The sequence below is a fragment of the Paenibacillus sp. ALE3 genome, assembly GCF_054113405.1.
Map to the genome: position 1 here is coordinate 5,173,357 of NZ_CM134214.1, position 44,144 is coordinate 5,217,500.

Here is a 44,144-nt window from a genome sequence, read left to right on the forward strand (position 1 = left end):
CAGCCCTTTTCCCCCGTTTGCTCGCTCGCAAGCCGAAGGCTACATTTTCAAACACCGTCATATGCGGCCACAGCGCGAAATCTTGAAAGACCATACCAAAGTGGCGGAGATGTGTGGGAACATCCTTTTTGCGTTCAGCTGAAAAGAGAATTTCCTCTCCCATCGTGATTGTGCCGATATCCGGTGTCTCCAGACCAGCAATCAAGCGCAAGAGCGTCGTCTTCCCACAGCCGGACGGTCCGAGCAATGTGGTGAATTTACCCTGTCGTACGATCAGATTCGTCTCATGCAACGCGGTGGTTTGGCTGAAGGTTTTACTTACTCCGCGAATATATAGATCCTGATTCATCGTATTACCTGCCTGTTCTTATGACTGACCCCAGTGTAAAACTTGAATTCGCAACCTGTGTTATTGGAAAGTTAAAACAAAATTAATTATTTCAATGAATTGTGTTAACACTCATAGATTTAATCTATATAGAGGCGATTGATGCTGCTGCCCAAAGAATAAGCACGATTGTTTGACCAATCTGAAAGCGAGGCATTCTAAGTGAACTTAAGTCTTCTAAAGTTACATATTGTAGAGCTGCTGAACAAGCACCATAAAATTACCACCGTAGCCGAGCTTCTCGGCCTAAAGCAACCTACTGTTACTTTTCATATGAAAAATCTGGAGCGTGAATTCGGAGTAAAGCTGTTTGACACACGTATGGGCAAAATCATCCTGACGGATGCCGGAAATGCCCTACTGCACTATGCCACCAAGATTAATGCACTTGCGGCTGAGGCCGAGCGGGTTGTCCGTGAGTTCGATACACTCCAACGAGGCAGCATACGTATTGGCGCAAGCTATGTACCTGCTACCTATCTGCTTCCTGCCGTGCTGCATCGGTTTGCCCGCGAGCATCCAGGCATTCACATCGCCTTATCCGTGAAAACAGCGCCCGTGATCAAGGACATGCTTGCTCGCCACGAAATTGACCTTGGCATTATTTCGGCAGAGCCGTTTCAATCCCCCACGTTACTATCAGAATCCTTGGGGGAAGATGAACTGGTGCTCATCTGCTCACCCACTCATCCGCTCGCTAGCGAAACCGATTTGACATCCGAGCGTATCGCTTCTTCCTCTTTTGTATTGCATGGAAAGGATTCCAGCACACGCCACGCGACTGACAAATGGCTAGAGCGCGGGAGGCGCCGGCTTCCATCCTATCTGGAATTGGATTCACTGGAGGCCATCAAGCAGGCGGTTATGCTGGGAGAACACATCTCCTTTGTCTCTCGTATTGCTGTTCAATCAGAGGTTGAACGGGGTTTACTGGTTGTAAGGCCTATTCCGGGACAGCCTGTTGAAAGGCACATTTATATGGTCAGCAACAGAGATCGTCATCGCTCTGCGCTGATCCACAGATTCACTGAATATTTATGATGGAACCAAGATTAAATCTTAGCTGTCATATAAAAATTATGGCATTTTTTAACCGGAGTACCCTCTTGTCTTGACATACGACTGACAAAATACCCGTAAAGTGAAGCGTGTAACCTATTCGGACGAACAGGAGAGGATAAAATGAAAACAAGCCTGCGTATCACTAAATTCATGTCAGTAGTAACTCTGAGTGCAGTACTGCTCGCAACAGGATGGAAAGGTGCAGAGCCCGTACAAGCCGCTGCCAATGCCACGCCAAGCTATGAGGTTAAGCTGCTGCTGGATACAGTTCAGGTCCTCAATGCGGATGGCTCTTTAAAAGGCGGCATCGTAAATGAGTTCGAAATCAGCGAAGATGCGCAACGATTAAGCGTCGAGTTTTTTGATACAGACTCCTTGCAATTGAACGACGAGGGCTGGAACGTTAGATTTCGCAAAAAAGAGGATAAAAAAAACTATGAGTTAACCTACAAAAAGCGCTATGCGATCACAAACGGGAATATTGATGCAGCACTCACCCAAGCGAATAAAGAAGGTTTCAGTGCCTCTGATGATAATTATGAGGCTGAGGTGGATTGGGGATACAGCAAGCAGACATTAAGCTTTTCCAATGACAAGAAAACAAACGCCTCCAAAGGATTAGCTCTGCCTTCCCCGGATCAGGCGTTAAAACAATTGCAGGACAATCTTCCGGGCAAGCTGCAAAACTGGAAAAGCAGCAACTGGGGCAAACATACCTTGGCAAACTCCAGAGTACGCGGTCCTGTACAGGTCAGCAAATATGAGGGCAGCTTTCAGGGCTTGGATACTGACGTTGAAGTATGGCCTATTCGTAGCGCAAACGGATCGGGTACCGACAATATCATCGAAATCTCCTTCAAAACTTCGGATTACAATACTGCCGCAAGCAACCGCGCCAAGCTGATTAACCTGCTACAATCCAAAGGATGGCTGATTCCTGCCGATTCTCTGAAAACGAATCTGGTACTGGAACGCTATTAAGCCACTCGAACCTAAAAAGTACTCAAACCTAAAAAAGGAACCGAACGGGCCTCCCTGTAGAGGGCAGCACGAACGGTTCCTTTTTACTATTATACATATGACTACAGGGTCATTATGTTGCAGTTTTTTACTTACATACGTTCCGGTGCAGACACACCCACCAGCTTCAGTGCATTAGCAATGGTCGTGCGGACCGCGCCAAACAAGGCCAAGCGAGCTTGCGTTTGAGCGGCATCCTCCGTGATGACACGCTCTGCCTTATAGTAGCTGTGGAACATGGATGCCAGCTCGTAGACATAGCGAATCATGCGATGCGGCGCAAAGTTTGCAGCTGCCACCGATACTTCCTCTGGCAACTCGCCAATTTTGCGTAACAGATCGTATTCATGCTCAGCCGTCAGCTTCGACAAGTCAACTTCTGCCAATGGCAGTACAGCAATACCCTGCTCTTCGGCTTGACGATATACGCTGCATGCACGTGCGTGTGCATATTGCACGTAGAATACCGGATTCTCATTGGAAGTGGAAATCGCCAAATCCATATCAAAATCCAGATGTGAGTCCATACTACGCATGGTGAAGAAGTAACGGATCGCGTCTACGCCCACTTCTTCCATCAGATCCTCCATCGTTACGGCCTTGCCAGTACGCTTGGACATTTTTACTTTTTCCCCGTTTTGGAACAAGCTGACCATTTGGGCAATCAGTACTTTAAGCTTATCCGGGTCATTGCCCAGTGCTTCCATTGCCGCTTTCATCCGTGGAATATAGCCGTGGTGATCCGCTCCCCAGATGTTGATGATCGTGTCATACCCACGAGCATATTTGTCGCGGTGATAGGCGATATCCGGAGTCAGGTACGTATAAGTGCCGTCATTTTTGATCAATACACGGTCTTTATCGTCGCCATACTTGGTCGTGTTCAGCCAAGTAGCTCCGTCCTTATCATAAATTTCCTCACGGTCACGCAGCTCATTCAGCGCTTTAAGCACTTCACCGTTATCATACAGTGATGTTTCACTAAACCAGGAATCAAAAGGTACACGGAACCGCTCCAGATCACGCTTGATCTTATTCAGTTCCTTTTCCAAACCGTATTCACGGAAATAAGCGGCACGATCTCCCGGTTCCATGGACAACAGAGAATCGCCCTTCTCAGCCACCAGTTCCTTCGCAAACCCGATGATGTCCTCACCATGGTATCCGTCCTCCGGCATCTCTGCAGGCTGTCCCAGCTCCTGCAAATAGCGCGCTTCAATGGAACGGCTCATATTGTAAATCTGGTTCCCCGCATCATTAATGTAATATTCACGAGTGACTTGATAACCTGCAAAATCAAGCACGTTACAGAGCGCATCCCCTACGGCTGCACCACGTGCATGACCCAAGTGAAGACTCCCCGTCGGATTGGCGCTGACAAATTCGATCTGTACCTTTTTGCCTGCACCTACCTGTACACGACCGTAATCTGCTCCTTGCTCCTGTACTTGTCCAATCACTGCATAGAGGTAGCTCTTGTTCAGGCGAAAGTTAATAAAGCCCGGTCCGGCGATTTCTGCACTTTCAATAGAAGCGGAAGCTAAGTCCATATTTGCGATCAAATCTTCAGCGATTTGACGCGGATTCTTCTTCGCAATGCGAGTGAGCTGCATTGCTACGTTGGTAGCTAAGTCACCGTGTGACTTGTCCTTAGGCACCTCCAGCGTAATCGTCGGCAGCTCTTCACGACTCACGATTCCGGCAGCCAGCACCGCTGCCTCGATTGCTGAGGTCACCTTTTGATTAATAAGTTCCAGTGGATTGCTTGTCATGATTGTTGCTCCTCCTGTATATGCAAACTAATGGCAAAATGCCCCGAGAAATCCTCAAATACGTACAGATCATAAGTCCAGCTCACATGTCCGGTGAATCCATCCATCCGAATATCGAGCTTCTGCGTATGCGCAGACATGTTCAGGTTTAAATAAGGCGAGCGGTAAAATCCAGGCAACCTGCGTCCCAGCGCGAACGACTGCTCCGATTGTACCTCACCGTGACGAATCAGCTTTAGCTCATCTGGTCCGATCTTGACTGTGTTCCGTGTCGTACCGCCCTCAGGACTCTCTTTCGGCTCTTCGTACCTTATATATAGATGCTTCCCGCGAACGATTGCTTCTCCAGGAAGCTCCTGTACCACATCTTCTCCGTCATGATGACTATGAAGACGGATTCGAACCTTTGCATTGTGTGGCATGTGTTCAAACTCCAATCTATCGCTATCCTACTGTACTACTATATCCAGTTCCCGATTGCAATTCAAATGAGTTTTTACAAAAAGATGCTTTCACACTTAAAAAATTCAACTACTGTAGGTCAGCAGCACTGGATGCCTGGCTAAAACTTTCAATGAACCGGGAAGCCAATGAAGACATGTATTTATCCTTCAACCAGACAGCCGCCACACGAGTGTGCAATTCTTCACAACTAATTTCCTTAACGATTAAATGATTATTGCTGCCTAAAGATAAAGCGGAGCGCGAAATCATGCCAATACCCAGCCCTTCGTTGGCCCAATGAAGCGTAGTGCGGGCATCGTCATTTTTGCAAAAGATATTGGGCTCAAAGCCATGCTTCATACAGGTATCGTGAATCAATTGCTCAAAACGGCGATATATAATGAGTGGTCTGTTCTTCAACTCAGCCAATGAAATGGTCTCCTGTTCGGGATTCCAATCATATTCTTCCGTCATCACTGCTACCATCGGCTCAGTGGACGCATATCTACACCCTAAACCGGCGGTGTTAAAAGGGGTTCTGACGATACCGACCTCTACAATTCCTTTGTTCAAAAGATCGAGAATCCTGAAGGTATTTCCCTCATGTATTTCAAATTTTACACCCGCATAGGTTTTATGAAATTCGGAAAGCCTGTCTTTCATCAGGGTCGCTCCAGAGGAAGAAACCGTCCCAATGGTGAGCGTCCCCTTCATCCCCATGGCGAAATCGTTTATTTCCCTTGTCGTAGCATCCGTCAGCTCCAAAATCTGCTTGGCCCTGTTCCGTAAAATGATTCCGGCCTCTGTCAATTGAATGCTTCGTGAGCCTCGATGCACAAGCTTTACACCAAGCTCTTCCTCCAGCTGCATAAGCTGTTGACTTAAGGGAGGCTGTGCGATTTGCAGTTTTTTGGCTGCCGCTGTAATCTGTCCAGCATCTGCAATCGCTAAAAAATACTTGAGATGTCTCAATTCCATCATGAACCTCCGGTTCTGATATATGTAAAGCCTATATCTCTAATATATATTAAATATTATTCATATGGTTGGGGATATGCCATAATCATATTCAGATATGCAATTATAATAGGAAACTTTATACAATATTTAGGTTAGGTGATGGTTTATTTGCTGAAATTTGCCGTTTTTTTAAAACCTTATAAAAAGGAAACGATTCTTGGGCCTCTGTTTAAACTAATTGAGGCCATTCTGGAATTGTTGCTACCTACTATGGTGGCTTTAATGATTAATCATGGCGTCGGTAAGGGAGACACCCATTATGTTTGGCAAATGGGTCTTTTGATGTTGCTCATGACTATACTGGGCTTTGGCAGTTCTCTCGTGTGTCAGTTTTACGCAGCCCGTGCTTCCCAAGGATTCGGTACCACACTGCGCAATACTATGTTTAAACATATTTCATCGTTTTCTTATGCAGATCTCGATAAATTTGGTACGCCCTCTCTCATCAACCGAATTACGAATGATGTCAATCAGCTGCAAACGGCCGTAGCAATGTTGATTCGTCTGGTTATTCGTGCTCCTTTTATTTGTATCGGGGCGATCATCATGTCCATGATTCTGGACTTCCGCCTTGCTTTGGTGCTGTTGGCGGCTACACCCGTTCTGGCTTTGATCCTGTATGTGGTCATTACGAAGGCTTCTCCGCTGTACCGGCTATACCAGAAAAAGCTCGATAAAATCGCTCTGGTGCTAAGCGAGAATCTCACAGGTGTACGGGTTATACGTGCATTTGCCAAAAGAGGAGCTGAACGAGTAAAGTTCAATGCCGCCTCAGATGACTTGACCCATACCGCTATTCGTGTCGGCCGGATTTCTGCTCTACTTAGCCCAGCCACCTTACTGGTGGTCAACGGAGCTATTATCGCCATTCTGTGGATCGGCGGTATCCATATCCAATATGGATCTCTTACACAAGGAGAGATTATTGCATTTATTAATTACATTACGCAGATTTTACTGGCCCTGATTGTGGTGACGAATCTCATTATTCTGTTCACCAAGGCGGCCACTTCAGCAGCGAGAATTCAGGAGGTACTGGACACGGAAGCTTCGATTTCCGATACTGCCAATCCTGCATCATTAGACCAGAAAAGAACGGGTAAGACCGGCTCTGTACCGGCCATCTCCTTTGATCATGTCTCCTTTGGCTACAATAAGACAGGACAACTGGCACTTAGCGATGTAGTTGTAGACATCTATCCCGGTGAAACGGTTGGAATCATAGGAGGAACAGGCTCGGGAAAATCTACCTTTGTGAATCTGATTCCCCGCTTCTATGATGCAGTAGAAGGTTGTGTACAGGTCGATGGCATCGACGTACGGCATTATAAGCTGGAGCAATTGCGGCAGAAAATCGGGATTGTTCCACAGAAAGCGCTGCTGTTCACTGGGACGATAGCGGATAATATCCGTTGGGGACATGAACATGCCACCGATGAGGAGGTCGCCCGGGCCGCAGCCATCGCGCAAGCGGATGAATTTATTTCCAACTTGCCGGAAAAATTCGATGCCCCGATCACCCGAGGAGGACTTAATCTATCAGGCGGCCAGAAGCAGCGACTTACCATTGCCAGAGCTATTGTAGGCAATCCGGAAATTCTGATCTTGGATGATTCCTCAAGCGCACTTGATTTTGCAACGGACGCCTCCCTCCGGAAATCACTACGGGAAAATAGCACTCGCATGACTGTCCTGCTGGTCTCGCAACGAGTAAGCAGTGTACAGCATGCCGATAAAATCATTGTATTTGATGAAGGCCGGATTGTCGGAATCGGCACACATGATCAGTTGATGAGCAGCTCGGAGGTATATCAGGAAATTAATCGCTCTCAGCTCTCAACGCAGGAGGTGGACCAATGAGTGGCAAGGAAACCTGGAGAAGATTGTTAACCTATGTCGATCAATATAAAACAACAACATTTTGGGTCATTATCAGTGCTATTCTTAGCGTGCTTGCCAGTCTGGTCGGACCCTATATGATTGGCCGGGCTATCGACCATATGGTAAATCAGGGAGCGGTAGACTTTAGAGGTATTGCACAGATTCTATATGGACTAGGCGTTGTATATGTTGTAGGCAGTCTATTTAGCTGGTTGCTCACATATTTGACGAACCGCATTGCTTTTCAGACTGTAAATGATATGCGGCGGGAGTTATTCGATCATTTTAATATCCTTCCGTTAAGCTTTCATGACAATCATCCGCAAGGAGATAGCATTAGCCGTTTTGTGAACGATATGGATGCCGTGTCCGATGGATTGTTGCAGGGCTTCTCCACCTTGATCACCGGGTTGATTACCATTATTGGTTCGATTGTACTTATGTTGTATATCAGCCCAGTGATGACGTTGGTGGTATTGGTGTCTGCCCCAATCACATATGTCGTTGCACGGTTCATTACTACAAAATCGCAACGCATGTTCCGTGAACAGGCCAAAATTTTGGGAAGCTTGAACGGTTATGTGGAGGAAATGATCGGCGGACAGCGGGTAGTTACTGCCTTTCACTATGAAAACCGCTCGCTTGAGGAATTTTCCGCCAGAAACGAACAATTATATCAAGCTGGAGTGAAATCGCAGTTTTATGGATCTTTGTCCAACCCTTCCACTCGATTGGTCAACAACATGACTTTCTCCGTCACCGCTATGATTGGCTGTATTTCGATCATTTTGGGCGGGATTTCGGTAGGCGGTTTATCGAGTTTTCTCATTTACACCAATTTGTTCGCCAAGCCCTTTAATGAAATTACAGGTGTGCTGACTCAGTTTCAGGCCGCTACAGCTTCTGCTCAGCGTATATTTGCTATTTTGGATTCACCTCCGGAGCAACCGGAAAAGTCGAACGCCGTGCAGCCGGAGCGCAGTAAAGGTACAATTCTGTTTGATCATGTGAAATTTTCCTATAATCCGGAACGAACACTCATTACGAACTTTAGTTTGGAGGTCAAGCCAGGCACTCGCGTAGCTATTGTCGGACAGACCGGAGCAGGCAAAACAACACTCGTTAACCTGCTCATGCGCTTTTACGATGTGGACAGCGGTTCGATCTCCATCGACGGAGTGAACATCAATGATATGAGCCGGGACAGCCTACGTACTAACTTTGGTATGGTGCTTCAAGATACATGGCTGTTCAGCGGAACGATCCGGGACAATATCGCTTACGGAAAGCCAGAGGCCACGGACGAAGAAATCATTGCGGCTGCGACAGCTGCCAATGCGCATAGCTTTATCAAGCGCCTGCCTCATGGTTACGATACGGTCATCAGCGGATCGGGCGATAGCCTGTCCCAAGGGCAAAGGCAGCTGCTCACTATCGCAAGGGTGATCCTCGTCGATCCACCTATGCTCATTCTGGATGAAGCAACCAGCAGTATAGACACCCTTACAGAAGCCCGGATCCAAAAGGCTTTTATGAAAATGATCGACGGACGCACCAGCTTTGTCATCGCCCACAGGCTATCAACCATCCGCGAAGCAGATCTAATTCTATACATGAAAAACGGCGATGTCGTCGAAAGTGGTACTCATGAAGGACTGCTCGCAAGCGGTGGCCATTATGCCTCGCTCTATAACAGCCAGTTCACTACGGCTTAAAAAGGCTGAGCAGATACGGTCACATCAATAAGCTCAACGTCTTTAAAAAAGCCAATTGCTTTTTAAGCAATTGGCTTTTTTATTTTTCTTTTATAAATCCCACCTTATATTATATAATAAAAACACGAACAAATGTTTCTATTCCATCTAAACCTTATGGTTTTGTGAGTGGCCAACATTTATGCATGGAGTTGCAGTTGGGAGGCTGAATATGGACATTAATGAATTTCAAAAGTGGGTAAAGCAATATTATCAGGATAGAAACTGGTCAGACTTGGATATCTTCGTCCGAATCGGTTTCCTGGCAGAGGAAACGGGGGAGGTTGCGAGAGCTATTCGCGCCCTGGAAATTGGCAGAGACCGGCCGGATGAGATCGACGGTTCATTCGAGGAGAACAAGGAACATTTAACCGAAGAACTTGGAGACGTACTGGGTAATCTCATCGTGATCGCCAACAAGTATGACATCACCTTGGAGGATATATTTCAAACACACCAGCAAAAACTTGCAAAAAGATATACATAAGGAGAATCTCATATGAAAAGTATCGCTGTTTTTTGCGGTTCCAGTAATGGAGCGTCTGAGGTTTATCGAGAGCATGCTGTTGCTCTGGGCAAGGCACTTGTCAAACAGGAAATAAGCCTGGTTTATGGAGGAGCAAATGTGGGTCTAATGGGTGCAGTGGCTGACGCAGCACTTCATGCAGGAGGTCGCGTCATTGGTGTGCTCCCTTACTTTTTGCAAAGCCGTGAAATTGCACATAATGGCCTGAGCGAATTAATCATTGTTGATTCCATGCACGAACGCAAATCTAAAATGGCAGAGATTGCGGACGGTTTCATTGCTTTACCAGGCGGTCCAGGTACGATGGAGGAATATTTTGAAATTTTCACATGGGCGCAATTAGGCTTGCATGAAAAGCCATGTGGGCTTTTAAATATTAACCATTATTACGATCCTCTTATTTCCTTGTTTGATCGTATGGCCGCAGAACAATTTATGCAGGAAAAATATCGTTCGATGGTAATTACGGATACGACTCCACAAGGAATCCTACATAAATTCACTAATTATACTCCTCCTTCCGTCAAAACATATCTTACGAGCAAACGGGTCTGACATTAGGAATGGCGCATCCCGATCAGCAGACGTACTATATAATTTTAAAAGGAACACCACCGTCAACGTATTCCAGTGGTGTTCCTGTAAATTGAACGAAAATGGCAGACTTTCTCCCCAATCGTCACAGTCGATTTTAAACCCGCATTTAATTATGTAGTCATCCAATGAATGATATCATGCCTAACGAGAACGCCAATCTTAAATCCCTGCTCGCGTTGCGGTCGGATGATCAATAGGTTCGTCTTCCTGAAAGTCACGCCGATACCACCAGCCGATCAGAACAGCAATGGTAGTCATAGCCGCAGCCAGCAAATACACCTGCACCATACCAAATCGGTCAGCATACCAGCCCATAAATAATAAAGCCAGGCCGAAAGCGAGATTAGTAAGCACATCAATCCCTGCCATCACTTTGGGCAGCTGGGCTGGCGGTGCACTGGTTTGCAGCAAGGTGCGGCGAATAATGCCTGCCATTTGAACAGGTAAGCCTGACACAGCAAAAAGAACAAGCGCAGCCACGGGAATGGTATTCAGCGCAAATACAATGGTAATCAGTACATACACCAGCAACGCTCCGAGCATGTACAAAAAGCTGTTCTTTTGCAATCGCTTGACCAAGCCAACCACAATCAATCCACCCAAAATGGTGCCGGAGAAAAAGGACGCATTCATAAAGCCCCACCAGCTCGCATCCCGATGCAGTACTTGACTGACGTACGCCAAAATAAATACGCCGAGCCAGGAGACTCCCCCAATACTGTCCACGCTGTCGACAATCATTAGAGAACGAATACGACGGTTACGCCAAATGATTTTCCATCCTTCCCCAAGCTCTTTCCAATGGGAGCCTTTTTCCTTTGCGGGTTCTACTGCATCTGTTAAGGACTCTGGAGATTCGGGGTTTAATTCCTTTTGATCCAGCGGATCACGAATGAAGGACGTGACAGTTACAGCCACGAGATAACAACAGGAGGCAATTGCAAGCGTATTCAGGGAACCCAGCCAAGCGACAATCATTCCGCTCAACGCCCAGCCTGCACACTTGACCACCTGATCACTGACCGCTACCATACCGTTTGCCCGCATGAGTCCCTCACCAGTGGCCAAACGGGGTACAAGCGCATTACGCGCAGGATTGGTCCATCCATCCAAAAAAGACATACCAAATACCATCACAAAAATAAACAGAAACGACCTCTGCTCAGGTACGATCCACAAATAAAGCAGCAGCAGCGTAAAAATGATAAACTGCCCAAACTGGGAAAATAGCAGAACCTGTGTCAGCCGAAATCGACCGAGCACGATCGGTGCAACAAGCCCACTAAGCACTTGAGCTGACAAACGAAACAACGGGATTAAAATAGTCGTCATTAAGGAATTACTTGAACTGAATACCAACACCACCACACTCAACATGTAGATGATATCTGCTGCGTTGGAGACCGTCTGAGACCCCCACAGGTAATAAAAAGAGCGTCTGATCAAAAAAATTTCCCCCTCTTTGGTATATCGCCAATTTACGTATTTCCATAACCAAACCTCCCCTGTCGATTACAAATCTGTTAAATGTCTGGTTTTTTGTATGTTCTACACACACCCTTAAATTTCCTTCTTTTATCTTAAAAGGAAATTCAGTGTCCACTATATTTTCATGCCTACTACAATCTGATTTAACACAAAAAAAAGCGTCTATAGCGCTCTTTTCGCTCTATACTGGCGATAAAGATCACTAAGACGCTTCTTAAAATGTTTACTTTGTTAAATCTTCCACAAATTTAGGTAGTACAAATGCCGCTTTGTGCAGACGTGGGCTGTAATATCGGGTATCCATCTCTGGAATTTGGTTCTCGTCCACTTCTAGCGGATCATACTTCTTGCTGCCCAATGTGAATGTCCAAAGACCGCTTGGATAGGTTGGAATGTTTGCACCGTACACACGCACAATCGGGAAAATCTCTTTTACATCTTTGTTGACCTTCTGAATCAGGTCAGCCTTGAACCAAGGATTATCCGTCTGCGCCACGAAAATGCCGTCTTCCTTCAGCGCCTCAAAAATACCTTGGTAAAACCCACGTTCGAACAGCGGTGCTGCCGGACCAACCGGCTCCGTCGAATCGACCATAATCACATCGTATTCATTTTTGTGTTCGATAATATGCATATAGCCGTCATTCACCAGTACTTCCACATTGGGCTCGTCCAACTTCCCGGCAATTTCAGGTAAATATTTTTTAGAATTTTCAATGACTTTACCGTCAATCTCCACCAATACAGCCTTTTCCACTTCAGGATGCTTGATGACCTCACGGATAACGCCGCCATCCCCGCCGCCCACAACCAAAACCTTTTTCGGATTCGGATGTGTATTCAAAGCCGGATGTGCTACCATTTCGTGATATACAAATTCATCCTTAACCGTTGTCATCACCATGCCGTCCAGAACAAGCATATTGCCGAATTCCTCCGTCTCGATCATTGCCAGATCCTGAAAATCTGTTTTCTCAGAGACGTAGGTTTGTTTGATTTTTGCTGTAATGCCGAAAGAGGGAGTCTGCTTCTCCGTAAACCACAAATCCATCATTCCAACCTTCTTTCTGATCAAAGTATGTGTCCGGCAATCCGGTAGCATAAACATGGACTTTCCTTATAACTGCAACACGCAAACGCCGAGTTTGCTATATTTATTGTACCAAACACACTTGAATTTCACACTTTTTGCATTATAAGCGATACCCTAATGGACTGTAAAAGCATTTTTAGGGCTTAATCTTGTTTAAAACAGATACGTATATGCATCTGATGAATAGACACTTTCGGATTGACTATACTGAGAACATCAACTATGGAAGGAGGTGGCATGATGACCGATACTACCGGGCGATCCTCCAAGCGTAAACCGCTTTGGCTTCGATGCTTTCAAGGGCTGATGTCTCTCACGATTCTGACGGTCATCGCCGCCTGCATTCTGCTCGCCTATTTGTACACAACCAGCCTTCCGCTCGCCGATACAGACCGGAATTCACGTCTGCTCGATAGTCAGGGGCAAGTCATTGCTACCTTCTCTGCCGGAGGAAAGGAATCTATTCCTGTCCAGCTTGATCACATTTCGCCCGATTTAATAGCAGCTACACTGGCTGTGGAAGACCGGAAGTTTTACGATCATTTTGGCTTTGATTTCAAAGGTCTGGGCCGGGCAGTAATCGTTAATTTGACCCGCTGGGATATGTCACAGGGGGCCAGCACGCTGACTCAGCAGCTTGCGCGCAATCTGTACTTATCTCACGAGAAAACGTGGACGCGTAAGGCCAAGGAAGCCATCTATACTGCACAGCTGGAAATGAAGTATTCCAAGGATGAGCTGCTGCAAATGTATTTAAATGAAATTTACTATGGTCATGGCGCCTATGGCATTGAGGCGGCCTCGCAAATGTATTTCGGTAAATCCGCAAAGGATCTGGATTTGGCCGAAAGCGCCCTATTGGCAGGTATTCCGAAAGGTCCGACCTACTATTCGCCATATAATCATATGAAAAACGCAAAGGATCGGCAGAAAATTGTACTGGACTCCATGGCACTCATCGGTAAAATTACACCGGCTGAAGCCAGCAAGGCCTATGAGGAAATACTGGCCCTGCGGCCCGAGAGCCAGCGTCGGACAGTGGAAGCTGCTCCCTGGTTTCGCGATTATGTTCGCCAGCTAGCGACTCATCAATTTGGGATTAGCGAAGCGGTGCTTGAGCATGGCGGGCTGAGCATTTATACGACGCTGGACATGCACATGCAGCAGGCAGCCGAGGCGGCTGTCAATGAGGGCATGAAGAACAGCAACGGACTGGAAACTGCACTAATCTCCATGGACCCGCGCAATGGACATGTCAAGGCCATGGTCGGCGGAACGAACTATGTCGGGAATCAATACAACCATGCACTGGCCACAACCCGGCAGCCAGGCTCGTCTTTCAAGCCGATTATGTATCTCAGCGCGCTGGATTCCGGCCAATTGACGAGTACGTCCAAATTCGAAAGCCGACCGACGTTGTTCCACTACGACAACAACCGCAAAACTTATAAGCCCAAAAATTTTGGAGATAAATATTTGGGCGAAATAGATCTGCGGCGCGCCATTGCGGCGTCTGATAATATTTATGCCGTCAGCACCATTCTGCAGGTAGGAGCGGATAAGGTCATGGACCTCGCCAGCAAAATGGGCATTACGAGCGAGCTCAAGCCCGTGCCTTCGCTGGCGTTGGGCGTGTCGCCCGTCAGCCCGTTCGAGATGGCCTCGGCCTTCTCGGTCATCAGCAGTGGCGGGCAAAAGGTAGCTCCGGTGGCGGTGCTGCGCATCACCGATGCGGCTGGGCGATCGCTGTACGAAGCGCCGCAAGCCGCACCCGTTCAGGTGGTGAAGCCCGCCTCTGCCTATGTCCTCACACGCCTCATGGAAGGCGTGTTCGAAGAAGGCGGCACCGGCAACCGAGTCGCGAAGTTGATCAAGCGCCCGGTTGCCGGCAAAAGCGGCACGACCAATACGGACGCGTGGATGGTCGGCTTCACCCCCGAGCTATCGACCGCTGTTTGGGTCGGATATGACAAGGGCAAGGCCATCAGCACGCAGGATGCCCGGCGGGCGGCACCAATTTTCGCACAATATACGGAAAAAGCGCTGGAAAATGTGCCGCCCAAAATATTCCCGATCCCTGACGGCGTAGTCAGCGCCTATATTGATCCGGCTAGCGGCAAGCTGGCTGCGCCGGACAGTCCCGACAAGCGGCTGGAGGTATTCGTTAGCGGTACCGAGCCGAAAGAGACCCTATCGGGGCAGAATAACCCACAGGCATCGACACCTACTGACCAAGCGGAACGACAGGCCGAAAAAAAATCCTGGTGGGGCAATTTTAAGCGATGGTGGATGGAGTAATAGCAAAAAAAGACTGGAAAACGCCATGATGCGCTCTCCCAGTCTTTTTTATCTCTACTTCAATTATCTTATTCGCCCATTTTAGCTCTTTGCCAGTGCCATCAGCCATTACACAGTTAAGCCCCGTTCTTTCCTAAAGCTGCGCTATTACCAAAAACAGCTAAATGACTCAATACGGTTGGTGTCTACACCATAGTAAAACCAAAAGCGGCCACTCCACCGAAAACCTGCTACGGATGTTCTGCCTACAAAGACAGGGTACATCCAGAAGCGCTCTCCGTTCGTCAGCCATACAAACGTGTTGCGGTACAAACAACCGAAAATGGCTCCAGGGTCAACCGCATAGGCCGAAACTAGCGGTTTCGGTGGCGTAAATTGCGGTGGTGGGGAAGTTGGTGCTTGAGCTTGCTGCCCACCTTGCGGACCGAACGGCCCTTGCGGCGGCGGGGAGAACGGCTGTGGCGAAAAGGGGCCTGGGCCTGGTGGCGGACCTACCGGAGACGGGAACGAATCCTGTATATCAGGAAATTGTGGAATTGAAGGACCCGACGGTGTGAATGGACCCGGAGTACCCGGTTGCGTTCCGAAAGGAACTTGTGGCAGTAAAGACATGTGTTTCACTCCTTGTGTTCTAGGCTGATGTATCCTATGCGGGACATCAGCCCGTGGACTGGGCGAATCCCCATATCGCCGCCAAACTCCGTCATTTCGTCCTTTTATACCAAAATTTCTTATATCTCGCCCCGATTAACTCCCCGTCTGGACATGCTCCAGCTCAATTTCATGCACCATTTTAATCTCGATTCGTTTCCTGAGCTCATCATACTGTTTCAGCAGCCGGTGCTTATACCCTAAATTGTCGTTCATCCAGCCTATAATAGAGTCATCCTTATGCTCCGTGGACCAGCTAAACAAATCGCTATAGATTTGAGCAAATGATTCCTCGTTACGGCGAGCGAACCGGATCGGTTGAACTCTATAGCTGAGCTTCAGTTCCAACATTTCATACAACACTTCCAAACGGTACTCCAAGTCCTGTACACCTGCTTTGGATGCATCGTAGCTTTTTATATCCTGAATAAGCTCTCTAAAGGTCAACCCTACATGCTGCATAGCAATATAAGACCACACACAACTTCCCGTAGCTGTTCCATGAGCCTCCCAAAGCGGATTCCACAAAATAGACCGAATTGTATCCTTCTGCTCTTCTCCAAACAAAGCAATTCCAGCAATAATCCCCGCATTACAGTCTACGGAAGCATGTCGCTCTCCCCAATGCACCAATCGTGGAATCATATCTTCAGTAGTACATTTAAAGCTTAGTAGGGGTAAGAATTCATCAAACAGATGCTGATCCACTGCTTGTTCCAATTCAGTCGCCAGTCGTTCACGAAACGATTCGCATGGAAGATGTACGAGCCCCAAACAAGCATCCACAGATGCTGCCCCATATGGCCCATTCACCCATGCGACGAGATCAGCCGCAGCTTCCACATAATCCAAATAACCTAACACATGCAGCACACCATCAGGTATATGTTCCGAGGATGTCTGATTTCGAACATAACGCTCGTACATATCCTGCGCCAAAGCAACATCTCCGCATCTCATGATCGGCTGAAGAAGCAGCCCCCTAATATAATGATGAGGATCTTCTACAAAAAGCCTATATAACTCCCAGGCATCCTTCACGGTTCCATATTGGGCAACTACATCCGTATAGGCAGAAATGATGCTGGCATCCACTTTATTGCCTGAGCCCAACATATCAATAATCCTTGCTGTCGCGTCTATCATCCAGTTTTCCCCTTTCTCAGTTATGCCTATCTTTCTTTATGAAGTACTTCTCTAATCGTGAATATTTCTATTATAAAAGAGAAAAAATGTTATCATCTATAATCCACTCAAGGGAGCTGATCTGATGCAGGATTCTAGTTCAAAAATCACAACTTTCTTCATGTTTCCCGGTCAAGCAGAGGAAGCCATGCAATATTATACCTCTGTATTTAAGCCGTCTGGTATCATGAGTATTTTTCATCAGGAAGATGGGACCGTGTTACATGCCGTATTCAACCTCAAAGGGCAAACCTTTATGGCCATAGACTATAACCATCAGGACAAACACCCTTTTACCCCAGCCCTATCGCTATTCGTCACTTGTGATTCGGAAGAAGAAATCTATCGTGTGTTTGGTCAGCTGTCTCAGGAAGGCCGAGTTTTAATGCCCCTTGAAGCCTCGCCCGTAAGCCAACAATTTGGCTGGGTAGAAGACAAGTATGGAGTTTCATGGCAATTGAATTTAGCAAAAGGGTAACCGACTATTTTACTTAGCAATACACTCCTTCATCTTTTTTTGGTACTATTACATGTAGTAGGTGCTAATAAAAGGATGTGTGTTTATTGTATACCGCCGATTGTGAAAAATGTTTTGGTTTATGCTGTGTTGCCTTGCCTTATGCCAAATCTGCTGATTTTGCCTTTAACAAGGATGGAGGAACTCCCTGTCAACACCTAAATGTGGAATATCGCTGTGACATTCATAAAAACCTAAGAAATAACGGCTTGCGAGGCTGTACAGTATATGATTGCTTTGGGGCAGGTCAAAAAATATCCCAAGTTGTATACAACGGAAAAAGCTGGCGAGACAATCCGGCAATAGCTGATGAAATGTTCAATCTATTTCCCATCATGCAACAGCTTCATGAAATGCTGTATTACCTAAACGAAGCCCTTAGCTTAAAAGAAACTCACTCCATTTATACCGAGTTACATAAAGCGATGGAAAAAACCGAGCAGCTTACGGATCAAGCTCCAAAATCCCTTATAGATCTTCATGTACCCACCCATAGGGCGTTAGTCAATGATTTACTTGTACAAACAAGTGAGTTAGTGCGAGAAAAATTCAAGAAAAACATGGAGAACCATAAACTCAGTAAAAAAATCAAGAATAGAGACCTTATCGGGGCCAATTTAAGAGGCGTTAATCTGAGAGGTGCCAACCTGAGAGGCGTTCTACTGATTGCTGCTGACCTACGTGAGGCTGATTTGAGCATGACTGACCTTATCGGTGCAGATTTTAGAGATGCTGACTTAAGTGGGGCTAATCTGGAAGGAAGTATCTTTCTTACACAAGCGCAGTTAAATTCGGCTAAAGGCAATAGCAAAACCAAACTGCCCCCTTCTCTAAGCTTTCCCAGCCATTGGCTAAATTAGATTTTATCCTAAAGCAACATTGCTTACCTATATGAAAAAGAAGTAGACCGCCCTCGACAAGGTACCGATCTACTTCTGAATTTTACTGTTTACTCCGTCATTCTACTCATCCGCTGGATGCTGCTCTGTAGTGCTTTCCTGATAAAAACAGACTTGTTCCTTACATCCATAATGAATAGTAGATCCAGTATCCTCATAATAACCCACATCTTCGAAATCTGCGGGCTTTGTGGCCTCAATTAGATTCAACAAGTCCTGCGCGACTTCTTCTATAGAATCTTTCTCGGTGTCCCCTCCTATAGCCGGACCGCCTGGTCCTTCGTATGCAGTCAATATCCAGCTTTGTCCAGTCGAATTTGTTGCCTTAATTATGTACCCATATGCCTCTTCGAAATTCTGCGATGTCCTTTGAGGCTGTCCGAATAAAGTAATTAGCGCTCCTCTAAACTGAGCAACAGTCTCCTCTTCTAGCGATGTAGCATGAAGAATATTGGATGTCATCAATGCAGCCTTTGGATCATTAACTTTTTTATAACTATATTTCGATACATACTTCTCGCCTGAATACTTTTTACTTTGTGGGGTTGATTCCTGTTGATCCAATATTATTGGGTTTTGTTTAGAAGTATTCAGTAGCAAGCCACACACAATCGCAAGAAGGATCACCGCAACTGCTAAATATTTATTAATTGCACTCCCTCCTTACTCCCTAAAAACTATTTGGCTATGGATACATCTTAAATACACTTATACCTTTTCGTTAAGAGATTCTTCTAGTCTCCGGCTTAAGGCTGCATACTGCTCTGCATTGGTGTCTGAAAATGCTTCTTCCCGGTTAGAGTGTACATGCTGATACTGTGGAAGGCTTAAAAATTGCGACTTTGTAAAATCTATAATGTCCTCACCGATTCGGTTGTAATAATGCCAGCCGCTATCCAGCCAGGTCTTCAAAATATCACCACCAAGCCTGTCCTGAACGACAAGCGCTGTGACTCCACATTGTCCGGCTGCAGGATTATTAGCTGTCCATTTAGAGCTAGACTCCAAAGACCAAGCCTGAAACAATGCCTTTTCTAATTTTAAATAACGGTTTGCATTCAATATGCGTCTCCCCTTTCGAAACCATTCTGCACTTATAGTGAACGCGCCTTACTTATTTCCACCCATATTCCACACTCTGTGAGTCTTGGCTTCTGCTTCATTCAGTTCTAGCAAATACTTCTAGCTTCAAGTCCTCGTCCAGATATGTCTGTTCCAGCACGTCCAGCCAATCATCCAGATGCTCATGGCTTAATACACGTTCCTGAAGACGTGGATCAGTATACACCTGCAACTGTTTACGCTCAGCCAAGGGCTGAATGGTTCGCACGGCCCGTTTCCATGGACTGGACACAATACATTCCACACCTACATTCTCCATAAAATCAGCCAACTGCTCAGCTTGTCGGTTACCTTCATCGGTGAGTCGGGCATCTGGTTCCTGTCCAGTTGCTTGGGCATGTCTAACAAAATAAATTTTCTTCACGTCATCGCTCCTAACCGTCACACAAATGTAGTATTCTATATATTTACAAATAATTGTTTTTATGCTATAATATAGGTTTACATACTTGGATTTCATGATAAGATTCCTTTGTATTACATCAACTCTTATGGGAGGGATTCGATGCAATTAGACAAAGGAATACACATGCTCCAGGTTTCTGCTAATATCATGGGAAGTATAGAGAGCATTCACCCCACTTTAATGTGGGACGAAGACAATATGATTTTAGTTGATACAGCTTACCCCGGGCAACTCTCCCTTTTAAATGAAGCTATTCTGGATACCGGATTAGCAATCCATAAACTTACCTCCATATTAATAACACACCAGGATCTTGACCATATTGGCAGTTTAGCAGATATAATCCAGGCTTCTTCCTCCCTAGTTCAAGTATTAGCCAGTTCTATCGAAAAGCCTTATATACAGGGAGAAAAACAGCTTATAAAGCTAACCCCAGAAGCAATAGATCAAGCTGTAAGCTCCATGCCTGAATCCGTTCCGGTAGAGTGGAGACATGCATTCCGGCGTACACTTGAAAATCCCCCAAAGGCAATTGTAAACTCCACCATCGTTGCCGGAGAGGAATTGCCCTTCTGTGGGGGGATCTTAGTTATAGATACTGCTGGTCATACACCAGGACACCTAAGTTTCTATCATAAATCCAGTCAAACCCTGATTGCAGGAGATGCTCTACGTGTAGTAAGCGGCAAATTACTGGCTCCAGACCCGCAATACTGCTGTGATTTCAATATCGCCAAAGAATCTCTTAAAAACCTGCTGCCATATGATATTAAAAAAGTGATTTGTTTTCATGGAGGGCTATACGAAGGCAATTGTAATCAGCGGATATCTGAAATATGTGAATCCTAGCTTTTGTTCACATGTTCATACCAGTCCCTTGACCAGTCAGTGAATTATCTAAAGAAAAGACTAACCAAGAATTCCTGGTTAGTCTTTTCTGAATGAAAGCTAGGCTTTTAAATGAACCCTTAGTACAGGTACATCTGAAGTAGCAGATGAGCTTTCTAATATCTCCACATGACTGATCATATCTTGCCCGTCTGGAACGATTACTGGAGTAATTACAGGTAATCCACCCTGTTGAATCGCATCCAGATCAAACTCCATCAATAATTGTCCAGCTTTAATGCTATCTCCTACTTTGACATGAGGGTTAAACCCCTGCCCTTTGAGAGAGACGGTATTAATCCCGACATGTATCAAAACTTGTACGCCAGATTCATGTTCAATAATCAGAGCGTGTTTGCTTTTCTCCATGACATGGGCAACTTTTCCCGCGAAAGGAGCGGTGACCCTACCCTCAGATGGATGAATAGCGATACCATCCCCCATAGCTTTTGTAGAGAACGCAGGATCTGGAACCTCTTCTAGAGAAACCACTTTTCCTTTAATTGGCGCTACCATGTCGAATTCTTCAATACGGGAAGCCGCCTTCTTTTTCAACCATTTAAACATAACGATGCCACCTTATTTAGAGATTACATTCATAAACAGCGATAGGAAAAAACTATATCCTTTCAGGAACCGGTTCCACGAATTCATTAAATAAAAACCGGAGTGAAACCGATTTCTATTTGAATTATAGTGAATGCCTTTCCATGATGTCAAGGCGATGATGTTCATAACTTACATGAAAAAGAAGTAAACCGACCCCAACCAAGGTATCGGTCTACTTCTGAACCTTACTGCCGACTGCTCTTTAAGCAGTTGTATACTGTTAACGCTAGGCTTACCCTTCCAGCGCCTGCTTCAATTCCTCAGGCGAAGCGTCCCACCATTCCTCGTTATGCGAAATTAGCAGGCTTTTGAGCGCTGCTTTATCTTCGCTGCCGAGATCATCCAGCATGAAACGGCGCTTGAGTGCATAATCCATACGGTTAACATGATCGGCAAGAATTTTCCAGCCGCGTTTGGCTTCGTCGTCAATCAGCATCTCGCAGGCCGTCGCGCCACCGTACATACGTCCTTCAGGCGTACGGTCCACAGCTACCCATACCAGCCATACCTGGCGTCCGTTCGGTACGTCTTCTTTATTCGTAGAGAACTTGATTCCACGTTCTACTTTACTTTTGGCATGCATGGCACCGATATCAATTTTTGCCTCTCCTCGGTCAATGATGACCGGGGACATGCTGTTCAGGTCGATTGAGCCTGCGCCGAAGCCCTTATGTTTACTCTTGCCACTGACAATATTCAGTGCAATCTGCTTTTTGCCGTCCGGCTGATTTTCACTCATGCGTCACTAGGCCTCCAATTTCCGTCTTCACACTCATTCTACACTATAAATATTTTAACTAATAATCTCGCGAAAGCAAACATATACATGCTGTAGATGCTTGTCAACGGGAGGTATCCATTGTATGACCCCAGCACGCTCCAAAATCGTTTTATTGTCTACACTAGCCCTCGGACTCCTCGCAGGGACGTTATGGTTTGCCTGGCAACCCCAATCGCAATCCGCCCCTCAGTCTGCAGGCAAACCACTATACGGCTCCGAGTCTGAATCTGCGCTTGCGCCAGATATGGGCAAGCCTCTAGGGGCCAACATCATGCCCGACCTGCCCAAGAACCCTCCACAGCCCGCTTCGGAAATTCTCAGCAAACGGGTGGTGGAGTATCACATTGATGTATCTCTGGAAAAAGGACGGGTTTTGCGAGGCACTGAGACACTGACCTGGAAACATCCAGGCAAGAAAACTGTGAATGATCTGTATCTTCATCTATACCCGAATGCCTTCTCTTCTATGGAAACCACCTTTATGAAAGAATCCGGGGGAAAGCTGCGCGGAGACACCATGCCCAAGGACGGCTTTGGCTCCATGACGCTGACCGAACTAAAAACAGAAGATGGTTTATCTCTCATGCACCGTACTCAATATGTACAACCAGATGACGGTAACGCAAGGGACCGTTCGCTCATGAAGGTACGTCTGCCCAAGCCAGTACGAGGTGGCGAAGAAATCACACTATATATGAAGTTTGAAGTCAAACTGCCTGGCATTTTTGCTCGTATGGGTGCGACAGATGATTTTGTAATGGCTGGACAGTGGTTTCCAAAGCTCAGCGTCTATGAGACTGCAGGACAACGTGGACGCGCCGACGAGGGCTGGAACCTCCATCAGTATCATGGCAACTCCGAGTTCTATGCCGATTTTGGAATTTACAGTATACGGATTCGGGTGCCTGAAACACACATCGTAGCAGCGACCGGGTTTCCCACCCGTGGTGCAGTACGACAGAACGGCCAGAAAATATATCAATTTTATGCCGATGATGTACACGATTTTGCCTGGTCTGCTTCACCCAACTTTGTAGCCGTAGAAGAACCCTTTTCTTCTACTGAAGTTCCTGGTGTCAAAATCAAGCTCTATCTAGACCCTTCCCATAAGGAACTCAAAGGACGTTACATGAGCGCAGCCAAGGCCGCCCTTTCGTACTACAGCAAATGGTACGGGCCTTATCCATATTCCACTCTATCGATCGTCGTTCCACCCAAAACAGGCAGTGGAGCCGGCGGCATGGAATATCCGACACTCATCACGGCCGCAGCTGCGGACCAACTGAATCCCGGCTATAATCTGGAACGGACGCTGGTTCATGAGATTGGGCATCAATATTTCTACGGAATGGTAGCCAATAATGAATTTGAGGAGCCCTGGCTGGATGAAGGCTTCACCTCCTATGCAGAAGAACGGCTCATGGAGCAAGAATATGGGCTTATCCCCAACTTGCCATTACAATCCGGACAGGTAGCTTCTCCACAGCCCCTAAACCGCGAATCCTGGAAGTACGGATCGTCGGCTGAGTATGCACAAAATGCCTACTCACGAGGCAAGCTGGTACTACGAGGTATTGAACGTCAGGTGGGTACGAAAAAAATGGACCGGATTATGCGAACCTATGTCCAGACCTACCGATTCAAGCATCCGACCTCACAGGATTTTCAGCGTGTCGTGGAGAGGGTGACTGGACGCTCATGGAGCCACTATTTTGAACAATATGTATATGACGGCCAGATGGCGGACTTTTCTGTCGATCGCATCACGAACCGCAAGTTGGAGAATGGATATGAAGCAGTCGTGACGCTCAGCAAAAAAGGAGCAGATTATCCCAAGATCCCTGTTCAATTTACCTTCAAGGATGGCACCACAATATTTAAGGCATGGGACGGTACGGGCAAAAGTACATCTTTCCGACTCAAAAGCACCTCTCCCGTGTCCTATGTGACGGTTGATCCTCTATACACTATTGCACTGGAGAACAAGCATATTAATAATAGCCTGAAGGCTGAATTGGACGAAAAGCAACAAACCCGTTGGAGTGTGAGTGTAACCAAGCTGTTGGAGACACTGCTTGGAAGTCTGTCATGGTGAGGTGTCTATAGATGCGGACTGTTTTAAAAGAAGGCTGGGCGCTAGTGCGCATACGCTTTTATATCGTTATCATTTTATTTTTGTATCGTCTGCTGTGGGGAGTATTTCTCTATCGGCTGGTACAGTCGGCCGTTGTCCCGCTGCTGCTGCGTTATCCTGATCAGAGCCAAAACGAGCTGGGAAAGACCTTGTTTTGGATGGAGGGGCAGATCGCCTTGATGGACAGCCAGGAAGTACATGTGTATTTATGGATACTATTAGGGGCGACCGTATTGCGCGTCCTAATCACTCCCTTCATTAGAGCTGGCATATATCAAAGCCTGTATACCGATGCGTCTGAACCGCAAAGCCTGTCCTTCTTCAAGGGGATGAAACGTCACGGTATGTCATCTCTGTTGTATTACATCATCGAGTTGGGTTTGCTGCTGCTTCCCGCCTTCTGGGTGGTACCGAGACTCTATCCTATTGTAGCAGGGACGCTGCAATCTTCCTCTTACCTGCTGCATTTGTTGCCCTATGCCATTGGGTGGGTGGCTTACGGTTGGTTCATTCGGCAGTGCATCCTGTATATGCAACTGGGCACGGTCAGTGGTCACGCCATACTATCGTCCCTGCTCGCCTTCTTTCGCCAGCTTCTTCCGGCTGTAAGCGTATCTCTCTTGCTTGGTGCTTGTGTGCTGCTGGTCTTCGGTCTATTTGGCACCGTAGCGATGATTTGGACTGGTATGTTGGCGCTAATTCTCCAGCAATCGTATCATTTTGTTACCAGTCTGGTCAGGCTGTGGCATATCAGTTCGCAGTATCGTCTATGGCACATCGATATCTCCAGCAGAGGCTAATCCCTCTCTTTATGCTTTCTCCTGCATTTTTAGCTGTCGAAAAAACTTTTTTCTTTCCCGTGCAAACGGCACATAACTGAATACTGTTAACAGAATCTGTTCCTAGGGCGTTAGGAACAGATTTTTTTTGTAACTTTTTGCGATGAAACATTTGCCAAAGCCTGCTGTCTTTGTTACAATAATCGCAGTGAACTGATAGTAACAACTTTGTAATCTTTATTGTAACCTTTATCTTAAAAACATCGTTGTCGTGAATACTGCTCTCCAAGGTGCACATCTTAAGTTAAGCCTAATTCCTGGCACCTAGGAAGCGGGGGAACCAGTTTGGGTGAATTGATCTCGCAACAGAGTGGTCATAGGGGAACCTTCTACCGAATCCTTAAGCTAACCTCGCAGGCAATGGAAGGGGTATATTTTTTTTGAAGAAGAAGCTAACGATCGCAGCCATGGGTCTCGCCATTGCCTTTACATCTTTTACATTCGGTGGCAGCAGTGCATTTGCAGACTCTAAGATGGACCAGGTCATCCAAGATGCCAAAGGAACGAACTATAGAAGCGGAGGTACTACACTCGAGGGATTCGATTGCTCCGGCTTCACAATGTATGTATTCAACAAACTGGGAATTAAACTGCCGCATCAATCTGGATCACAATTCAAAATGGGAGCTTCTGTATCCCGCGATGAAATGAGACCAGGCGACCTGGTGTTCTTCAACACCACAGGAAGAGGCGTTTCCCATGTAGGTATCTTCGTAGGTGAAGGGAAATTCGCCCACTCCTCGACTTCACGTGGTGTAGTAGTTAGCTCACTGAACGAAAATTATTACGCTAACCGTTATGTCGGTGCAAAAAGAATTATGAGCACAGACGCTTACCATTCTGTAGCTTCAGATATTCCTGATGACGACAACGTAGAATAACTACCGCACAGCAAGCTAACCCTAGCCGCAATTTGATTCTGGCCGGAATCGAATTGCGGTTTTTTATGTCCACTACATCAGTAATTATTATCATTACTGACGAACCGACACCTCAAAAGGTTTCAGTTTTAGCGAACATCGTCGGTTTTACCGCCACCGCTGGGGGAGCATATGAGCAGTAAATCCTTCTTATTGAATGTATACCCGACTTAGGTACGAAATAAACACGCTTGCCATTCTCCTACAACTTGTCTACAATCTGTGGTTAATGATTGAAGTATCTGCATAAGGAGGAATGGAAAAGTGCCGGCCTCAATATCCAACTACCGGATTGTACCGATGGACGAGCATCAAGCGGCTGAAATCTGTGAGTGGCGCTATGATCCCCCCTACAACATATACGGCTGGCTTCCCTGGGAACAAATGAAGGCACTTGAAGTCGAATTTGGAAGTCCCACGCTTCGCCAAGAGCAATATGTTGCCGTACTGGACGAAGAGAATGAGCTGACGGGATTTGCTCAATATTTTCCTATGGTCGGTGTGACCCGGCTGGGTCTTGGAATGCATCCCGAAAGATGCGGACATGGCACAGGCTCCGATTTTGTCCGGGCCATTGCCGAGGAAGCCAGACGACGTCATCCGCAGAATGAAATTGACCTAGAGGTTCTCACTTGGAATCAGCGGGCTATCCGAGCCTACAAGGCAGCTGGATTTGAGCTGACGGATACCTATGAACGCCAGACTCCAGATGGCAGAAAGCCGTTCCATTGTATGGTATATCGTCCTGAACAACAGAATCGGGTTCTATAAATAAGAGCGCCTTCACTATACAACCGCGATGTTGTATAGCGAAGGCGCTCTTCATATATACGACAGATCATTACAAACTCAATGACTGCTGCGCATTTTTTCGAAAGCTTCATTATATTGTTGGGCTTCCTTAATATCTACAGCCATAATACCGCCATCGTCCCAGGAGGTCAAACGCAGAGTCACGGTCTTGTAATCAATCGTAATAAATGGATGGTGATTAAATGCCTCAGATATAGCGGCAACTTCATCCACGAAGGCAATTCCTTTCATAAAACTGGAAAAATTATATTTCCGAACGATCCAACGTCCTTCCTCCAGTTCCCAGCCCTCCAGCTTCTCCAGATGTGCTTCAATCTCTTCTTGTGTAAAAGGCATGTTACGAACTCCTCCCCGTTTATACGGAAGCCTTTCAGCCGCTTAAATGCGGCCAAAACTACGATATATTGGTGTACATATTACCACGGCCCCGTTGATAAATCCATAAGACGGCCATCAAATCAATGGGACCGACGTCAGCTCCTCATCCCCGATGAGTACATAGATCCGGTGCTGCTCCGGCTCATAAATCACAACGCCGCTGCCTACAGTGATTACGGGCTCCGTACCCAGTGCATAAAATAGGTCTTCTGCCAAAGCTTCATTGACTTCCTGACGCCCCATCGGGTTCAGCCTGTCCCAATCTTCTGCTTCCATTTCAAAAAATCCATAGCTATCTGGAATGCGTCCCACAGCCTCTGTCAAATCGTTCAAAATTTGTTCATACTCGCGCCCATGCTTTACTCCCATGCTATTTCCTCCAATGGTTCAGCGATTCAATACATAATCACTTTATTATACCGGAAATTGGCCCTTAACAAAAAAGAGAGTTTTGTCGATAAATACTATAATCCGTCTCATAATGACGCGCTTGGGGCAAGGACGACCCATGCGGCATGAAAGGATTCAAAATCTATTCTCATGGATGAGGTGTATCATGCAAATTACAACCATTATTGGACTTGTGCTCGGGCTTTTGTCACTGGTCGTCGGGATGATCCTGAAGGGCGCGCCAGTCGTCAATCTGGTCAATAATCCCGCTGCTTACATGATTATTTTCGTCGGAACAGCAGCAAGTATATTCATGGCGTTTCCGATGGATGACATGAAACGGGTGCCAAAGCTGTTTAAAATTATTTTTACCCAGCAGAAATTGCTGGATCGCAAGGAGCTTATCGGTACATTTACCGAATGGGCATCCATTACCCGTCGTGAAGGTCTGCTCGCGCTGGAATCCAAGGTCGAAGAGATCGACGATCCCTTTATGCGCGGCGGTATGCGAATGATTATCGATGGTAATGATCAGGAGTTCGTACGCGATGTTCTGATGGAAGACATTAACGCTACCGAAGATAGACACCGCGCTGGCGCACTGATTTTCTCCCAAGCCGGTATGTACGCTCCAACACTCGGGGTACTTGGTGCGGTTGTAGGTCTGATCGCCGCTCTGGCCGACCTTAGTGACATGGAAAAACTGTCCCATGCCATTGCAGCCGCTTTTATTGCAACGTTGCTCGGTATTTTTACAGGTTATGTCCTATGGCATCCAATGTCCAACAAGCTGAAACGGCTATCCAAAAAAGAAGTGGAACTTAAGTTAATGATGGTCGAAGGTCTGCTTTCCATTCAATCCGGTATCTCGACGATTGCCATCAGCCAGAAGCTAGCAATCTTCCTAACTCCAACCGAACGGGCTTCGATGACCCAGAAGGATGGCGATTCCAGTGAGTAAAAAGAGACATGAACCGCATGAAGAGCATGCTGACGAAAGCTGGCTGTTGCCATATTCCGACTTAATGACCCTTCTGTTGGCTCTTTTCATTGTCTTATTCGGTATGAGCTCGCTCGATGCCAAAAAATTTGAAACTATGGCTCAATCCCTGAGTTCAGCTTTTAGTGGCGGTACTGGCGTGCTGGATCACTCAGCCGCGAATCCGTCGTCACAATCCATGGATATGGGCAAAAATAAAGAAGAGGTATCACAACCCTTAAAATCGAAAGCCACTTCTACCTCTGATCTGCAAAAGCAACTCGCCCAGCGGGAAGAAGAAGATTTAAAGAAGCTTAAAAAGCAAATGGATCAGTATATTCAAAATAACGGCCTGTCCACCCTACTGAACACCAAGCTGAACCAATCCCAGCTGATGATCACCATTAGTGATAATGCCCTGTTTTCATCCGGGCAGGCCGAAGTAAAGCCAGAAGCGAGAAAGCTGGCCAAATCCATTTCCAGCATGCTCCAACAGTTTCCTGGTTATGACGTTATCGTATCAGGTCATACGGACAATGTACCTATTTCCAATAGTCAGTTTCCGTCCAACTTTGATTTGAGTGCCAAGCGTTCGCTCAATTTCTTGCGTATTTTGTTGCTCAATCCGCAGCTTGATCCTACCAAGTTTGTATCCATCGGATATGGCGAGTATCGACCATTGGCAGGCAATCAAACTGGAGCAGGACGTGCCAAAAACCGTCGTGTCGAAATTTCCGTTCTTCGCAAATATCAGAACGGTACACAAGTTATTAGTCCTACCTCAAGCTCGAATGAAGGTTGATCATGAATATGTTATATGAACAAAGGCACCGCCGCATTTTTTATGCAGCTGGTGCCTTTTACTTTAGGGATTTCTGTTCTCTAGCCCTGTCATATACGAGGGACAAGCGCTGTAGGCTATAAGAAGGCCTCTGGCATTAGCTAAGTGTATAATCAAGCATCTGGCCCAGTTCCTGCTTTTCAGCCTCTGTTAAATCACGCCAGGCGCCTTTCTGAAGGGATCCTAAACGAATATTCATAATTCGCAGGCGCTGCAGTTTCTTAACTTCATAACCGAAGGCAGCACACATACGTCGGATCTGACGATTTTTCCCTTCTGTCAGGATAATACGGAATACATACTCAGATACACGTGTTACTTCACAGGGCAGCGTTCGATGACCGAGTATCTTTACACCGCTGGACATCCCCTGCACAAAGGATGGTGTGACTGGACGATCCACTGTTACGATATACTCTTTTTCATGCTTGCCTTCTGCCCGTAAGATCTTATTCACAATGTCCCCATCATTGGTTAATAAAATGAGACCTTCCGAATCCTTATCCAGGCGTCCAATTGGAAATATCCGCTGCGGGTGCCCCACAAAATCGACAATATTGCCTCTAATGTGGCTCTCTGTCGTGCTTGTAATGCCCACTGGCTTGTTCAATGCAATATAGACGTGATCGGACTTATCGCGCAGTGGCTTGCCGTTCACACGGACGTCATCGCCTTCCTCCGCTTGACTCCCCAGCACGGCCACTTCGCCGTTAATCGTCACGCGGCCGCTCTCTACCAGCTTGTCCGCCTCCCGGCGCGAGCAAAAGCCAGTTTCGCTGATAAATTTGTTAATGCGCAACCTGTGTACCCTCCATTTCTACGAACACGCTTCCTCCTGCCCCCAGCTCGTTACTCAGGCTTGGCAATCGGAAGCTGCACGAGGGCGGTTGTTCCCTCTCCCTCTGTGCTTTCAATATCCAGTGTGCCTTTATGGCTCTGTATAATACGCTGGCTGACCATAAGCCCTAGTCCTGTACCTGTTTCTTTGTTTGTGACAAAAGGTTCTCCCAGCTTGGATAGCATTTCTGCGGGAATACCTGTTCCCTGGTCCCGTATGAAGATTTTAACGCTTTCTCCCTCTAAGAACAAATGAATTGTGATGATGCCACCTTTACTCATAGCCTCCATGCTATTTTTAAGTAAATTAATGAATACCTGTTTTAACTGATTTTCTTCAGCATATACCAAGGCAGGCTCGTCCGTGACCTGAAGGTTGAATACAATACCCAACAGATGCGCCTGGCTATCCAGTAAAGAAATAACATCACTCACAATATAACGAACATCTTTTTTCTGAAAATGCACTGCCTGTGGCTTCGCCAGTATTAAAAACTCACTAACGATCAAATTAATGCGGTCCAGCTCAGACATCATAATATCGTTGTGTTTCATATTCAACACTTGATTTTGCTGCTGTAGTTGTAGGAAGCCACGTAGCGTGGTTAATGGATTACGAATCTCATGCGCTACGCCTGCCGCCAGTTGCCCTACGGTTGTCAGCTTCTCTGATCTACGCAGCAGTTCTTCCATCCGGTTGCGCCCCGTAATATCACGCGAAACACAGATAAAGCCTAAGATTTCGCCTTGTTCATCCAGAATAGGGGACGTACTCATACTAATCTCTACTGTACTTCCATCCTTACGCATTCGTAGGGTCTCACTTGATACGATGCTTTCTCCCTGAAGCAGGCTCTCCTTCTGAAATTCATACTCCTCCTGTTGCTGCGGAGGTACAAACTCCAGCTTACGGCCAACCAATTCCTTCTTAGTCCATCCGTACAAAGCTTCGAAGGCATGGTTAACCCGAATAACACGATCCTCCTGATCGGTTACATGAATCGCATCTGCCGTCTGATTAATAACCGATTCTAGATGCTCCTTTACAGAACGGTTTTCTTCATACATCTGTTCAAGTCTTCTCGTATACATCCCCAGGTTGTAGGCCATCGCATTGATGCGCTCACCCAGCCGTGCAAGCTCATGGCCGCCCTTAATTTCTAGCCGTGTATCAAAATGGCCGTCAGCCATCTCGTTCACTTTTCCCAAAATCGACTGAATCGGACGGACAAATAGGCTGGCGAGCACATAGCTTCCAATGATCACAACCTCCAATAGAACAATGGAAATAGCAACTAAACTGATCAATTGCTTAGATATAACAGAAGCGATTGTATCATAATTCATGACAATACGAATGACATAGGCATCACGGTTTGTCGGATAAAAAGGTATGTAACTGACAAGCACTCGTTCGCCTTTAATATAGCAATCTTGTACGATACTCTCTCCCGAAAGGATCGCCCTGGACACGGCCAAACGATCCTCAGGCACTCTCGCTAGTTGATACGTGCCGAATTGGATCGGTTCGTTGTACATGTAATAGTGTTTTCGGTCGTTACCGTTCTTGTCCATCGTAGCGCCACCAAAGGTTGCAGGGTTGATTCCTGTTATCTCCAAAATGCGATAATCCACTTGCTGAGTCTGCTTCACAATCTCAGCTGGACTCAAGATAGGTATAAAATCCTGGACTGAAGTATCCTGGAAGGATACTCGAATTAAGTAGTTGCGTTTTTGGTCATAATAAAATCCCCATTTATTAATATGTGAGGAGGCTGAATCTGTGTAATCAAAAGAACTGGTCCAAAAATGATCCAGATTCTGGCCATGCGCCATGGCCACCTGTCCATGCTCATATAATTGGTCAACTGCATTTTTCCAATACCCCATTAATGGATCGGATGACGTTAGCTCTTTAGGATTCGAAGATTTGACAACCTTATACCCCTGTCCATCTCGGATCATCAAAGAAATATTAATATCCCTGTGGAGTGTAGCTATCTGTTGTAGCTGTTCCTGCTGGATATTTCGGATGTCGGGATCAAGCTGATTGGCAGCCAACGTAGCAGAGAGCCACAGATTATATCCGAGCTGCTTGTCAACAGCCTCCCAACTATGTCGGGTTTGTTCAATAGCTCCTCCGATGATTTTAGCCGTCAGAACCATTTTGGTTTCACTGTCACTTCTTAGATTTTCGTGGGTCGTGTAGTAATTGAGTGCGATGTTTAACAATAGGATAAACAGGACCGACCCCGACAAAATGATCGTTATTCTGATTTTTATCGACACACTGATTTCTCACCTCTTGCCGTATGCTGGCGATTACTGGCAATTGCTAACTCAATGATACCGTAATAGTGCCTGGGATACCAGCATTTACATTTACCGGATATACATAAATACACATCCTGTGAACAATGTTGTCAATAGACGAGCATTTACCTACAATATATTAAGATAATCATCCACATATAGTCCACAAATACACAGATGTTATTATAAACTGTGGATAAACTTGTGGACAAGTATGGTGTTATCCACAATTTTATTCACATCATGTTAACAACGGAATACTTGTTCGTTGGATAATTCCGCGTTTGAAAGGAGCATTTTCCCAGTGACCATTATGGATCACGCCTATTGGATGAGAGAAGCCATTCAGGAAGCGTACAAGGCAGAAGCGTTGGGTGAAGTCCCCATCGGAGCTGTCATTGTAAAAGATAATGAAATCATCGGTCGCGGCTACAATTTGCGCGAGACCGACACCGACCCAACTGCACACGCAGAAATGGTTGCCATCCGGCAGGCCAGTGAGCATTTGGGAGCTTGGCGCCTGCTAGATTGCAGGCTGTATGTCACTTTGGAGCCGTGTCCGATGTGCGCTGGAGCCATTGTGCAATCACGCGTCCCCCATCTCATATACGGCACCACAGATCCCAAGGCGGGCTGCGCAGGCACGCTAATGAATTTATTGCAGGAGCCTCGGTTCAATCATTGTACAGAAGTAACCAGTGGTATACTTCAGGAGGAATGTGCCTCCATGCTAACAAACTTTTTTCGGCAGCTCCGGCAAAAAAGAGCGGCTGCCAAATTGTCTCCTCCTTCATCATCCTGAGGAGGAAATGTCTAAAGCTCTTCATCTCACTGCTAATTCTTCATGGAAGGAGATCACCCCATGCCTATGAGCTTGTATAATACGCCTCAAGGTATCTTTTTACGTCCCCTAAGCTTGGAGGATGGAGAAGCTCTTCTCGCCCTTAGGCTTCGAAATAGGGACTCTCATGCGCCCTATGAACCGCTGTATGAGGATTCATTTTTCACTTTAGGGAAACAGCAGGATTACATCCGTGAGAGATTGCGCCAAGCGGAAGAAGATCGAGGATACTTGTTTGGTATCTTTCTCCTAAAACAAGAACGGCTGATAGGTTATATCTCTATTTCCAATCTGGTGCGTGGAGTTGGACAATTCGCCGATGTCGGCTATATGATGGATCAACATGAGCAGGGAAAAGGGCATATGACGGCTGCCTTAAAATTGATCATACAGTATGCCTTCCGTGCCTTATCTCTACATCGCCTCCAAGCAGGCACCCTTCTCCATAATGATCGCTCACAACGCGTATTACAGAAGTGTGGCTTTCAGCCAGAAGGTATTGCTCGCAAGCTGGTACAGATTCAGGGCGAATGGCAGGATCATCAGATGTTCGGAATTCTAGCTGAGGATCACGTGTGACGAATTTCAATAACCGCACGGAGGATAACTTATTCATAAACAAAAAAACCGCCCGGCCTACGCCGAGCGGTCTTCTTACATCACATTCGAAGGAATGATGTTTGTAATCATGTTACCTCCTAATTAAGGAGATACAGTTTGCATTTTTTGTTGTAGCTGTTCAATAGTCAGGACTTGATCAGCTGTTGGAATACCCACTTTAAATGCTGCTTTTTCATTGATTTTGCTGTATTGCGAGTAGCCTGTTACAGACAATTTCACATTGTCTTTCGTAGAAGGATCATTCACTTCCACGTTCGCATTCAGATCTTGATACACAGGAACGTTATCCTTGTTCAGAGCAGTGTTAATGTCAAACTGTTTCACTGTCAAATAGTTCTTCAACTCATCCAGCTTTTTGCTGACTTCGCTGGTGTTGGATTGCAGTTCTTTCTTCGCTTCAGCCAGTTCTTCCTTCTTCACTTGAAGCATGCTAGCATATTCGTCTTTAGACATAATATCTAGGACCTTAGGAAGCGCCTTAGTAATAAATGTATTAGTCGCTTGCTTCACATTGTCGTTCGTGATTTTAAACTGAACCACTTGTTTAGCTTCAACGCCTTGTGGCAATTTAGCATCTTTAGGATCAATATCAAAGAAATACGTAGCTTGATCATACTCATTCATAATCGCAGCAATCACTTCGTTCGCAAATTTTTGCGATTTTTCCTGATCCATAGTTGCAGGGTTAAACTCTTGTCCTGATTGTTTAGCCAGTTCTTGTGGATCAATGAGTAGGAATTTACCTACAACATCCTGTGGAAGCGGGTAAAACGGAATATTAGGGATTTTAACGTACAATTTATCTTTAGTCATCACCATTGGAATCGTAAAGCTGGTAGAAAGATCACCTTTCAAATGAATGCCCAGCGTCATTTCAGATTGGAAGGGCTCTTTTTGGTATACACCATCCATTGTAATATCAGCATTTTTCAGCATGCTAGTTACCATTGCACTTTGCTCAGCTGGAACAGAAGCGGAGGTAATTGTCAGTTCCTTAACGGTAAATTGACTTTTGGATTCATAGGAATTCAGCTTCATAGCATTTGCTGTACCGGTCGTAACAGCTTCCTTCGGTTCTAACTTCTTGCTACAACCTACCAGCGCTACCGTCATAAGCAACACCATAGTGAGGACCAAGACGGATAACTTTTTACTCATTGTGTAGATTCTCTCCTCTCAAATTAACCCCTTTTTTTATGCTATAAAAAAATACACACCCTCTATTTTAACTCATATTCACAAACGGCGAAACACTTATTGGAAAATTTTCTTACAATAAGCACAAAGACACCCTGGCTCTTTAACCAGGGTGTACTATACTTTGTAATATTTTTAGGAGAAAAGTCTGACTGCTTATGAACCTTGTCTGTTGTGGTGATCGACGTGATTCCGCTGTTTCACCTTCTTGGAACCGGATAGGGGCTCTTGTTGATGACTACGCTCACGCTTTTCATTACTTCCGCCAGAATCCTGAGCCTCGGGAACAGGAACAGCTCTAGGCTTGCCCATTTACGCATCCTCCATTCTAAGTCTAAATTATTGGTACATCAACAAATCCGTTTATTACCATTTAAAATAGGACTATAGATGGGTCAGATCTTCCGTTTTATCGTGATTCAGTGAATCCTGATGACGACGATCATTACGATCCTGCTGCACTTGCTGTGCCTGATGACTATTTACTGGACGTTGCTCCAAATCATCGACAATGTTGGACAGGTTTTTATCAAGTCCATTTTTGGCCTTTGTCATGTAGCCTTCCTCCTCATTCCTTCATGACTACGAGTGCGTTAATGACTGTAATGTTTGAGCACATTGGTGAATGTGCCGAGTATAATCGGACACCAGCTGTTGAATGATATCTGTTCGTTCATCCACTGACCGCCCGTCACGCTCTACATCGACTAAGCTAACCTGTACTTCCCGGGAATCTACATACGTACACGCAAAATCAAAGGAGTACATTTGTCGGCCTTCTACCTCGATATGGATTCGTATAGCCCGGTTATCGGCTTCATCTGCCTGTACCTGTGTTTTATCCCCTGAATTCAAAAGAATCGGCAGTTGTTCCTGCCAGGCCTCTACCAGCTTTTGCTGATCTACTGTCATTTCTCGATTCATGCCAGCACCTCCACATCTGATAACGTGTGAAAAAAACAGGCTTTTTATACAACAAAAAAGCCATTCTTCACGATTCCTGATCATTAGCATATAGAACCTAATGTACCAGCTATCGTATTTGAATGGCTTGGTTTTATTTAGAATATGGCGGAGAGGATGGGATTCGAACCCATGTGAGCTTGCACTCTAACGGTTTTCAAGACCGCCCCGTTATGACCGCTTCGGTACCTCTCCAGGTGGTAAATGGATAAAGCTGCTTCCCTCTATCAAACAACTCAGGCGCAACAAAATTATTTTACCACAGAATTTTTAAGAATGCAAGGCTTACTATTTAGGAGTTATAACCTCAATGCCTCGCATGTATGAACGCAGCACTTCGGGAATCACAATGCTTCCATCCTCTTGCTGATAGTTCTCCAAAATAGCAGCTACAGTCCGCCCTACAGCCAACCCTGAACCGTTCAGTGTATGTACAAATTCAGGCTTTGCCTTCGCATCTGGACGAAACCGGATGTTTGCACGACGTGCCTGGAAGTCTTCTGTGTTGGAACAGGAAGAAATCTCACGGTACATGCCGCTCTCAGGCAACCATACTTCCAGATCGTACGTTTTGGCAGACGTAAAACCCATATCCCCTGTGCAAAGTGCCAGCACCCGATATGGAAGTCCGAGCAGCTGCAAAACACGCTCAGCGTTATTCGTCATTTTTTCTAATTCTTCATAAGAGGTATCCGGGTGGACCAGCTTAAGCATTTCCACCTTATTGAACTGATGCTGACGAATCAAGCCACGTGTATCACGTCCTGCAGATCCTGCCTCTGAGCGAAAGCAAGAGCTGTATGCCACATAATATTTAGGAAGCTGATCTGCATTCATAATCTCTTCACGGTGGTAGTTCGTTACCGGAACTTCGGCCGTAGGAATGAGATAATACTCAGTATCACGCAATTTAAACAAATCTTCTTCAAACTTTGGAAGCTGACCCGTTCCGTACAGACTGTCCCGATTTACAATGTATGGAGGTAGCATTTCTTCATAACCATGCTCACTACTGTGCAGATCCATCATAAAGTTAATTAGCGCACGTTCCAAACGCGCTCCCAGTCCCTTATAGAACGTAAAACGAGAACCCGTCACCTTAGCTGCAGCCTCAAAATCAAGAATATCTAGATCCTGAGCCAACTCCCAATGTGCTTTGGGTGTAAAAGAAAACTCGCGTGGCTCTGACCAGCGACGAATTTCCACATTGTCCTCTTCCGAAGCGCCTACAGGCACAGTCTCATTGGGGATATTAGGAATCGACATCACCAGTTCGTCGATCTGAACTTCCAGTTCACGCACTTGCTCATCCAATTCTTTAATACGATCGGAGACTTGGCGCATTTCAGCAATAAGATCATCCGCATTTTCCTTATTCTTCTTCAACTTGGCTACTTCACCAGATACGACATTCCGACGATTTTTGAGTCCTTCACTTTCCTGAAGCAACTCACGACGGCTTACATCCAGATCTGTAAAACCATTAATCAGATCCAGAGATTTACCTCTGTTCTGTAAAGCTTTTTCAACCCGACCAAGCTCATTACGCAAAATCTTTATATCTAACACAGGTGATCCCTCCTACACTACAAACCTGACTTTCCGCTATCCGCGGACCATATCCACAAAATACTGATGTAACCGGAAATCGTCTGTTAATTCCGGATGGAAGGATGAAGCCAGCAAATGACCCTGACGGGCTGCCACAATCTCGCCGTTATACTCAGACAGCACATCTACTCCCATTCCGACAGATTGTATTAAAGGCGCGCGTATAAACACCGCACGAACCGGCTCCTCAATCCCTTTAATGTTCAAGTCTGTTTCAAAGCTTTCTCGTTGGCGACCAAAAGCATTACGCGATACTGTAATATCCATTAGTCCCAAATGTGCTTCTTCCTGTCCTTGAATCGTTTTGGCCAATACAATCAATCCCGCGCAAGTGCCAAATACAGGCTTGCCTTGATTGGAAAATTGACGTATAGCCTCTATAAAATCATACTTGCGCATTAGCTTGCCGATAGTGGTGCTCTCACCACCGGGAATGATAAGACCGGACAGCTCATCGAGCTGTTCGATCTTCTTCACTGCTATACCTTCAGCACCTGCACGTTCAACGCTTCGTATATGCTCAGCCACAGCGCCTTGCAGCGACAATACTCCTATTTTCATGCCGGCCCCTTCTTTCTTACCAACCACGATCCTGCATGCGCTCATGCGATGCCAGTTTGGAAATTTCAATGCCTTTCATAGGAGTTCCCAAATTCTTGGACACTTCTGCAATTAGCTTGTAATCCGTGTAATGAGTGGTCGCTTCCACAATTGCCCGTGCAAATTTCTCAGGGCTGTCCGACTTGAAGATACCAGAGCCTACAAAGACACCATCAGCGCCTAAATGCATCATCAACGCAGCATCCGCAGGTGTTGCTACACCGCCTGCTGCAAAGTTGACCACTGGTAGCTTACCAAGCTCATGCACTTCCAACAGCAGTTCATAAGCAACTCCGAGGTTTTTCGCTTCTGCATACAGCTCGTCCTTCGACAGGTTTTGCACCTTGCGAATTTGACCATTAATAAACCGCATGTGACGAACAGCCTCAACAATATTTCCAGTTCCCGGCTCACCCTTTGTACGGATCATAGATGCGCCTTCACCGATACGACGCAATGCTTCCCCTAGATCCTTGGCTCCACAAACAAATGGAACGGTGAACTCCCGCTTATCGATATGGAACACCTCATCTGCAGGTGTCAATACTTCACTCTCATCGAGATAGTCAACACCGAGAGATTCGAGTACCTTTGCCTCAACAAAGTGACCAATACGAGCCTTAGCCATAACAGGAATAGAAACAACCTTCATAACCTCTTCCACAATCGTAGGGTCAGCCATACGAGCAACCCCACCAGCTGCACGGATATCCGAAGGCACTCGTTCAAGAGCCATTACGGCTGTAGCGCCTGCTGCCTCTGCAATTTTAGCCTGTTCAGCGTTCATGACATCCATGATTACGCCACCTTTTTGCATCTCTGCCATACCTCTTTTTACACGCGAAGTTCCCGTTTCCATGTCGTTGCCTCCTGTAAGGGTTACGTTTAGATTCTAACTTAAGATTTTACCGTACGAACGCCAAATACACAATCATTTCAAGTTACAAAATAAGTAATGCAGGACACGTTAGGTCGATTAGCATTTCATCTTTAGAAGAGATTCTTAATTCCCTGGAACAAATCGCCGAAGAAATCACCAATTGCCCGGAAAAGCATTCGGAACCAGCCGCCCTCTTCTACTGCCGTGGTTGTAACCAAATCAACAGTTTTCGTCTGGCCTTTATCCACGCCATCCGTTTTGTATGTGTACGTAATCGTACCGACTTTAGCCCCTTGTTTCAAAGGTGCCACGAGAGAGCTTGCTGGTGTTATGTTCGTTGTAAAGGTTACCTTAGGATTGCTTGCACCCTTAGGCACGATAAAACTTACTGCATCTTTTGTGACAATCGGCACTTCTGTTTCCGTACCTTTGGTTACAGGCACATTCTCAACGCCCTTAACCACCGTCTTTGGAGCAACAACCTGCTTCACTTCAAAGTTATCAAAGCCATAGTTCAGCACTTTAGCCGTCTCTGTAAAACGATGAGGCTCTGAATCTGCTCCCATAACTACACTAATGAGACGCATTCCATTACGCTCAGCCGTACCTGTAAAACAGTTTCCAGCATTGCTCGTATGGCCCGTTTTCATACCGTCCAAGCCAGGATAAGCAAATTTTCTAAAGTTAGTAATATTTTTGTTTGCTTCTAGCATCCAATTATAGTTAATAATTGGCGCTTTATCAGTCGGTCGAAATTTGTACGATTGAATTGTGGTAAACCGTGTATAATCTGGATGATCCTTAATGATGTAACTGGCCAGAGTAGCTGCGTCTCTCGCTGTCATCACAGTTTCCCGGTCTGTATCCGGTTGAAACCCTGTAGGCATATCCTTACGATCCAAGCCAGTCGAGTTAATAAAATACGTATTTTTCATACCCATTTTCTGAGCAGTTTCATTCATTAGTTTTACAAAATCCTGCTCGGTTCCAGATACGCGTTCAGCAAGAGCTACTGTGGCATCATTGGCAGAACCTACTGCCATGGCAATATAAAGCTCTTCTACCGTATGTTGATCCCCTTGAGCCAAAAAAATACGTGATCCGATACTCTTAGAAGCATTCTCGTTAACCGTAACCTTATCCGTCCACTTAAGTTTTCCTTGCTTAACCTGCTCCGCTACGAGGTACTCTGTCATCATTTTGGTCATACTGGCTGGCGGAAGCGGCTCATCTGGATTCATAGAGAGCAAAACCTGCCCAGTGGAAGGCTCAATCAAAATGGCCGAACGAAGTGCCAGACTAGGGGGGTTAATGGAACCTGTTCCCGTGATATTCGTTGCCTCTGTTGCCGCTCCAGCAGCAAAAGTAGCCACGCTTGAATCGAAATTGCCTACAACAGGCAAGGCCGACATATACATCATATTAAGCACCATGACTGCAGTCACACTCTTTTTAATCATGCTGCGTTTATTATTCTTTTTAAAATTGTTCGCTTTCAAATGAATACAAACTCCTCTCGTACCTTAACCCGATCCGCTATGTATAACGAGACGGTGGTTACAGCCTTTACTTGGCCAAAGAATTAATGTTTTAGTGTTATACAATTTAATGTCATTTCGTTTCCTAAGATATAGCTTGTCATGAGCATTCTACTGCTCGAATCTTCTTAACTGGTAGGAATCATCCAAAATACCTATGCGTCCTAATTCATCAATAACCTCATGAGAAGGCGGACACTTGTCTATTCTATCACAGGGGTATCTCTAAAAAAAGACAGGCAGAGCGAAATGCGCTCTGCCTGTCGTCAAGTCAAATACAGCTGAATTTTATAGAGAGTAGTTTGGCGCTTCTTTCGTAATCTGCACATCATGCGGATGGCTTTCGCGCAGACCTGCACCTGTAATACGGATAAAGCTTGTATCGTTACGAAGCTCTTCAATATTAGCAGTACCACAATATCCCATACCGGAGCGAAGACCGCCCAACAGCTGGTGAACAGTGTCGGAAAGTGGTCCTTTATAAGCAACGCGTCCCTCAATGCCTTCCGGTACCAATTTCTTGTCGTCATCTTGGAAATAACGATCTTTACTACCTTGCTTCATCGCAGCCATAGAGCCCATACCACGATATACTTTGAAGCGACGTCCTTGATAAATTTCCGATTCGCCTGGGCTCTCTTCCGTACCTGCAAAAAGACTTCCCAGCATTACTGCAGAAGCCCCTGCCGCAATGGCCTTTGTAATTTCACCGGAGTATTTAATCCCTCCATCTGCAATAATCGGAATATTATATTCACGTGCTACTGTTGCACAATCATAAATAGCTGTTATTTGCGGAACACCAATCCCTGCAATTACGCGTGTTGTACAGATAGAGCCTGGGCCAATACCAACCTTAACGACCGATGCTCCTGCTTCAATCAATTCGCGCGTTCCGTCACCCGTAGCTACATTACCTGCTACAATCGTCAGATCAGGATAAGTTTTACGCAACTCGCGGACTGCTTCAATAATGTTAATATGATGGCCATGAGCGGAATCCACAACAATCAAATCCACACCAGCTTTTACAAGTGCTTCAGTCCGTTCAAACGTATCCTTGGAAATGCCGACAGCCGCACCGACCAGAAGACGCCCTTGTGCATCCTTCGCTGCGTTCGGAAACTGAATAGCTTTCTCAATATCTTTGATGGTGATCAGACCTTTGAGGTAGTTCCCTTCATCGACCAGAGGAAGCTTTTCAATTTTATGCTTTTGCAAAATGACTTCCGCTTCCTGTAAAGTCGTGCCTACTGGTGCAGTTACCAATTCTTCCTTTGTCATGACTTCACTAATTTTAAGATCAAAATTGTGAATAAAGCGAAGATCACGGTTAGTAATAATACCCACCAGTTTGTTCTCTTCGTTTACAACAGGCACACCGGAAATACGGTATTTACCCATAACAGCCTCAGCATCGGACACCAAATGATCCGGAGTCAATGAGAATGGGTTGGTGATAACACCGCTCTCTGAGCGTTTAACCCGATCTACCTCTACCGCTTGCTGCTCAATCGACATATTTTTATGAATAACACCGATACCGCCCTCACGAGCCATTGCAATTGCCAACACTGCCTCAGTAACAGTATCCATACCAGCACTCATCAAAGGAATATTCAGCTTCACGTTATCACTCAAACGAGTCGCTACGCTTACTTCTTTGGGCAGTACCACCGACTTACGAGGTACCAACAAAACATCGTCAAAGGTAAGGCCTTCCTTACCGAATTTATCTTCCCACACCAAGATGATCCTCCTTCAAAATGTTTAGTCTGTATTGGTCTTGTTGTCTGTCCGACATGGACAAATCAAGGCTCTCTGAAAATATATTATTGCAATCTTAGCAAAGCGGTATAGGGGTGTCAAGCCTTCATCAACAGCCCTAACCCGTAGTATTCCCCTGTACAAACAACTGTACTCCTACGAAGGACAACCATTATAAACAAACGGATTTAAGGATAACTATCTACTTACAAAAGTATATTTTACTTTGAGTAAGCAACAGAGAAGTAAGAATATAAGTAATTTCAGCTACATGCAAAAAAGGACCATGATCTCAATAAGATCATGGTCCTTTTTACTTGTTGCTTGGCAACGTCCTACTCTCCCAGGACCCTGCGGTCCAAGTACCATCGGCGCTGGAGGGCTTAACGGTCGTGTTCGGGATGGGTACGTGTGGAACCCCTCCGCTATCGCCACCAAACATGAATTTGCCTCGCAAATTCTAACTTCAAGGTTACACCCTGAAAACTGGATCCGAAACTTATTGCGTCTTATCTTAGGATAAGCCCTCGACCGATTAGTATTGGTCAGCTCCATGCATTACTGCACTTCCACCCCCAACCTATCTACCTCGTCGTCTTCAAGGGGTCTTACATACTGGGAAATCTCATCTTGAGGGGGGCTTCACGCTTAGATGCTTTCAGCGCTTATCCCTTCCGTACATAGCTACCCAGCGGTGCTCCTGGCGGAACAACTGGTACACCAGCGGTACGTCCATCCCGGTCCTCTCGTACTAAGGACAGCTCCTCTCAAATTTCCTACGCCCACGACAGATAGGGACCGAACTGTCTCACGACGTTCTGAACCCAGCTCGCGTACCGCTTTAATGGGCGAACAGCCCAACCCTTGGGACCTACTTCAGCCCCAGGATGCGATGAGCCGACATCGAGGTGCCAAACCTCCCCGTCGATGTGGACTCTTGGGGGAGATAAGCCTGTTATCCCCAGGGTAGCTTTTATCCGTTGAGCGATGGCCCTTCCATGCGGTACCACCGGATCACTAAGCCCGACTTTCGTCCCTGCTCGACTTGTAGGTCTCGCAGTCAAGCTCCCTTCTGCCTTTGCACTCTTCGAATGATTTCCAACCATTCTGAGGGAACCTTGGGGCGCCTCCGTTACTCTTTAGGAGGCGACCGCCCCAGTCAAACTGCCCACCTGACACTGTCCTCGCACCGGATCACGGTACCAAGTTAGAACCTAGATACGATCAGGGTGGTATCCCAAGGATGCCTCCCTTCAAGCTGGCGCTCAAAGTTCTACGGCT

44 protein-coding genes, 1 tRNA gene, 2 rRNA genes and 1 riboswitch (2 of these 48 only partly in view) are annotated in these 44,144 nt (G+C 46.0%); of the genes, 18 read left to right on the plus strand and 29 right to left on the minus strand.

What is annotated here, in order from left to right:
* Window positions 1-349, minus strand: partial view of an ABC transporter ATP-binding protein gene (locus tag ACXHJ2_RS23255; RefSeq protein WP_165084121.1) — the start only. Its footprint begins 650 nt before the window's first position; only the first 349 of its 999 coding nucleotides appear in the window; it begins with the start codon at window positions 347-349; its stop codon lies beyond the left edge, outside the window.
* Between the two features lie 201 nt (window positions 350-550).
* Here ACXHJ2_RS23255 and ACXHJ2_RS23260 point away from each other — a divergent pair, with 201 nt between their 5' ends.
* Window positions 551-1,429 (plus strand): LysR family transcriptional regulator, encoded by an 879-nt coding sequence (locus ACXHJ2_RS23260; protein ID WP_058711745.1) that lies wholly within the window; start codon window positions 551-553, stop codon window positions 1,427-1,429.
* 141 nt (window positions 1,430-1,570) lie between these two features.
* Entirely contained in the window at window positions 1,571-2,431 is an 861-nt protein-coding gene (locus tag ACXHJ2_RS23265; RefSeq protein ID WP_165084123.1) for a hypothetical protein, read from the plus strand.
* 131 nt (window positions 2,432-2,562) lie between these two features.
* Here ACXHJ2_RS23265 and argS read toward each other — a convergent pair whose 3' ends face one another.
* From argS to ACXHJ2_RS23280, 3 genes are all read right to left on the minus strand, one after another.
* A complete protein-coding gene (gene argS / locus ACXHJ2_RS23270) occupies window positions 2,563-4,242 on the minus strand; it encodes an arginine--tRNA ligase (RefSeq protein WP_165084125.1) in 1,680 nt (559 codons plus the stop codon).
* The gene (locus tag ACXHJ2_RS23275) at window positions 4,239-4,664 is read right to left on the minus strand and encodes a YwiB family protein (RefSeq protein ID WP_165084127.1); all 426 of its coding nucleotides are present in this window, start codon (window positions 4,662-4,664) and stop codon (window positions 4,239-4,241) included. The genes argS and ACXHJ2_RS23275 overlap by 4 nt, the downstream gene beginning before the upstream one ends.
* Before the next feature lie 109 nt (window positions 4,665-4,773).
* The gene (locus ACXHJ2_RS23280) at window positions 4,774-5,664 is read right to left on the minus strand and encodes a LysR family transcriptional regulator (RefSeq protein WP_165084156.1); all 891 of its coding nucleotides are present in this window, start codon (window positions 5,662-5,664) and stop codon (window positions 4,774-4,776) included.
* A gap of 150 nt (window positions 5,665-5,814) precedes the next feature.
* Here ACXHJ2_RS23280 and ACXHJ2_RS23285 point away from each other — a divergent pair, with 150 nt between their 5' ends.
* The 4 genes from ACXHJ2_RS23285 (at window position 5,815) to ACXHJ2_RS23300 (ending at window position 10,422) form a co-directional block, all read left to right on the plus strand.
* The gene (locus tag ACXHJ2_RS23285; protein WP_165084129.1) at window positions 5,815-7,566 is read left to right on the plus strand and encodes an ABC transporter ATP-binding protein; all 1,752 of its coding nucleotides are present in this window, start codon (window positions 5,815-5,817) and stop codon (window positions 7,564-7,566) included.
* Window positions 7,563-9,302, plus strand: a complete 1,740-nt coding sequence (locus tag ACXHJ2_RS23290) for an ABC transporter ATP-binding protein (protein ID WP_165084131.1) — start codon at window positions 7,563-7,565, stop codon at window positions 9,300-9,302. Before ACXHJ2_RS23285 ends, ACXHJ2_RS23290 begins: the two co-directional genes overlap by 4 nt.
* A 211-nt stretch (window positions 9,303-9,513) precedes the next feature.
* Window positions 9,514-9,828, plus strand: coding sequence for a MazG nucleotide pyrophosphohydrolase domain-containing protein (locus ACXHJ2_RS23295; RefSeq protein WP_049825437.1), 315 nt, complete (start codon window positions 9,514-9,516; stop codon window positions 9,826-9,828).
* 12 nt (window positions 9,829-9,840) lie between these two features.
* A complete protein-coding gene (locus ACXHJ2_RS23300; RefSeq protein WP_165084133.1) occupies window positions 9,841-10,422 on the plus strand; it encodes an LOG family protein in 582 nt (193 codons plus the stop codon).
* Between the two features lie 201 nt (window positions 10,423-10,623).
* Here the strand turns inward: ACXHJ2_RS23300 and ACXHJ2_RS23305 are convergent, their stop codons facing one another.
* On the minus strand, window positions 10,624-11,910 hold the full coding sequence (locus ACXHJ2_RS23305; RefSeq protein ID WP_165084135.1) for an MFS transporter: 1,287 nt from the start codon (window positions 11,908-11,910) through the stop codon (window positions 10,624-10,626).
* Between the two features lie 265 nt (window positions 11,911-12,175).
* A complete protein-coding gene (speE, locus tag ACXHJ2_RS23310; RefSeq protein ID WP_165084157.1) occupies window positions 12,176-13,003 on the minus strand; it encodes a polyamine aminopropyltransferase in 828 nt (275 codons plus the stop codon).
* Between the two features lie 282 nt (window positions 13,004-13,285).
* Here speE and ACXHJ2_RS23315 point away from each other — a divergent pair, with 282 nt between their 5' ends.
* Entirely contained in the window at window positions 13,286-15,343 is a 2,058-nt protein-coding gene (locus ACXHJ2_RS23315; protein ID WP_058831461.1) for a transglycosylase domain-containing protein, read from the plus strand.
* 147 nt (window positions 15,344-15,490) lie between these two features.
* On the opposite strand, the gene ACXHJ2_RS23320 is transcribed toward ACXHJ2_RS23315, so the two are convergent.
* Both ACXHJ2_RS23320 and ACXHJ2_RS23325 read right to left on the minus strand, forming a co-directional pair.
* Window positions 15,491-15,955, minus strand: a complete 465-nt coding sequence (locus ACXHJ2_RS23320; protein WP_014599361.1) for a hypothetical protein — start codon at window positions 15,953-15,955, stop codon at window positions 15,491-15,493.
* 135 nt (window positions 15,956-16,090) lie between these two features.
* Window positions 16,091-17,140, minus strand: a complete 1,050-nt coding sequence (locus tag ACXHJ2_RS23325) for a hypothetical protein (protein WP_165084137.1) — start codon at window positions 17,138-17,140, stop codon at window positions 16,091-16,093.
* Window positions 17,141-17,264: 124 nt separating this feature from the next.
* On the opposite strand from ACXHJ2_RS23325, the gene ACXHJ2_RS23330 reads away from it, so the two are divergent.
* Together ACXHJ2_RS23330 and ACXHJ2_RS23335 are read left to right on the plus strand one after the other, a co-directional pair.
* Complete coding sequence (locus ACXHJ2_RS23330; protein ID WP_165084139.1) at window positions 17,265-17,657, plus strand: VOC family protein; 393 nt, start codon at window positions 17,265-17,267, stop codon at window positions 17,655-17,657.
* A gap of 86 nt (window positions 17,658-17,743) precedes the next feature.
* A complete protein-coding gene (locus tag ACXHJ2_RS23335) occupies window positions 17,744-18,556 on the plus strand; it encodes a pentapeptide repeat-containing protein (RefSeq protein WP_165084141.1) in 813 nt (270 codons plus the stop codon).
* A 102-nt stretch (window positions 18,557-18,658) separates the two neighbouring features.
* Here ACXHJ2_RS23335 and ACXHJ2_RS23340 read toward each other — a convergent pair whose 3' ends face one another.
* From ACXHJ2_RS23340 to ACXHJ2_RS23350, 3 genes are all read right to left on the minus strand, one after another.
* Entirely contained in the window at window positions 18,659-19,159 is a 501-nt protein-coding gene (locus ACXHJ2_RS23340) for a hypothetical protein (RefSeq protein ID WP_457874378.1), read from the minus strand.
* A 144-nt stretch (window positions 19,160-19,303) separates the two neighbouring features.
* Window positions 19,304-19,657, minus strand: a complete 354-nt coding sequence (locus ACXHJ2_RS23345) for a YunG family protein (RefSeq protein WP_165084145.1) — start codon at window positions 19,655-19,657, stop codon at window positions 19,304-19,306.
* 97 nt (window positions 19,658-19,754) lie between these two features.
* The gene (locus tag ACXHJ2_RS23350) at window positions 19,755-20,081 is read right to left on the minus strand and encodes a histidine phosphatase family protein (protein ID WP_238791146.1); all 327 of its coding nucleotides are present in this window, start codon (window positions 20,079-20,081) and stop codon (window positions 19,755-19,757) included.
* A 141-nt stretch (window positions 20,082-20,222) separates the two neighbouring features.
* Here ACXHJ2_RS23350 and ACXHJ2_RS23355 point away from each other — a divergent pair, with 141 nt between their 5' ends.
* Window positions 20,223-20,972, plus strand: a complete 750-nt coding sequence (locus ACXHJ2_RS23355; protein ID WP_165084147.1) for an MBL fold metallo-hydrolase — start codon at window positions 20,223-20,225, stop codon at window positions 20,970-20,972.
* Between the two features lie 99 nt (window positions 20,973-21,071).
* On the opposite strand, the gene ACXHJ2_RS23360 is transcribed toward ACXHJ2_RS23355, so the two are convergent.
* Window positions 21,072-21,578, minus strand: a complete 507-nt coding sequence (locus tag ACXHJ2_RS23360) for a PTS sugar transporter subunit IIA (RefSeq protein ID WP_165084149.1) — start codon at window positions 21,576-21,578, stop codon at window positions 21,072-21,074.
* Window positions 21,579-21,852: 274 nt separating this feature from the next.
* Window positions 21,853-22,359 carry a YwhD family protein gene (locus ACXHJ2_RS23365; RefSeq protein WP_013368743.1) on the minus strand — a complete coding sequence of 169 codons (507 nt, stop codon included), beginning with the start codon at window positions 22,357-22,359 and terminating at the stop codon, window positions 21,853-21,855.
* A gap of 124 nt (window positions 22,360-22,483) precedes the next feature.
* Here ACXHJ2_RS23365 and ACXHJ2_RS23370 point away from each other — a divergent pair, with 124 nt between their 5' ends.
* From ACXHJ2_RS23370 to ACXHJ2_RS23385, 4 genes are all read left to right on the plus strand, one after another.
* Window positions 22,484-24,496 carry a M1 family metallopeptidase gene (locus ACXHJ2_RS23370; protein WP_165084151.1) on the plus strand — a complete coding sequence of 671 codons (2,013 nt, stop codon included), beginning with the start codon at window positions 22,484-22,486 and terminating at the stop codon, window positions 24,494-24,496.
* Between the two features lie 11 nt (window positions 24,497-24,507).
* Window positions 24,508-25,335 (plus strand): hypothetical protein, encoded by an 828-nt coding sequence (locus tag ACXHJ2_RS23375; RefSeq protein ID WP_165084152.1) that lies wholly within the window; start codon window positions 24,508-24,510, stop codon window positions 25,333-25,335.
* A 276-nt stretch (window positions 25,336-25,611) separates the two neighbouring features.
* Window positions 25,612-25,749, plus strand: a riboswitch (cyclic di-AMP (ydaO/yuaA leader).
* Between the two features lie 5 nt (window positions 25,750-25,754).
* Entirely contained in the window at window positions 25,755-26,255 is a 501-nt protein-coding gene (locus ACXHJ2_RS23380; protein ID WP_013368740.1) for a C40 family peptidase, read from the plus strand.
* A gap of 303 nt (window positions 26,256-26,558) precedes the next feature.
* Window positions 26,559-27,065 carry a GNAT family N-acetyltransferase gene (locus ACXHJ2_RS23385; RefSeq protein WP_016818545.1) on the plus strand — a complete coding sequence of 169 codons (507 nt, stop codon included), beginning with the start codon at window positions 26,559-26,561 and terminating at the stop codon, window positions 27,063-27,065.
* Between the two features lie 78 nt (window positions 27,066-27,143).
* On the opposite strand, the gene ACXHJ2_RS23390 is transcribed toward ACXHJ2_RS23385, so the two are convergent.
* Window positions 27,144-27,443, minus strand: coding sequence for a 4a-hydroxytetrahydrobiopterin dehydratase (locus ACXHJ2_RS23390; RefSeq protein WP_007428083.1), 300 nt, complete (start codon window positions 27,441-27,443; stop codon window positions 27,144-27,146).
* 117 nt (window positions 27,444-27,560) lie between these two features.
* Window positions 27,561-27,854 (minus strand): hypothetical protein, encoded by a 294-nt coding sequence (locus tag ACXHJ2_RS23395; protein WP_165084153.1) that lies wholly within the window; start codon window positions 27,852-27,854, stop codon window positions 27,561-27,563.
* Between the two features lie 187 nt (window positions 27,855-28,041).
* On the opposite strand from ACXHJ2_RS23395, the gene motA reads away from it, so the two are divergent.
* Together motA and motB are read left to right on the plus strand one after the other, a co-directional pair.
* Window positions 28,042-28,836: a flagellar motor stator protein MotA gene (gene motA / locus ACXHJ2_RS23400; RefSeq protein WP_013368736.1), complete on the plus strand. Its 795-nt coding sequence runs from the start codon at window positions 28,042-28,044 to the stop codon at window positions 28,834-28,836.
* A complete protein-coding gene (gene motB / locus ACXHJ2_RS23405) occupies window positions 28,829-29,656 on the plus strand; it encodes a flagellar motor protein MotB (protein ID WP_013368735.1) in 828 nt (275 codons plus the stop codon). Before motA ends, motB begins: the two co-directional genes overlap by 8 nt.
* Before the next feature lie 136 nt (window positions 29,657-29,792).
* On the opposite strand, the gene rluF is transcribed toward motB, so the two are convergent.
* Both rluF and ACXHJ2_RS23415 read right to left on the minus strand, forming a co-directional pair.
* A complete protein-coding gene (gene rluF / locus ACXHJ2_RS23410) occupies window positions 29,793-30,494 on the minus strand; it encodes a 23S rRNA pseudouridine(2604) synthase RluF (protein ID WP_013368734.1) in 702 nt (233 codons plus the stop codon).
* A gap of 50 nt (window positions 30,495-30,544) precedes the next feature.
* A complete protein-coding gene (locus ACXHJ2_RS23415; RefSeq protein WP_014599353.1) occupies window positions 30,545-32,821 on the minus strand; it encodes a PAS domain S-box protein in 2,277 nt (758 codons plus the stop codon).
* A 328-nt stretch (window positions 32,822-33,149) separates the two neighbouring features.
* On the opposite strand from ACXHJ2_RS23415, the gene tadA reads away from it, so the two are divergent.
* Window positions 33,150-33,647 (plus strand): tRNA adenosine(34) deaminase TadA, encoded by a 498-nt coding sequence (tadA, locus tag ACXHJ2_RS23420; RefSeq protein WP_165084154.1) that lies wholly within the window; start codon window positions 33,150-33,152, stop codon window positions 33,645-33,647.
* Window positions 33,648-33,707: 60 nt separating this feature from the next.
* Window positions 33,708-34,265 (plus strand): GNAT family N-acetyltransferase, encoded by a 558-nt coding sequence (locus tag ACXHJ2_RS23425; RefSeq protein ID WP_165084155.1) that lies wholly within the window; start codon window positions 33,708-33,710, stop codon window positions 34,263-34,265.
* A 123-nt stretch (window positions 34,266-34,388) separates the two neighbouring features.
* On the opposite strand, the gene ACXHJ2_RS23430 is transcribed toward ACXHJ2_RS23425, so the two are convergent.
* From ACXHJ2_RS23430 to ACXHJ2_RS23485, 12 genes are all read right to left on the minus strand, one after another.
* Window positions 34,389-35,465 (minus strand): hypothetical protein, encoded by a 1,077-nt coding sequence (locus tag ACXHJ2_RS23430; protein WP_014599350.1) that lies wholly within the window; start codon window positions 35,463-35,465, stop codon window positions 34,389-34,391.
* 195 nt (window positions 35,466-35,660) lie between these two features.
* Window positions 35,661-35,816: a small acid-soluble spore protein P gene (locus tag ACXHJ2_RS23435; protein WP_014599349.1), complete on the minus strand. Its 156-nt coding sequence runs from the start codon at window positions 35,814-35,816 to the stop codon at window positions 35,661-35,663.
* A gap of 72 nt (window positions 35,817-35,888) precedes the next feature.
* Complete coding sequence (locus ACXHJ2_RS23440) at window positions 35,889-36,059, minus strand: hypothetical protein (protein ID WP_013368727.1); 171 nt, start codon at window positions 36,057-36,059, stop codon at window positions 35,889-35,891.
* A 27-nt stretch (window positions 36,060-36,086) separates the two neighbouring features.
* A complete protein-coding gene (locus tag ACXHJ2_RS23445; protein WP_013368726.1) occupies window positions 36,087-36,428 on the minus strand; it encodes a hypothetical protein in 342 nt (113 codons plus the stop codon).
* A gap of 145 nt (window positions 36,429-36,573) precedes the next feature.
* Window positions 36,574-36,662 (minus strand) — tRNA-Ser (locus ACXHJ2_RS23450).
* 93 nt (window positions 36,663-36,755) lie between these two features.
* Window positions 36,756-38,036 carry a serine--tRNA ligase gene (gene serS / locus ACXHJ2_RS23455; protein WP_058712451.1) on the minus strand — a complete coding sequence of 427 codons (1,281 nt, stop codon included), beginning with the start codon at window positions 38,034-38,036 and terminating at the stop codon, window positions 36,756-36,758.
* Window positions 38,037-38,072: 36 nt separating this feature from the next.
* Window positions 38,073-38,639, minus strand: a complete 567-nt coding sequence (gene pdxT, locus ACXHJ2_RS23460) for a pyridoxal 5'-phosphate synthase glutaminase subunit PdxT (protein ID WP_013368724.1) — start codon at window positions 38,637-38,639, stop codon at window positions 38,073-38,075.
* 16 nt (window positions 38,640-38,655) lie between these two features.
* Window positions 38,656-39,537 (minus strand): pyridoxal 5'-phosphate synthase lyase subunit PdxS, encoded by an 882-nt coding sequence (gene pdxS, locus ACXHJ2_RS23465; RefSeq protein ID WP_013368723.1) that lies wholly within the window; start codon window positions 39,535-39,537, stop codon window positions 38,656-38,658.
* A gap of 131 nt (window positions 39,538-39,668) precedes the next feature.
* Complete coding sequence (locus tag ACXHJ2_RS23470; protein WP_040102436.1) at window positions 39,669-41,057, minus strand: D-alanyl-D-alanine carboxypeptidase family protein; 1,389 nt, start codon at window positions 41,055-41,057, stop codon at window positions 39,669-39,671.
* A gap of 327 nt (window positions 41,058-41,384) precedes the next feature.
* Complete coding sequence (guaB, locus tag ACXHJ2_RS23475; protein ID WP_013368721.1) at window positions 41,385-42,842, minus strand: IMP dehydrogenase; 1,458 nt, start codon at window positions 42,840-42,842, stop codon at window positions 41,385-41,387.
* A 343-nt stretch (window positions 42,843-43,185) separates the two neighbouring features.
* A 5S ribosomal RNA gene (gene rrf, locus ACXHJ2_RS23480) occupies window positions 43,186-43,302 on the minus strand.
* A gap of 76 nt (window positions 43,303-43,378) precedes the next feature.
* Window positions 43,379-44,144: ribosomal RNA gene (locus tag ACXHJ2_RS23485) — 23S ribosomal RNA — on the minus strand (it continues 2,163 nt past the right edge of the window).

Excerpts from the sequence above, each read along its gene's own strand:
- ACXHJ2_RS23265 (WP_165084123.1), top strand. The coding sequence starts at position 1,571 with ATGAAAACAAGCCTGCGTATCACTAAATTCATGTCAGTAGTAACTCTG.
- argS (WP_165084125.1), bottom strand. The coding sequence starts at position 4,242 with ATGACAAGCAATCCACTGGAACTTATTAATCAAAAGGTGACCTCAGCA.
- ACXHJ2_RS23275 (WP_165084127.1), bottom strand. The coding sequence starts at position 4,664 with ATGCCACACAATGCAAAGGTTCGAATCCGTCTTCATAGTCATCATGAC.
- ACXHJ2_RS23280 (WP_165084156.1), bottom strand. The coding sequence starts at position 5,664 with ATGGAATTGAGACATCTCAAGTATTTTTTAGCGATTGCAGATGCTGGA.
- ACXHJ2_RS23290 (WP_165084131.1), top strand. The coding sequence starts at position 7,563 with ATGAGTGGCAAGGAAACCTGGAGAAGATTGTTAACCTATGTCGATCAA.
- ACXHJ2_RS23295 (WP_049825437.1), top strand. The coding sequence starts at position 9,514 with ATGGACATTAATGAATTTCAAAAGTGGGTAAAGCAATATTATCAGGAT.
- ACXHJ2_RS23300 (WP_165084133.1), top strand. The coding sequence starts at position 9,841 with ATGAAAAGTATCGCTGTTTTTTGCGGTTCCAGTAATGGAGCGTCTGAG.
- speE (WP_165084157.1), bottom strand. The coding sequence starts at position 13,003 with ATGGATTTGTGGTTTACGGAGAAGCAGACTCCCTCTTTCGGCATTACA.
- ACXHJ2_RS23315 (WP_058831461.1), top strand. The coding sequence starts at position 13,286 with ATGACCGATACTACCGGGCGATCCTCCAAGCGTAAACCGCTTTGGCTT.
- ACXHJ2_RS23320 (WP_014599361.1), bottom strand. The coding sequence starts at position 15,955 with ATGTCTTTACTGCCACAAGTTCCTTTCGGAACGCAACCGGGTACTCCG.
- ACXHJ2_RS23325 (WP_165084137.1), bottom strand. The coding sequence starts at position 17,140 with ATGATAGACGCGACAGCAAGGATTATTGATATGTTGGGCTCAGGCAAT.
- ACXHJ2_RS23330 (WP_165084139.1), top strand. The coding sequence starts at position 17,265 with ATGCAGGATTCTAGTTCAAAAATCACAACTTTCTTCATGTTTCCCGGT.
- ACXHJ2_RS23355 (WP_165084147.1), top strand. The coding sequence starts at position 20,223 with ATGCAATTAGACAAAGGAATACACATGCTCCAGGTTTCTGCTAATATC.
- ACXHJ2_RS23360 (WP_165084149.1), bottom strand. The coding sequence starts at position 21,578 with ATGTTTAAATGGTTGAAAAAGAAGGCGGCTTCCCGTATTGAAGAATTC.
- ACXHJ2_RS23365 (WP_013368743.1), bottom strand. The coding sequence starts at position 22,359 with ATGAGTGAAAATCAGCCGGACGGCAAAAAGCAGATTGCACTGAATATT.
- ACXHJ2_RS23370 (WP_165084151.1), top strand. The coding sequence starts at position 22,484 with ATGACCCCAGCACGCTCCAAAATCGTTTTATTGTCTACACTAGCCCTC.
- ACXHJ2_RS23375 (WP_165084152.1), top strand. The coding sequence starts at position 24,508 with ATGCGGACTGTTTTAAAAGAAGGCTGGGCGCTAGTGCGCATACGCTTT.
- ACXHJ2_RS23390 (WP_007428083.1), bottom strand. The coding sequence starts at position 27,443 with ATGCCTTTTACACAAGAAGAGATTGAAGCACATCTGGAGAAGCTGGAG.
- ACXHJ2_RS23395 (WP_165084153.1), bottom strand. The coding sequence starts at position 27,854 with ATGGGAGTAAAGCATGGGCGCGAGTATGAACAAATTTTGAACGATTTG.
- motA (WP_013368736.1), top strand. The coding sequence starts at position 28,042 with ATGCAAATTACAACCATTATTGGACTTGTGCTCGGGCTTTTGTCACTG.
- ACXHJ2_RS23425 (WP_165084155.1), top strand. The coding sequence starts at position 33,708 with ATGCCTATGAGCTTGTATAATACGCCTCAAGGTATCTTTTTACGTCCC.
- ACXHJ2_RS23430 (WP_014599350.1), bottom strand. The coding sequence starts at position 35,465 with ATGAGTAAAAAGTTATCCGTCTTGGTCCTCACTATGGTGTTGCTTATG.
- ACXHJ2_RS23435 (WP_014599349.1), bottom strand. The coding sequence starts at position 35,816 with ATGGGCAAGCCTAGAGCTGTTCCTGTTCCCGAGGCTCAGGATTCTGGC.
- ACXHJ2_RS23440 (WP_013368727.1), bottom strand. The coding sequence starts at position 36,059 with ATGACAAAGGCCAAAAATGGACTTGATAAAAACCTGTCCAACATTGTC.
- ACXHJ2_RS23445 (WP_013368726.1), bottom strand. The coding sequence starts at position 36,428 with ATGAATCGAGAAATGACAGTAGATCAGCAAAAGCTGGTAGAGGCCTGG.
- pdxT (WP_013368724.1), bottom strand. The coding sequence starts at position 38,639 with ATGAAAATAGGAGTATTGTCGCTGCAAGGCGCTGTGGCTGAGCATATA.
- pdxS (WP_013368723.1), bottom strand. The coding sequence starts at position 39,537 with ATGGAAACGGGAACTTCGCGTGTAAAAAGAGGTATGGCAGAGATGCAA.